The organism is Nostoc sp. DedSLP04 (assembly GCF_034530775.1).
GTDB lineage: Bacteria > Cyanobacteriota > Cyanobacteriia > Cyanobacteriales > Nostocaceae > Nostoc.
In genome coordinates this window covers 1-57671 of sequence record NZ_JAVRCL010000044.1, presented here as the reverse complement: position 1 = coordinate 57671, position 57671 = coordinate 1, and the positions used below count along the sequence as shown (strand labels likewise).

At 40.0% G+C, this 57671-nt stretch carries 48 protein-coding genes and 2 pseudogenes (1 of these 50 running past the window's edge); 25 read left to right on the top strand and 25 right to left on the bottom strand.

The window, feature by feature from the left end:
* From RMX89_RS23160 to RMX89_RS23125, 8 genes are all read right to left on the bottom strand, one after another.
* A protein-coding gene (locus RMX89_RS23160) for a hypothetical protein (RefSeq protein ID WP_322690589.1) crosses the window boundary here: on the bottom strand, positions 1-868 show its 5' portion. It extends 131 nt beyond the left edge of the window; only the first 868 of its 999 coding nucleotides appear in the window; the start codon lies at positions 866-868; its stop codon lies beyond the left edge, outside the window.
* Between the two features lie 296 nt (positions 869-1164).
* On the bottom strand, positions 1165-2463 hold the full coding sequence (locus RMX89_RS23155; RefSeq protein WP_322690588.1) for a glycosyltransferase family 1 protein: 1299 nt from the start codon (positions 2461-2463) through the stop codon (positions 1165-1167).
* A 174-nt stretch (positions 2464-2637) separates the two neighbouring features.
* A complete protein-coding gene (locus tag RMX89_RS23150) occupies positions 2638-3603 on the bottom strand; it encodes a GDP-mannose 4,6-dehydratase (RefSeq protein WP_322669878.1) in 966 nt (321 codons plus the stop codon).
* A gap of 44 nt (positions 3604-3647) precedes the next feature.
* A complete protein-coding gene (locus RMX89_RS23145; RefSeq protein WP_322690587.1) occupies positions 3648-7382 on the bottom strand; it encodes a glycosyltransferase in 3735 nt (1244 codons plus the stop codon).
* Positions 7383-7408: 26 nt separating this feature from the next.
* The gene (locus RMX89_RS23140) at positions 7409-8740 is read right to left on the bottom strand and encodes a class I SAM-dependent methyltransferase (protein WP_322690586.1); all 1332 of its coding nucleotides are present in this window, start codon (positions 8738-8740) and stop codon (positions 7409-7411) included.
* Positions 8741-8928: 188 nt separating this feature from the next.
* On the bottom strand, positions 8929-9669 hold the full coding sequence (locus RMX89_RS23135; RefSeq protein WP_322669882.1) for an ABC transporter ATP-binding protein: 741 nt from the start codon (positions 9667-9669) through the stop codon (positions 8929-8931).
* Positions 9670-9673: 4 nt separating this feature from the next.
* On the bottom strand, positions 9674-10480 hold the full coding sequence (locus RMX89_RS23130) for an ABC transporter permease (protein ID WP_322669883.1): 807 nt from the start codon (positions 10478-10480) through the stop codon (positions 9674-9676).
* Positions 10481-10889: 409 nt separating this feature from the next.
* Positions 10890-11018 (bottom strand): hypothetical protein, encoded by a 129-nt coding sequence (locus RMX89_RS23125; RefSeq protein ID WP_322690585.1) that lies wholly within the window; start codon positions 11016-11018, stop codon positions 10890-10892.
* A 174-nt stretch (positions 11019-11192) separates the two neighbouring features.
* On the opposite strand from RMX89_RS23125, the gene RMX89_RS23120 reads away from it, so the two are divergent.
* From RMX89_RS23120 to RMX89_RS23105, 4 genes are all read left to right on the top strand, one after another.
* Positions 11193-11384 (top strand): DUF2862 domain-containing protein, encoded by a 192-nt coding sequence (locus tag RMX89_RS23120; protein WP_322669885.1) that lies wholly within the window; start codon positions 11193-11195, stop codon positions 11382-11384.
* A gap of 120 nt (positions 11385-11504) precedes the next feature.
* On the top strand, positions 11505-12605 hold the full coding sequence (locus tag RMX89_RS23115; protein WP_322690584.1) for an ArsA family ATPase: 1101 nt from the start codon (positions 11505-11507) through the stop codon (positions 12603-12605).
* A 265-nt stretch (positions 12606-12870) separates the two neighbouring features.
* Positions 12871-13917: a chlorophyll synthase ChlG gene (gene chlG / locus RMX89_RS23110; RefSeq protein WP_322690583.1), complete on the top strand. Its 1047-nt coding sequence runs from the start codon at positions 12871-12873 to the stop codon at positions 13915-13917.
* 84 nt (positions 13918-14001) lie between these two features.
* The gene (locus RMX89_RS23105) at positions 14002-14289 is read left to right on the top strand and encodes a hypothetical protein (RefSeq protein WP_322669888.1); all 288 of its coding nucleotides are present in this window, start codon (positions 14002-14004) and stop codon (positions 14287-14289) included.
* A 137-nt stretch (positions 14290-14426) separates the two neighbouring features.
* Here the strand turns inward: RMX89_RS23105 and RMX89_RS23100 are convergent, their stop codons facing one another.
* From RMX89_RS23100 to RMX89_RS23085, 4 genes are all read right to left on the bottom strand, one after another.
* Positions 14427-15380, bottom strand: coding sequence for an MDR/zinc-dependent alcohol dehydrogenase-like family protein (locus tag RMX89_RS23100; protein WP_322683883.1), 954 nt, complete (start codon positions 15378-15380; stop codon positions 14427-14429).
* A gap of 99 nt (positions 15381-15479) precedes the next feature.
* Positions 15480-16052 (bottom strand): hypothetical protein, encoded by a 573-nt coding sequence (locus RMX89_RS23095; RefSeq protein ID WP_322669890.1) that lies wholly within the window; start codon positions 16050-16052, stop codon positions 15480-15482.
* Between the two features lie 215 nt (positions 16053-16267).
* Positions 16268-17074: an inositol monophosphatase family protein gene (locus RMX89_RS23090; protein WP_322690582.1), complete on the bottom strand. Its 807-nt coding sequence runs from the start codon at positions 17072-17074 to the stop codon at positions 16268-16270.
* Between the two features lie 160 nt (positions 17075-17234).
* Positions 17235-18668: a BCD family MFS transporter gene (locus RMX89_RS23085; RefSeq protein WP_322690581.1), complete on the bottom strand. Its 1434-nt coding sequence runs from the start codon at positions 18666-18668 to the stop codon at positions 17235-17237.
* Between the two features lie 234 nt (positions 18669-18902).
* Here RMX89_RS23085 and RMX89_RS23080 point away from each other — a divergent pair, with 234 nt between their 5' ends.
* The 3 genes and pseudogenes from RMX89_RS23080 (at position 18903) to RMX89_RS23070 (ending at position 20186) form a co-directional block, all read left to right on the top strand.
* Positions 18903-19712: an Rpn family recombination-promoting nuclease/putative transposase gene (locus tag RMX89_RS23080; RefSeq protein WP_322690580.1), complete on the top strand. Its 810-nt coding sequence runs from the start codon at positions 18903-18905 to the stop codon at positions 19710-19712.
* Positions 19713-19718: 6 nt separating this feature from the next.
* Positions 19719-19961: pseudogene (locus RMX89_RS23075) on the top strand (hypothetical protein); the annotation flags it as partial.
* A gap of 12 nt (positions 19962-19973) precedes the next feature.
* Positions 19974-20186, top strand: coding sequence for a hypothetical protein (locus RMX89_RS23070; RefSeq protein WP_322690579.1), 213 nt, complete (start codon positions 19974-19976; stop codon positions 20184-20186).
* Positions 20187-20359: 173 nt separating this feature from the next.
* Here RMX89_RS23070 and RMX89_RS23065 read toward each other — a convergent pair whose 3' ends face one another.
* Positions 20360-20650, bottom strand: a complete 291-nt coding sequence (locus tag RMX89_RS23065; protein WP_322690578.1) for a TRADD-N-associated membrane domain-containing protein — start codon at positions 20648-20650, stop codon at positions 20360-20362.
* 427 nt (positions 20651-21077) lie between these two features.
* On the opposite strand from RMX89_RS23065, the gene RMX89_RS23060 reads away from it, so the two are divergent.
* From RMX89_RS23060 to RMX89_RS23040, 5 genes are all read left to right on the top strand, one after another.
* A complete protein-coding gene (locus RMX89_RS23060; protein WP_322690577.1) occupies positions 21078-21419 on the top strand; it encodes a helix-turn-helix transcriptional regulator in 342 nt (113 codons plus the stop codon).
* Positions 21416-22360 carry a DUF1822 family protein gene (locus RMX89_RS23055; RefSeq protein WP_322690576.1) on the top strand — a complete coding sequence of 315 codons (945 nt, stop codon included), beginning with the start codon at positions 21416-21418 and terminating at the stop codon, positions 22358-22360. The genes RMX89_RS23060 and RMX89_RS23055 overlap by 4 nt, the downstream gene beginning before the upstream one ends.
* A 199-nt stretch (positions 22361-22559) precedes the next feature.
* Positions 22560-24659: a substrate-binding domain-containing protein gene (locus RMX89_RS23050; protein WP_322690575.1), complete on the top strand. Its 2100-nt coding sequence runs from the start codon at positions 22560-22562 to the stop codon at positions 24657-24659.
* Positions 24660-24923: 264 nt separating this feature from the next.
* Entirely contained in the window at positions 24924-25148 is a 225-nt protein-coding gene (locus RMX89_RS23045) for a hypothetical protein (protein WP_322690574.1), read from the top strand.
* A 235-nt stretch (positions 25149-25383) separates the two neighbouring features.
* Positions 25384-26331: an aldo/keto reductase gene (locus RMX89_RS23040; RefSeq protein WP_322685145.1), complete on the top strand. Its 948-nt coding sequence runs from the start codon at positions 25384-25386 to the stop codon at positions 26329-26331.
* Positions 26332-26493: 162 nt separating this feature from the next.
* Here the strand turns inward: RMX89_RS23040 and RMX89_RS23035 are convergent, their stop codons facing one another.
* Both RMX89_RS23035 and rimO read right to left on the bottom strand, forming a co-directional pair.
* Positions 26494-28023, bottom strand: a complete 1530-nt coding sequence (locus RMX89_RS23035; RefSeq protein WP_322669898.1) for a DEAD/DEAH box helicase — start codon at positions 28021-28023, stop codon at positions 26494-26496.
* A 304-nt stretch (positions 28024-28327) separates the two neighbouring features.
* On the bottom strand, positions 28328-29647 hold the full coding sequence (rimO, locus tag RMX89_RS23030) for a 30S ribosomal protein S12 methylthiotransferase RimO (protein ID WP_322669899.1): 1320 nt from the start codon (positions 29645-29647) through the stop codon (positions 28328-28330).
* A gap of 756 nt (positions 29648-30403) precedes the next feature.
* Between rimO and btpA the strand changes: the two genes are divergently transcribed.
* The 4 genes from btpA (at position 30404) to RMX89_RS23010 (ending at position 36194) form a co-directional block, all read left to right on the top strand.
* Positions 30404-31252 (top strand): photosystem I biogenesis protein BtpA, encoded by an 849-nt coding sequence (gene btpA, locus RMX89_RS23025; protein ID WP_322670041.1) that lies wholly within the window; start codon positions 30404-30406, stop codon positions 31250-31252.
* Between the two features lie 152 nt (positions 31253-31404).
* The gene (locus tag RMX89_RS23020; protein WP_322690573.1) at positions 31405-32388 is read left to right on the top strand and encodes a vitamin K epoxide reductase family protein; all 984 of its coding nucleotides are present in this window, start codon (positions 31405-31407) and stop codon (positions 32386-32388) included.
* A 622-nt stretch (positions 32389-33010) separates the two neighbouring features.
* Positions 33011-35218, top strand: a complete 2208-nt coding sequence (locus tag RMX89_RS23015) for a CHASE2 domain-containing protein (protein ID WP_322690572.1) — start codon at positions 33011-33013, stop codon at positions 35216-35218.
* 739 nt (positions 35219-35957) lie between these two features.
* A complete protein-coding gene (locus RMX89_RS23010; RefSeq protein WP_322690571.1) occupies positions 35958-36194 on the top strand; it encodes a hypothetical protein in 237 nt (78 codons plus the stop codon).
* A gap of 143 nt (positions 36195-36337) precedes the next feature.
* On the opposite strand, the gene nadB is transcribed toward RMX89_RS23010, so the two are convergent.
* Together nadB and psbU are read right to left on the bottom strand one after the other, a co-directional pair.
* Positions 36338-38008, bottom strand: a complete 1671-nt coding sequence (gene nadB, locus RMX89_RS23005; RefSeq protein WP_322690570.1) for an L-aspartate oxidase — start codon at positions 38006-38008, stop codon at positions 36338-36340.
* 149 nt (positions 38009-38157) lie between these two features.
* The gene (psbU, locus tag RMX89_RS23000; RefSeq protein WP_322669903.1) at positions 38158-38586 is read right to left on the bottom strand and encodes a photosystem II complex extrinsic protein PsbU; all 429 of its coding nucleotides are present in this window, start codon (positions 38584-38586) and stop codon (positions 38158-38160) included.
* A gap of 313 nt (positions 38587-38899) precedes the next feature.
* Between psbU and RMX89_RS22995 the strand changes: the two genes are divergently transcribed.
* A complete protein-coding gene (locus RMX89_RS22995; protein WP_322690569.1) occupies positions 38900-39076 on the top strand; it encodes a hypothetical protein in 177 nt (58 codons plus the stop codon).
* Between the two features lie 229 nt (positions 39077-39305).
* Here the strand turns inward: RMX89_RS22995 and RMX89_RS22990 are convergent, their stop codons facing one another.
* Positions 39306-40085, bottom strand: a complete 780-nt coding sequence (locus RMX89_RS22990) for a DUF3120 domain-containing protein (protein ID WP_322690568.1) — start codon at positions 40083-40085, stop codon at positions 39306-39308.
* Between the two features lie 446 nt (positions 40086-40531).
* Here RMX89_RS22990 and RMX89_RS22985 point away from each other — a divergent pair, with 446 nt between their 5' ends.
* The 7 genes from RMX89_RS22985 (at position 40532) to RMX89_RS22955 (ending at position 51495) form a co-directional block, all read left to right on the top strand.
* A complete protein-coding gene (locus RMX89_RS22985; RefSeq protein ID WP_322690567.1) occupies positions 40532-41356 on the top strand; it encodes an undecaprenyl-diphosphate phosphatase in 825 nt (274 codons plus the stop codon).
* Between the two features lie 246 nt (positions 41357-41602).
* A complete protein-coding gene (locus RMX89_RS22980; protein WP_322690598.1) occupies positions 41603-42928 on the top strand; it encodes a TIGR03279 family radical SAM protein in 1326 nt (441 codons plus the stop codon).
* A gap of 942 nt (positions 42929-43870) precedes the next feature.
* Complete coding sequence (locus RMX89_RS22975; protein ID WP_322690597.1) at positions 43871-46702, top strand: family 10 glycosylhydrolase; 2832 nt, start codon at positions 43871-43873, stop codon at positions 46700-46702.
* Positions 46703-47202: 500 nt separating this feature from the next.
* The gene (locus RMX89_RS22970) at positions 47203-48186 is read left to right on the top strand and encodes a hypothetical protein (protein WP_322690566.1); all 984 of its coding nucleotides are present in this window, start codon (positions 47203-47205) and stop codon (positions 48184-48186) included.
* 14 nt (positions 48187-48200) lie between these two features.
* Complete coding sequence (locus RMX89_RS22965) at positions 48201-49412, top strand: EAL domain-containing response regulator (RefSeq protein ID WP_322690565.1); 1212 nt, start codon at positions 48201-48203, stop codon at positions 49410-49412.
* A gap of 157 nt (positions 49413-49569) precedes the next feature.
* Complete coding sequence (locus RMX89_RS22960) at positions 49570-50913, top strand: sorbosone dehydrogenase family protein (protein WP_322690564.1); 1344 nt, start codon at positions 49570-49572, stop codon at positions 50911-50913.
* A 174-nt stretch (positions 50914-51087) separates the two neighbouring features.
* A complete protein-coding gene (locus RMX89_RS22955; protein ID WP_322669909.1) occupies positions 51088-51495 on the top strand; it encodes a phosphomannose isomerase type II C-terminal cupin domain in 408 nt (135 codons plus the stop codon).
* Positions 51496-51627: 132 nt separating this feature from the next.
* On the opposite strand, the gene RMX89_RS22950 is transcribed toward RMX89_RS22955, so the two are convergent.
* The 7 genes from RMX89_RS22950 to dndE form a co-directional block, all read right to left on the bottom strand.
* On the bottom strand, positions 51628-52386 hold the full coding sequence (locus RMX89_RS22950) for a HEAT repeat domain-containing protein (protein WP_322680417.1): 759 nt from the start codon (positions 52384-52386) through the stop codon (positions 51628-51630).
* A 186-nt stretch (positions 52387-52572) separates the two neighbouring features.
* Positions 52573-53139: a GNAT family N-acetyltransferase gene (locus RMX89_RS22945; RefSeq protein ID WP_322690563.1), complete on the bottom strand. Its 567-nt coding sequence runs from the start codon at positions 53137-53139 to the stop codon at positions 52573-52575.
* A 21-nt stretch (positions 53140-53160) separates the two neighbouring features.
* Positions 53161-53349 carry a hypothetical protein gene (locus tag RMX89_RS22940; protein ID WP_322690562.1) on the bottom strand — a complete coding sequence of 63 codons (189 nt, stop codon included), beginning with the start codon at positions 53347-53349 and terminating at the stop codon, positions 53161-53163.
* A gap of 187 nt (positions 53350-53536) precedes the next feature.
* Positions 53537-53959, bottom strand: coding sequence for an ABC transporter permease (locus tag RMX89_RS22935; protein ID WP_322665288.1), 423 nt, complete (start codon positions 53957-53959; stop codon positions 53537-53539).
* Positions 53944-55236, bottom strand: coding sequence for an AmpG family muropeptide MFS transporter (locus RMX89_RS22930; protein ID WP_322690561.1), 1293 nt, complete (start codon positions 55234-55236; stop codon positions 53944-53946). Before RMX89_RS22930 ends, RMX89_RS22935 begins: the two co-directional genes overlap by 16 nt.
* 255 nt (positions 55237-55491) lie before the next feature.
* Positions 55492-56940, bottom strand: coding sequence for a DNA phosphorothioation-associated putative methyltransferase (locus RMX89_RS22925; RefSeq protein WP_322690560.1), 1449 nt, complete (start codon positions 56938-56940; stop codon positions 55492-55494).
* A 63-nt stretch (positions 56941-57003) separates the two neighbouring features.
* The gene (gene dndE / locus RMX89_RS22920; RefSeq protein WP_322669915.1) at positions 57004-57390 is read right to left on the bottom strand and encodes a DNA sulfur modification protein DndE; all 387 of its coding nucleotides are present in this window, start codon (positions 57388-57390) and stop codon (positions 57004-57006) included.
* A gap of 105 nt (positions 57391-57495) precedes the next feature.
* Between dndE and RMX89_RS22915 the strand changes: the two are divergent.
* Positions 57496-57630: pseudogene (locus tag RMX89_RS22915) on the top strand (four helix bundle protein); the annotation flags it as partial.
* Positions 57631-57671: the final 41 nt, after the last annotated feature.

The window sequence follows — 57671 nt, the reverse complement described above, 5'->3', positions numbered from 1 at the left end:
ACACACGAGAACCAATATTGAAATCAAGGGGTGCTACTTGATGGCCTGCCACAGTTAGTTTTTTAGCAATTTGTTCAAAATCTTTTTTTCTAAAAAGTACTGTTCCATAGTTGTCAATAGTTGTTTCTTCTTCTAAATAATTAAACTCTGTCGTCTGTATACTTATTCCTCCAGGAACTAGAGTCTTTAGAGAATTTTCGATAAACAGAAGTCCATTTTTAATGCTACCTAGATGTTCTAATGCACAAGCAGACCAACAGAAATCATATTTACCTTCTAAATAAGCAGGAATAGCATTCATGTCGACATACTTTAGACTCACATTTTTAGTAAATAGTTCTTTTGTACATAATTCAGGACGGAATATCTTTTCTAAAGAAGACATATTTTGTTTAGTTTCTATCCAACCTTGTGCAGCTGATGCTGTTGGATGTAAATCTGTAGCCGTAATCGCAATATCATAAGCAGCTAGAATACTTGGCAGAGGTTCTTCACCACAACCAAAACCTAAACCTTTACGTCCAGGAGTAAGTAAATCATATTCATATAATGCCTGTAAAATATAGCAAAACTCCCACAATTTTCGATGGTATGCTACCGGAATTTTCATCTCTTGACACCAGTAAAAAAACCAATCTGATTCAATATCATTTTGTTGACAAGCTTTGGATTGTAAGTTGATTTTTTGTGGAGATAAATTACTAGGTATTATCAACTGTTCGCGCAAACTACGAGCATATTCATATCCCAAAGTTTTAATGTTCAAGCTTATAGCATCTGTTGTCGAAGAAGGAAGTCTATACTTTTTTTTCAATGCTCTTAAGAGATTCAATATAGGTTTTACGATTTGCAGTATTGTATCTAGCATAATTTTCAACTCGCTTTTTAGTTTATTATGTCAAGCTTAATTGCTTAATGTTGGTCTATTAGCATAATTGTTACTAGTAATAAATAAGTTGATAGTAATTTATTTAACAAATATAATATTAGGAGAATATCTCTCTTTTGCAAACCTTGTTATGGTGTTAATTTTGATAAAATTTTATAGCATTCATACTTAAAAATTGACTGTGAAGTTAATAGCGTAAGTTGTTCTACTTGTGGGTTTTTTAGACAAAAAAGATAGATTAACGAATAAATTTTAAGCTTTTATTCAAACTGAATTTAATTATACAAACAAGAGAGAAACTCTTCAGCAGATTGTTGCCATGAGAATGGTATATACTCATTTTTTATGCGCTCTACCAAATTACTGTAGTAAATATCTGAATCAAGTAGTTCTTTTAAAGCTTCATACAGTTCTGTTGGTTGAGTAGGAGAGAAATATCTACAAAAATCGCCTCCTACTTCAGGCAAAGATCCACCATTGCTAGCAATCACAGGTTTACAGTGTTGTAGTGCTTCTACCACAGGTAATCCAAACCCTTCATAAAAGGAGGCTTGAACTAAACAGTAACAGTTTTGATAGAGAAAATCTAGTTGAGCATCGCTCACTGAACCTAGTATTTGTATGAGCTTGCCATACATTTTATTAGATTCTATCAAGTTATCAGTTTCTGAGTCCCAACCTTTATTACCGGCAAAAATTAAAAATACATCATCATAACTAGAATTTATTAATAAATCAAAGGCTGCAATAATTGTTTTAATATTTTTATGAGGCACTAAACTTCCAACTACTAAAATATATTTTTTATTAAGTAACTTCTGCAATTTTACATTAGGCTTATTATTTTCTTCACTTAGTAATAAATCCTGTTTATAATAATTACTACCCAAGCGAAAGCTTTGAATAATTTGTGAATTATTATTAGCTAATATCCCTTTATTTATCGCATTACTATAATCTTCAGCACTCTTTTTAGAGATACATAATACCTTATCGAATAAAATCGAATAATCACTGTAGAATTTTGTAAAAGCTTTAGTAAATCTCTGAGAAGAAAATTCTGGAAATTTTATGGGAATGAGGTCATAGCATATAACTACAATAGTAACTTTATAAGTTTTTAAAAGTTGTAAAAATCGGTAGTAAGTTTTAGGTAAATCCCAATTGGCATCAGCTATTACATATATATCTCCTGACTGGATTATAGAATCTTCAAATTCAAGGAAAACTTTTTTGTTTGCTGAATTTGAATCAAACCAATCAATTAAATTTAATCTATAAAATAAATTTATAAATTTATTTTTCAGCTTCAAAAGTAGAGCTTGAAGTTTTATATTTATTTTAGTTATTGCGAGATATTTTTTAACCTCGATCGAATGGTCATTTTGCTGTTGATTAAGATTAGTCACTCTCCGCATAAAACTACCATCAAACATAACCGCTACTATTTCTATATCTGTGCGGTTTGAGCTTATTTGCAATAATTCAGAAGTTAGTTCTCGAACTACTCGATGGATTCCAGTATTTTTATATGTATGTTTTGCAGTGTGAGTACAATCTATAAATATCTTCATTCTAAAACCTATTTGAAACTATTTTCATGCAAATTTTTAATAAATTTTTTACTTAAAAAACTTACCTAAGAAAAGCCATAACTAAAAAACTTAGTAGTTACATCCTTAGGTAAGCTATTTTACTTTTTTCCTAGTTTCAAGTGAATGGTTATTTATGATTAAGAAACTAAAAAGCTAACTGCTTAATTTCTTAAGGTCATAATCAACCATTAACTCGACCAATTGACTAAAAGAGTATTGAGGCTGCCAACCTATTCCATTTTTAATTTTATCAATGCAACCAACTAACTGCACTGATTCATCAGCGCGATAAAAAGCGGGGTCAATCGAGACATAATCTTGCCAATTAAGCCCAACACAGTCAAAAGCACACTCAACAAGTTCTTTAACAGAATAGGTTTCACCACTGGCAATGAGGTAGTCATCGGGTTGTTCCTGCTGTAACATCAGCCACATAGCGTAGACAGCATCTTTGGCGTAGCACCAATCACGACGGGCGTCTAGGTTGCCTAATTTTAATTCATTTGCCAAACCTAATTTAATTTGGGCAACTGCGTGCGTGATTTTGCGAAATACAAATTCTGTCCCACGTCGAGGTGATTCGTGAGTATAAGTAATACCACAACAGGTGTAAAGGTTGTATTTCTGCCGATAGTTGACAGTCATCCAATGAGCATAAGCTTTAGCAACTCCATAAGGATTCCGAGGACGAAAGGCAGTGCGTTCGGTTTGAGGCGATTCGTCGGGTTGACCAAAAACTTCACTACTGGATGCTTGATAGAATCTGGCATCAGGTTTGCAGCGACGAATGGATTCTAAGAGGCGGGAAACACCGAGGGCTGTATATTCAGCAGTGAGAGCAGGTTGTGTCCAAGAAAGAGGAACGTAACTTTGAGAGGCGAGATTATAAATTTCGTCAGGTTGACATTCGCTCACTACATCCATGAGGGATGATTGATCGAGGAGGTCGCCGGATACAATTTGAATGTCGCCATAAAGGTGGGTGATGCGCTCTAGGTTACTAGTGCTAGAACGGCGGACTAGACCAAAGACTTGGTAGCCTTTTGCTACGAGTAGTTCGGCAAGATATGAACCATCCTGTCCGGTTAACCCGGTGATTAGGGCTTTTTTTGTTGTCATGCTCACTTTTTTTTACAATATATTTCTTCTCTGGAAATACTGAATTATAGCATTGTTACTTTTGGTTTAATACCAACTAAAACTGGATATAGTCCTAACGATAAAACTCGAAACTCTAGTACAGATGTTGTATTTATAGTAAACTTTAGTTTTGTTTTCTCTTTCTTGAAAATATCTCTTAAAGTAAGTTCTTTTTTGGCTAGAACTAGCGCACCAGAATTAGTAGAAATATCTGCGATCGCTACAACTAAATCTAGATTCCTTCTAGATATTTCATTATCATCAGAGGCAAAGATTTCAAATTCAACTAAATATTTACCTTTGCAATAAGAATCGTAAGGGCCAAAGATTGCAAATCCTTGTCCATCATCAGGATTTACATTCACAAAATACTCTTGCTTGATTTCGATTATTGAACCAATGCCATGAAAAATTACCTCATTTTTAATTTTTTGGTTTTCCAGATAAAACTCCTGCATTCGCTTCATTAGAGTTTTATCGGCAAGATCAATTTCTTGAATTTTTTGAGATGTTAGCCACCAAACAAAGCAATTTTGCGGATCTTCATTAATTGCCTTTTCAATCTCTTCTTGATGGAAATTTATGTCTAAACAAGGTTCAATATATCTGCCAAATAAATTAGGCGGCATTCCTAACAAGTCTTTTGGAATTAAACCGAATGAATCTTGAATTTTAAAACCTGAGATTGGCAACAGCTCACATACTTGTTTAAAAGTCAGTTCATGTATATGTTCTGGCTGTTTCCATCCATATCTATTAGTAACAGTATAATTGGGACTATCAAGTACAAAAATGCCATTTGGTTTAAGTACTCTATTGACTTCTAACAGGAAACTTACCTGTGATTCCCAAGATATATGTTCAATAAATTGACCAGCAAATACTAAGTCAAAACTTTGTGACTCTATTAACTTTAGATCGTCTCCATCATGTTGAATCCAAGTTACATTATTTGGTAAATCTAATGGCTTTGAATTTAAATCTATACCAGTGTGATTTTCAATATAGTAAGGATAAAATTTATCGAACCACTCAAAGTACCAATTTCCAGCACATCCAATACTTAATATTTCCTTAGATTGTGGTATTTTTGCAAGGCAAATAGAACGACATTCGTGTAAAAAATCATTAAAGTTGAGTTTTTTTCCTAAAGGAGGCTGTATGAGTATTGCAGTATTGTTTAAATCAAAATTGTTTAAATCAAAATTTTCAACGACTTGCTGTTCTTCCTGATAGGAATTATCAATAGCTCTAGCAAAAGTAGTAAGTACTTTTTTAGATGCATTAGGTATAACTTTAGCTAATTCACGTCCTACATAGTCAGCAAGTTCTTTACTTTTTGCTTGAGGTGAAGAAAGTATTTGCTGGATAAGCTCTGCATATAAATTGGCACACTTATCTGGACAATGTTCCTTAGCAATATAATTATATGCATTTTCGCTCAGGGATTTTCTGTAGTCTGAGTTTTGAGTTAGTAAAATGAGAGATTTCAATATTTCTTCTACTTCATCACTTTGTCCAGGATGGGGTATTTTGAACACCACATCATTGGGAAAATCAGAGAAGGAACCGATATCTGTAACAATAGTGGGCTTACCAACAGACAAAATTCGCAAAAGTGATGCAGAGCTTTCTCCGTTAAAAGGAAATCTTAAGTTGAGGCATATATCTGATACTTCTATGTAACGGTAAAAATCCGGCATATTGACATAGCCAGTAACTTTTACTCGATCTTGTAAACTTAGTTTTTTAATTTCATTTTCTATATTAATTGTACCAAGGTAATCAGTACCACCCACAAATACTAAGTAAGCATTAGGTTGAGTTACAAGATACTTCTTAAATGCATAAATAATTTCTAGGGGACGTTTAGTTTTATTGATAAATCCAAAGGTTGATATTATAAGTTGATCGTTTGGAAGACCCAACTCTTTACATTGATCTATTAGTGATTTTTCCTTAACAACATACTTTGGCACTATCTGAGGTATATGAACAATATGGCTATTATCATTACTAAATTCTTTAATAGCAGAATTATAAGCCCATTTACTGTGTAATATAACTCCTAGAGAACGCGTAAAAATTCTTCTATTTACATAAAGACCTACTTCTGATAATTTCTCATTAATATCTAAATCTTTTGTTTTTAAAAGGTTTAAAATTTGTAATGCTTTATCTTTTCCATAACAGTGTTCTAGTTCTTGAGAAAATTTAATCCCAAGTTCTGGACAACGAGCTTCCATATAATTAATTAGCCCTCCCAAGTAATAGTCATGTAACACGGATATTCCAGGATATCTCATTAATTGGGAGTACATATAAGAATGGTAACTACTATTCCCTATCTGGTAAATAATACTTTCATAAAATTGAGACTTTAATTTCTCTTCAAATTTACTATGAGAAAATAAGTTATTACTAATATTAACCTCGGGCAAATAACTATCATCATGGTATAAATCAAGGTTAATATGTTTTCCCAATGATGGTAACAAGTCCCAACTATAGTCTGCTATACCAGATTTAGCTGGTGGTAATGGGCTAAAAAAAGCAATTTGTGGTTTTTGATTAACTGAAATAGATACTTTATTTATTAGCTGATGCTCTTGAAACACATCAAGTATATTTTGAGCAACTGATTGCCAAGAAAATTTTGCTGATTGCTGAAGTGCATCTTCTGAGATTTTTGTTCTAAGGTTCTCATCAGATAGAACTTTTTGCATGATGGCAGCCATATCAGAAGGTGAGTATGGATCGAATAGTAATTCATCAGAACCTAAAATTTCTGGTAAGGATGAGGTATTACTTGCAATCGATGGTGCGCCACATGAAATAGCTTCCAATAGCGGTAAACCAAAGCCTTCATAAAAAGAAGGAAAAACGAATAGAGAGCAGGTTGAGTATAAAGCTCTTAATTCTTCATCTGTAACATAATTTGTTAATATTATAGATTTATTAATTCCTAATTTTGACGCGAAGCTAGTTATTTCTTTACTAAAATGCTCAGAAACTTTGCAGGCAATTACTAATTGGTAACATTCTTGCAAATTTTTGGGTAAGGCAGAAAAAGCAGTGACTAACCCTTCAATGTTCTTTCGCCAATCTTCGCCTCCCGTATAAAGAATAAATTTTTTGTAAATACCAAATTTCCTTGCAAAAGTTTCGAGCCAAGCTTGGTGTTCATGAGCAGCAATGGGAGTGAAAAAAGCAGAAACACCACCCGAAACGTTTAAAACTCTTTCAGGAGGTATATCGAGAAATTTAATTACATCTTGGCGGGTAGCTTCCGAGATTGCAAATATAAAATCAGCATTTTGTATATTTTTTAAGCGCTTCATGTAGAGTGAGCGCATATTGGACTCGCTTAAGTATCTATCAGAAAAGATGAGAGGTATTAAATCATAGCAAATGACAAAAACTTTTTTAGAAAAATCGCTATAATCAGGTATTGTAGAGTCTAAACCTTCCATCGGGCTAGGTAGAAATATTATATCAACATCTGCTGCCATTAAAACAGTTTTTAATAGTAGTTCATTGATGTCGCAACTACCAATGTAAGGGTAATTTACAGAATTATACTTAAAGTAATTATCATCCAGTTCTGGGACTGGTAGATTATTATTCGTATATAACTGGTAACTGAAAGTATTTTGCTGTTTAAATAGAGCTTCTATTACAGATTGTGTATAACGGCCAATACCTCTATTTCTAGAGTTATTTGTTTGCAGAGCTTGAAGATCAATGGCTATTTTCATGCTGCGTAAATTTGAGATTTAATTTTTTATACAAAGTTTTTTTTACATACCAACATAGCTACTGCGCCAGGAAGGTAATTATCTGGATTATGTTCTTTTTCAGATGCTTCTAATTCATTTTCAGTGATAAGCCAAGTAAAATCATCCTTACGTACTCCATAGGATATTTGAACTACCCTGAAATCCTGAATTAGTTTTTGTAGTGATTCTTGGTTATATATTCGATGTACTGGTGTTAAAGCTTTTTTCCCATAGGGAACTGTAAGGATAAAACTACCTTCTGGTTTTAAAAGTAAACTAATCTGTTGGACAGCTTTAAAATCGTAATTTTCCTCTTTTTTATCTCCATACCATCCTAAACCAATGTGTTCCAAAGTTGATAAAGCAACCACACAATCAAAGCTAGCTGACGGTAATACAGGGTTACAGATATCAGTTTTAACAAACTTTAAGTTGGGATGAAATAATGCTATGGGGCGAATGTCTATCGCTGTAACTGAATAATTAAAACTAGCTAACTCATAGGAAAGGAGACTTTCAGCAGCCCCTACATCCAAGACTGTTATACTGCTTGATTCATACAAACGGGCAAGAGATTGTAAAACAAAAGTCTTCTCGAATATTCTCTCATTAGTTCCTGCCCAGTAAGCTTTGCCATTTTCGCGATAGCCCACAATTATTGGTTCATTGAACCATAAACCACTAGCAATTTTAGATTCTTCATTAGAAGAGGCTTGGTTCGTTACACTGTTGTCAGCTTGTAATTCAGTAGAAATTTGCTCTATTTTCTGCTCAAGTTGAGAAAGCTGTTCTATTTTCTGCTGAAGTTGAGGTAATTGGTCTATTTTTTCTTCAAGTTGAGGTAATTGGTCTATTTTTTCTTCAAGTTGAGAAAGCTGTTCTATTTTTTGTTCAAGTTGAGGTAGTTGGTCTATCTTCTGTTTAAGCTGAGAAAGTTGGTCTATTTTCTGCTTAAGCTGAGAAAGTTGTTCTATTTTCTGCTCAAGCTGAAAAAGCTTCTTATTTACCTCTTTATCCCTTGTAGAATATTCATCGGTTTTTTGGATTAAATTGTATAAAAGTCGTCTAACAGCAGAATTATAATAAACTTGTCTTTTAAAGATAGGCCATGATATTTTTTTTAAAATATTTTTTAGCCATTTACGAATAGTATTTGTATATATATCATTAAAAAATAATAAATAGTTACCATCAATTTCTGTAACATAACTATTATTTAGTGGTTGATGAGGTAGAGTTTCGCTTGATTCTTCTTCCTCATTTCCAGCTGGACGATAAAATCTAACGGATTGTTGATAAACATCACTTATACGCTCTAGTATTTTTTCGTAATCCATCTGATTCTCCTGAAATTTATCATCAATCATTCTTCACAAAAGAATACATTTTTGTTTAAAGCTTAACTACAATTTTTGCCTAAGTATATCTAATCATATAGTCTTTCAAGTCAGGTGATTCATAAAATCATTTTACTTAAGGCAGAATTACTACTGATAAGTAAATAATTCATATTAGATAATTTAGATTAAATTTTACTTACTGAGTTTAAATAGTAGTCGGCAGTTTCATCCGCGTTTCCCATAAAACGCACTTTTCCTTGATCTAACCAAATTCCTCTAACACAAGATTGTTTGATAAATTTTAAATCATGAGAAACTACTAATACAGTAGCGTTCTGATTCCAAAATTGCTCAATTCTTCGCTTACACTTGTTTTTGAAACTTTCATCTCCTACCGACAATACTTCATCTAATATCAAAATATCCGGCTGTATATCGGTGGCGATCGCAAACCCTAATCGCGCTACCATTCCAGAAGATAATCCCTTCACTGGTACTAATGCATAATCTTCTAACTCTGCAAACTCTAATATTGAAAGCGTTCTTCTTCGCATTTCTGCTCGGGAATATCCCAGTAATACGCCATACAACAAAATATTATCCATCACAGAAATTTCTGCATCAAACCCCGCTCCAAGTTCAATCAATGGCGCAATTTGACCTCGTACTCGCACTAATCCGCTAGTAGGTTGTAAAATCCCAGAAATTATCTTTAATAATGTTGATTTACCAGAGCCATTTGCCCCTATAATACCTATTTTTTCACCTTTTTCAACAACTAAATCAATTTCATTTAGCACCTGTTTCTTCGCAGGCTGGTGATATTTACCTTCCAAAAAAGATAGGAGTGTTTTCTTTAGATCATAAGAAAACTCTTCTTGCGTTCGTCGCCACAGCGAAACTCGATCTAGGCGAATTACTTCCATTTATTTACAGCAAATCCATAAATTGATGCCGCCACAGTTGAAAACAAACCCATCCCAGTGACAAAATAATTATGCCACTCAGCAAGGCTCCCCAAATTAAACTTAAATCTGGTAGCATTCCCGATAGTGTAATCTGCCGGATACTTTCAATAACTGGTGATAAAGGATTTAATCCTAAAAATGCTTTTACTGTTTTTGGAACAATGTCTGGCGGATAAAATACAGGACTACCGATCCAAATTACAAATACAATTAACTCATAAAAATAAGGTAAATCTCTAAAAAATACATATAAAGCGCTGACCAAAAAACCAACTCCCATACAGACTAAAACCAGCGCTAAAAATGGAACCAGCAATGCTACCACGTTTAATAAACTTTTGGATTTAACAAAAGTTATTATTCCTAATAAAGGCAACACTCCAACGGCAAACTGAAACACATTTGCTGCAATCATTGATACTGGGAAAATACTGACTGGCAGACGAATTTTATTTAAAAGTGAGCCGTTACCTACTACACTACTCAGTGCCTGAGAAGTGGAAGCTGAAAAAAAGTTGATTACCACCAGTCCTGTAAATGCTGCTAATACATAGTTTGGGATTGAGTTATTGTAATACGACGAAAACGTTGTTCCAAAAATTGCAGTGTATAGCCCGGTCATAATCAACGGGTTCAATAGCGACCAATAAACCCCTAGAAATGAACCTCGGTAACGCACTTTCAGATTTCGCGCTACCAAGACGTGCAGCAATTCCCAGTAGCGCCACACTTGCAACCAAGTTGAATTACTTTTAACCGAAAGCTTCATCCTTACACACCGCTACAGTTCATAGCTAAATTATTTGCAGATTTTATACTATTGGTGGCTACTTTACCGCATTACTTTAACAATAAAAACTTTATTTTAAAAAGCGTTGTTAAACATAAGTTACTATGGGACTCATATCTGATTTTTGAACAATATTTTAGATAAAACCCTTATAAAATAAGCTTTTCAGTCTCAGTATGTTTTTAGAAATCAAATCGAAGTCCTAATAGTTACCATTTTTATACTCTTAATCACATCCTATCCGGGCAAGACCAATGAATTTATCAATTGGTTCCTAGAACTGAGCGATCGCAAATAATTAGGACTTTTACCATATAATTGCTTTATAGTCAATAAAAATGCTTTTATTCAGATATTTGTTCATGGAACGATCGAAGCGCTGCTCTATCTAGCGAAGTTGTGCGATCGCAGCCGTTCCTGTGACAACTGCAATTGTGCTTTCGGTGTCTATTGTTGCCCGACAATAGCAATTTTCTCTGTTAGAAGTACGCGATCGCTTTTGGGTGTCTTTGAACAAAAAAGACAAACATTAAGTATTTACCTGTTTGGTTGCCGATTTAATTTTAAGCTGTTAAGTCAGGAGTTAGGAGTTATTCTTTCTCATCTCTCCCTCATCTGCCCTGAATTGATGAGAGCAGAGTCACGGATTCCGCTACACTGAGACTTGGTTTATCTGAAATTGTAATCAGGCATGGAAATCGGACAAAAGGTTAAAGTTTTTCGTTTACGCGATCGCGTTTCTGCCCCAGTTGTAAAAAAACTCGGACAAGTGGGTATCATCCAAGGCTACAAAGTCACTGATGGTGGTGGAATCGGTGTAGTGGTTCTGTTTGAAGACAATTATTCTACTTGGTTTTTTGAAGATGAAATCAAACCTGTGTAGTAGTAAAAAACTCAGATCCGGATTTTTCTTTGGCTCTGAAGTTGAAAGCACAGGTTGAGAGTCTATATTGAGTGCTAAGTTGGAGTTGAAAAGATCGGCGGTGAAAATAGGAATCAACTAATGGCTCAAATATTGACATTTTTGGGCAAAGGCGGAACCGCTCGTACCAAAATTGCGATCGCCGCCGCCAAATTATTGGCAAGTCAAGGCAAGCGCGTACTTCTAGCAGGACAAGCAGAACCAACATTGTCAATCCTGTTAGGGACTCCCATTGCTGCCGATCCTCAAGAAATCTCTCCCAAGTTACAGGCGGTACAGTTTCAAGCATCTGTACTGCTTGAGCGCAACTGGGACGAAGTGAAAAAACTTGAGGCGCAATATCTCCGCACGCCCATCTTCAAAGACGTTTTTGGTCAAGAACTGGTAGTCTTGCCGGGGATGGACAACGCCCTAGCGCTGAACGCTATTCGCGAATATGATGCCAGTGGCAAATATGATGCGATCGTCTACGATGGCACGGGCGACTCTTTAACGCTGCGAATGTTGGGTTTGCCAGAATCTCTGAGTTGGTATGTCCGGCGATTTCGGCAATTGTTTGTCAACTCCGACTTGGGGAAGACAATTACTGAATCACCCTTGATTCAACCGCTGATTAGCAGTTTTTTCAATATCAACTGGACAGCGGATAACTTTGCCACTCCCACTAACCAAGTCAATAATTTCTTAGAAAAGGGGAGAGCCGCTCTGTCCGATCCCAAGCGTCTCGCTGCTTTCTTAGTGACTACAGGAGATCCGATTGAAGTAGCAAATGCTCGTTATTTATGGGGTAGCGCTCAACAAATCGGTTTAACTGTCGGTGGTGTTTTGCTTGTGTCTACTGAGACAAATATCAATCTGTCAGAGGAATTTATACCCTTACCTGTAAGCGTCGTTCCCAACTCGCCCACGGGTGATTGGCAACCACTGATAGACGCTCTACCCAACTTTGAAGCACAAGCTTTACAGGCTCCCAAACCTATTGAAATAGACATCCACAATCGTCAGGTACGCTTATTCTTACCAGGATTTGACAAAAAGCAAGTCAAACTTACCCAATATGGGCCAGAAGTCACGGTAGAAGCAGGAGATCAGCGACGCAATATTCCCTTACCCCCGGCTCTGAGTGGCAGACCCGTTGCTGGAGCAAAGTTTCAGAATCATTATTTGATAATTTCGTTTTAAGTTAGTTATGAGTAGGAACAAAGTTAGGAGTTAAGAGTGAGGAGTTAGGAATAAAAATAATAATTCACGCCTGATGTGAATTAGAAAAGCCTCTTATCGCATAAGGGTTTCTAGACTCGCCCAAAATTGTATGATTGGGAATACCCACGAAATTACAAGGGTTTCTAGACTTAATTCACATTAGACGTAATTCATAACTCCTAACTCCTAACTAATAATTCATAACTTCTAACTCCTAACTCCTCACTCTAAAAAAATACGCCTTATGTCAGAATCAACTCCCATTCCCCCAGACCCTAACCCATCTGAAGCACTAGACTCAGTGGCAAATAATCTCAATGAGCAAGCGATCGCATCTGCCGATCGCAATGCGAAAACTAGGCAGATGTTGGGGATGAAAGGTGCAGCGTCTGGAGAAACTTCGATTTGGAAAATTCGTTTACAGCTCATGAAGCCCATCACCTGGATTCCCTTAATTTGGGGTGTAGTCTGTGGTGCGGCTTCTTCTGGTAACTATACTTGGACGCTGGAAAATGTGTTGAAGGTAGCAGCCTGTATGTTATTGGCTGGGCCATTGATGACAGGTTACACCCAAATCCTTAATGATTACTACGATCGCGAAATCGATGCCATCAATGAACCTTATCGCCCGATTCCCTCTGGAGCAATTCCCTTACCCCAGGTAATTATTCAGATTTGGGTATTACTGATTGCTGGCTATGGTTTGGCATTTGCGCTAGATGTGTGGTCTGGTCATGAATTCCCGACAATTACAGCGATCGCGATTATTGGTTCTTTCATCGCTTATATTTATTCTGCGCCTCCCCTGAAACTCAAGCAAAACGGCTGGCTAGGTAGCTACGCCTTGGGTGCAAGCTACATTACTCTACCTTGGTCTACAGGACACGCTTTATTTGGAGAACTGAATTCCACAATTGTGATCTTGACAATGTTCTACAGCTTGGCTGGATTGGGTATTGCCATTGTCAATGACTTCAAGAGTGTAGAAGGCGATCGCCAGCTAGGATTAAATTCACTACCCGTAATGTTTGGCATCACCACTGCGGCATGGATTTGTGTAGCGACAATTGATATATTTCAAGGATTGATTGCAGCTTATCTCGTCAGCATCCACGAAAATTTGTATGCAGCAATACTAGTACTGTTAATCATCCCGCAAATCACCTTGCAGGATATGTATTTCCTACGCGACCCTGTGAAGAATGATGTTAAGTACCAAGCTAGTGCCCAACCTTTCCTTGTTCTGGGAATGCTGGTAACAGGTTTAGCCCTGGGTCATGCTGGCGTTTAATTTGTACCTCCATAGTTGGGAAGTTAAGAATTAGGAGTTAAGAGTTAATATACTTTTAACTCCTAATTTGTATCAGGACATACTATGCTTCAATTGATATTTTTCTTAATTAATGGGATTCAACCTTTATTAGTCCCGATTTGTTTTGTAGTTGCTTGGACTGTAACTATTCTGGTTGTGTTGAGTCTCTGGACGGCCGCACGAGATAGTGTTAGTACAGCCAAGCAAATGCATCAAATTCCCTGTACTGGTTGCCAATTTTTTACCGATAATTACCGTCTTAAATGTACTGTACGCCCATCTATTGCCAATACAGAAGAAGCAATCTATTGTCGTGACTATCAACCAAAGACTAATCCTTATCTATATTAGGGAGTGGGGAAGCAGGGGAGCAGGGAGATGAGAGGACAAGGGGACAAGGAGATAAACAAAACTCCTAACTCTTAACTCTTAACTCCTAACTCAGCACTCAGCATTCCTAATGCCCAATGCCCGATACCCAATGACAATTAACTAATCTCTAACAATATCTTTAAAACACCCCGACTCTGGGCGTGTTCAAAAGCTGCAAGCCCTTCAATGAGAGGGTAGGTGGCATGAATCAGGGGTTGCACATCAACTTGTCCTGTGGCTAGTAGCTGGAGGGCTGGGGTAAAGGGGCCACAACGGGAGCCGATGAGGGTGATTTCATCTACTACTAAGGAAGAAGCATCTAGGCTGAGGTTGCCAGCATAAGTACTTTTCAGTACAAGCGTACCACGGGGACGGAGAGCGCGGCGGGCGATCGCAAATCCTTCTGGATTGCCAGTGCATTCTACTGAGATATCGAAATATCCATCTGTAATATCATCAGCTAGACTCGTTTTTATTCCCCGTGCTTCTAAGTTAGCCAGTTTTTCTCGATGACGCCCCACAGCTACGAGTTCACAGCCAGTTAGAGCTAGTGTCTGAGCTACTAATTGCCCTAGTTTGCCATCTCCAACTACTAGCACCCGATGGTTTGGATGCAATGGCACTTGCTGCTGAATTTCCAAAGCTGCTGCTACAGGTTCAGTAAATGTTGCTACTTCTGTTGGCACATTATCGGGTACTAAATGCAGGTTCTCTACCGGCAAACAAAGATATTCACTAAAGGCACCGTTGCGATTGACAATACCCAAAACTGTACGATTTTCGCAATGAGTTGGTTGTCCGCTACGACAAAACCGACAATGCCCACATACAGCATTGATTTCTCCAACTACGCGTTGGTTAACTAAGTGTTCTGGCCCTTGTTCGACAATGCCGACAAATTCATGCCCTAAAATACCAGTGTAGGGATAGTAGCCTCTAAGTAGTTCCAGATCGGTATTACAGATACCTGCACGCAAGACGCGTACTAAGGCTTCTCCCTGTGGCGGCTCAGGAACCGGAATATCTGTGCGTAATTGCAACTGCTTATTTTCGAGCCAAAGTCCTTTCATTTCTCTTCACGTCCTTTGCCTAATTATGTTGTCAATATCACTTTGAAAAATGTTTGCAAATAAATATAGGGGTATACATCCGTAACCCCATACCCACACCTATGTCTCTGTAGAAGGTATTTCTTTAATTTTGGTTACATCAACTTTGCTTAACCAAGTAACTAAATCGTCTGAGCCAAGTGCAATCTCACTTCCCAAGGTTTTGATATAAAGAAGTCCGTCACTGATAATTAAATCTCTAATTGGGTACCATGAATCTCGTGTTCTAATCAGAAGTTCCAACGGAATCCCTGGTCTTGAACTATGTTTGCAATATTTCCACCAGGCCCGCCATAGAATGACACATTTAGTACAATTCATCTGATAGCCTTTGGGAACTTCGCAGTATTGATACTGATAGAAACCCCGACTATCTACTTCTCCTTTGAGAATATAACTATATTCTGCTAATGCCTGATTTATCAATTCCCACTGGGTTGATTTTGGAGAAATCGAGAATTCAGATAGGGTATTTGATAGTTGAGCAGTGGCAATTACGCCTTCAGATTTTGCTGTTAGTTGGTTTATTTTATACACTGTTTGCGCTGTCAAAACAGGATTTGACAACAAAACGTCTTTTTTTTGAATAGAGTTTTGTACAAACTCTCGAATTAAATCTAGATTAGACAACATAAAATTTTTTATACTAAATTAACCAGTGTGATGAAAGTCACAATTATACTTAAATTAATAACTACACTGGTTTTGCACTTAAATCAGGATTATTACTAGCTTTATTTATACTCAATTCTTTGTTTGACTTGGGTTTTGTTAAGTTTAATATCGCTTATGCAATACTCCGAAAGGCTGATTGACAAAAGCGCTTTCTTAAGGTAGAAACTTGCAAATTAAATTTTTACGCCTTCGAGAAAAGGTTGAAATACCGGAATTAATTCGGCACGACTAACCACAAGGGTGGGAAAAGAGCGATCGCTATAATCTTCTCCCGGTGACAATGGAAACGGTTCTGACTTCAGCGAAGCCCAGACTCCACCAGCAGCTTGGACAATTACCCAAGCCCCGGCTAAGTCCCAAACTTTTGGTGTCGCCTCAATCCCACCGAGAGTAGCCCCAGTAGCAACTGTCAAAAAGTTATAGCTAGCTACACCCAACATCCTAATTTTGCAAGGAAAGCCATTTTTGATAGCTGCGGTGCTACGGGAACAGAGGTTAAAAAAGTGATTATTGCTAGGACTATCTACACTGGTGTGGATGGGGTGGTTGTTGAGAAATGCTCCTATTGGGGGTGTTAACCCAGATGAACCTGCCCAAAACCCATGAAAAGCTTGATTCAGAGTTGGGGCGTAAATATACCCAAAAATGGGCGTACCTCGATACAGCAAACCCAGAGATATTGTCCAGATGGGAATGCCGCGTGTGAAGTTCGTTGTACCATCAAGAGGATCGATTACCCAGCACCACTCAGTACCGGGAAATGACTGATCGCTCTCTTCGCTCAAAATGCCGTAGCCAAGGAAAGTAGAAGCGATCGCATCCCGAATTTCCCGATCTGCCCATTTATCTGCTTGCGTCACCAAACTACCATCAGCTTTTTGGTCAGCCTGTACTTGCCCAAAATCTTGCATTAGTTGCTTGCCCACTCTGGTAGTGGTAGTTTGGGCAAAATCAAGAATTGTTGTCCAAAAATCATTCATTGGTTATTAGTCATTAGTCATTAGTCATTGGTCATTTGTCACTTGTACTGAGCGTATCGCTAAAGCGAAAGCTCCGCTAACGCATAGCGTCTCGTAGAGAAGCCGAAGTATTGGTCATTTGTCCCATGCCCCATGCCCCATGCCCCATGCCCTATACAGTTTAATCTAAATCGCTTTCTAAAACTGAAGCGATCGCTTGCTTGGTACTGGTTTGAAATTCTGTGATGTTCACCCGATTCAGAAACCAAATCGACAGCACCATTCCTACCGCTTCTAGAACGAATACCAGTCCATAAGCTAACTCTGCGCTAGGTAACAGCTTGCGTCCAATATCCAAAACTGTACCTCCAATTACCACGGCGATTCCTCTAGAGATGGACTGCGCTAATCCCCATGCTCCAATAAACGTACCTGCGGCTTCTGCTGCTGTGAGATCCAACATCAAGCTAATTGCGGCTGTAGTTAAGAAACCTGTGGCTAAACCGAACAAGACCAAACTTAGTTTAAGAACTGCTGCATTAGCTGTGAATCCTGAGATACCTAGCAATATTGCACAGAATGCTACCAACATACAGCCAAAACGTGCAGTTCTGCGCTTACCCAAACGCGGGATAATATAAAAGCCCGTAACGCCATAAGCAATCAATAGACCTGTTCCATAAAAAATATTTAATTTGGTACTTTCCGCTAGGGGCATTTTAAATACTTGACCCGCATAAGGTTCCAAAATTGGGTCTTGCATAAACAAACTGATAGTCATCACCAATAAAAAGGTGAAAAATATACCTGTTTGTGGACTAGCTGTCAAAATTTTCCAAGCATTGCCTAGAGTGATGCTATCTTCCCGATTCACCAATGTAGAACGGGTTGAGTATTGAGAGTATTTTTTTTCTACGCCAAATGTCGCTGCGATCGCTAAACCAAATACAATTGCTGGGACAATAGTAAACAATCGGTTGATTGCTGGCTGCAAGGTTTCTATAGTTGCTTCTGGAGTTAACTGCTTGAGCAAACTAGCACTGATAATCGCGCCAACAATAATCCCCACCATTAGCATCGACCAAACCACACCGACTACTTTGGAACGGTTATCTTCTTCAGATATATCCACCAACAAAGCAGCAAAAGCAGTACCGCTAGCACAAATTCCTAGACCGTATACAGCGAAAACTAAAGCCAAAAGTGCTGTCCAACCGATTGTTTGGGTTGTCCATACCCAACCACCTGCACTATTTCCAGCAAGATTCATCTGCCACATTACTTGTACAGCTAAAAATGCTGCGATCGCAAATATTGCCGCGCCCACCCAAACATAAGCTGTGCGGTGGTTTCCCCATAACGGCTTGGCATCGGAAATCTGGCCGAACCAGACACGGGAAGGAGCAACAAATAAAGGCAGTGCTAGAACTACCGATACCAGCGTCGCCGGAATTGCTATTTCTTGAATCATGACTCTGTTGAGTACGCCTAGAGTCAAGATGGACATCATGCTCAACCCCATTTGAAATAAACCCAGGCGGAACATGGTCAGCAGGTTTACCCTTGGCACAGATAGGGATTTTGTTTTGGTATCAAATACTTCACCGCTTGCCATAGCTACTTTTTCGTATGCTTTATAGGATTTAATTTCTCTCTTTAAATAAAGATAAACCCTACTCACTCCAAATCAGCGAACGAAAAGTTGAAGTTGCGATTTGGCAAGCGATTATACACCTTGATTAGCGTAGGCTTCAGCCAAGTTCCGATTAATTTTTAGGACTTGGTTGTAATGTGCGATGTCTACGACGGGCTACGCCTACGCATAACCAGAGAATTTTAGGATGAAATAGTGAAACGAGACTCCATTTACTATCAAATTTTTAAGCGCTTTCCTGGGTTACTCTTTGAACTGATTGATGTCCCTCCTCCTCAAGCACAAAACTATCGATTTGAATCACTTGAAGTCAAAGAAACGGCTTTCCGCATCGATGGTGTTTTTTTACCTCCAGACGATGCAACATCCAGAGTTATCTTTTTTGCTGAAGTTCAATTCCAAAGAGATGAAGCTCTTTACCATCGGTTCTTTACCGAGTCGCTGATGTACCTGAACCGGAATCGTTTTCAGTATGATGACTGGTTCTGTGTGGTAATTTTTTCATCACGCTCTTTGGAACCAAGCGATCAAAAAACTCATCGAATATTTCTCAATAGCGACCAAGTGCAGCGAATCTATTTAGATGAGTTAGGCGCGACTAATCAGCAGCTAATAGGCATCAACTTGATGCAGTTGACTCTAGCATCGGATGAAGTGATGGCAGAGCAGGCAAAGCAATTGATTGAGCGGGTAAAATTAGAGGAAACGGACACACTGCCGCAAAACGAAATACTCAATATCATAACCACAATTGCCGTTTATAAGTTTTCGACCTTGAGTAGAGAGGAAGTTGAAGCTATGCTGGGATTGACTTTAGAGCAAACAAGGGTTTATCAAGAAGCGAAAGCCGAAGGTCGAGAAGAAGGTCGAGAAGAACGCGAAGCTGAAATGTTGAAACTTACCGTCCCTCTGTTACTAAAAACAGGGATGAGTGTGGAGCAGATTGCTCAACACCTCAATGTTGATATAGAAGCTGTCCAGATTGCCGCACAACAAAATACATAGAATTAGGAAGTTAAAGCTATGCTGGGATTAACTTTGGAGCAAACAAGAGTTTATCAAGAAGCGAAAGCCAAAGGTCGAGAAGAAGGTCGAAAAGAAGGACGAGAAGAAGGACGAGAAGAACGGGAAGCTGAAATGTTGAAACTTACCGTCCCTCTGTTACTAAAAACAGGGATGAGTGTGGAGCAGATTGCTCAACACCTCAATGTTGATATAGAAGCTGTCCAGATTGCCGCACAACAAAATACATAGAATGGGCATTTTATGTCTGTTGTCATATTTTTGCAAAATGACAAGAGCTTGATTAAAATCCTCAATTGCCCTTTTATGGTTTCCAGAGCGATCGCACCAAAATCTGACATATTTAAGATGCTCATGACTTCATCGGAGTTGGGACTGGGTAGCAGGCGACTTCAGTCTCTAACGTTTGATATCCCCTCTAAACTTCCTCTAAAAACGCCTAAACGCTACACATAAGCCACATAAAACTTTTGATATGGGGCTTATCATGTAACCCTAACTCGATTAAACACATTTAGACATGATTAGACATTAACAGTGGCTAACTCAGATATTTGCTTGCCTTGGCTTTTACTCCTAATACTGTTGTCCTAGTTATTACGGATCTAAAAAAGAAAAAATCCATCATACTAGCCCAATTTGTCTATTATCTCACGCAGTTCTTCTTTCGCCTGCTTCGCCTGCTGAACACTTGCAATGGTCGCCAGTAATCCACTTCCAGATGTAAGGCTAGCTTCTGATACTTTGTCAAAATAAAGAAGCCCAACACCAAATAAAGTGATTAAGGCAGATGCAGCAGTGATGCCAAGTGCGAGGTTATAGCTATACCGAACTTGACGCAATAATTCTCGAATAATTTCTTCTTTTATATCACTGTAGTTATCGCCAATTTGCGGTTTTATGAAAAATTTAAACTGCATTGCTAACCTCCAAAATACTGTATTATCTAAACTGGACACTAGGGTATTCATTACTCCAACAATCATAAAGAGTAAAGAGACTGACTCTTAAGAGTATCTTATCTCTTCATATCGATAATAAATCTTAAAGTGTCCCTTTCGATAGCTATTGGTATTCTTCAATATTTATTTGAGTACCAGCTTAAAACCAAATTGAAGTGATTTAAGACCCATATAAATAATTATTGGGGTTATTTTTTATCTGGCAACTTGAAAGATTTCAGGCTTACAATTTTTAGATGGCTTAATAGTTAATTTTTTTAGTTTGCTCATAAAATTTATAAGCCTGAAATTATTTAGGTTTGTTAATGTCACTTTTTAACCTTTTGACAATGATTTATAAGGTAGAGTTTTGGTAATCTTAATTCCAAATTATATTGGAGGCAGTATGAGGGCTTATAAGCCCCGCTTGAACATTGCGGCTCTCCGCAAGAAAACAGGTTTAACACAAAGACAGTTAGCAGAAAAATTAGGAGTTACGTCAGACACGATTGCTAATTGGGAACGTGGTAGGGTAAATTTGTGGCATATAGAGATTTTTGTGAAACTTTGTGAAATATTCAACTGTTCACATAAAGAATTAGTTGAATTTGACAAAGATGAATTATCTTTTCTGTCAATAGAAAGAAATTTAGGTTTAGATATTGATTTAGAGGAGATGAGAGAAAGTTTAGGTACTAATAGTCATGCAGAGAATTCTGCTTACGATATGGAGACGACAGAATCATGAAAATGAAAATTTTAGTTGATGCTGATGTGCTTTTGGAGGTTCTTTTAAACCGAAATGGTTTAGTAGATGATGCTGAAAAAATATGGAAACTCACACAAAATCGTCAGATTGAAGCTTACATTACCGAGATAGGATTAGATAAAATTTATTCTTTTTGTACTGAGCTAGCTGATTCAGATGTTGCGTATAAAATAGTGACATCTATACAAGCAATAGTTTCAAGATGTTCTCTTAATAGAACTTTGATAGAGCAGGCTCGCTTATCTAAGCTTGAAGATTTTGAATCAGCAGTGGAATTAACATGTGCTAAAGAGATGGAATTGGATGGAGTGGTTACACTTAATGTTCCAAGTTTTGCTGGGGCTGATTTTCGTGTGTGGTTGGTTAATGAATTGTTGGAAGTCTTAAAAGAAAAACAGGGCATTAAAGAGATTATAGGGTCAGATCCTATAGAGGCTTCATATTCATTATTTGAGAAGGCTAATAGTCTTAGTAAAGCTCAAAACTTACCTGTAAAACTCAGGCAATGGTTTGAGAATGTTATTGAGGAAGGCTGGCAAACTGCTGAAGAATTTTTTGGGAAACCAGAAGTAAGCTTAGGTTTTCGGAATGCCAATGTTAGAAGGGCTAAACTGCTTCAACTAGGAACACAACTAGTAAGCTGTTCTGTAGTTCTGATTATTGATCTAACTCGAGAAGCTGACCAGAAAGTTCGTATTCGAGTGCAAGTACGCTCTTTTGGCAATGATATATTTTTGCCAAAAGGTCTTAAGCTTATGGTGGTCGATGATGCAGGAGAAACATTTTTGAACGCTTCATCTGGAAGTGCGGAGCGTCTAATTCAGACAGAACAATTTCAGTTTGTCGATCAACCAGAAGAAGAATTTACAGTTAAAGTTGTGTTGGGTGAGAACAGTGTAACGGAAGATTTTGTAATCTAACCCTAACCCTGTTTTATCACCTTTGGAGGGGTTAAATTCAAACACCTACTTTTTAAGGGTTTCAGGCTTTATCCTCCTCCTTTGGAAAGAATTGGGAATAATGAATTCCGCTAAAGCACTGCTAAAATTTGATTTCAGCAATCTATCTTTTCCTGTTTGATGCAAGAGGATTAAAACGAATGCTTGTAGGAGTACTGCTATGAGTAAAATAGTTGAACTAATTTTTGAGGATGGTGACATTGAAACAGGTTTTCAAGCAACCCTTGACATTAGTGAAGATAGCCAGAGTCACCAGACAGGTCGGATTCGGGTTCGTGCCAGTTTGCCTCCAGGTTCGATTGTTTTTTCAAACTATACCCAGTGGCAGGAAATTTACCAGAGGTTAGAAACAAAGTATCGGCGTCCAGTAATTATCTATGATAATCCCGCCTCTGCTGATGAATGTCGTGAATCATTTGAAAGTCTGAAGAAGAGTATTAATCACTGGCTGAAATCTAGCGAATTCCGCCCTATCGAGCAGGAGCTATTTAAAAGTTTGAATGCCTCTGATGAAATCCGAGTGATTGTGCGAACAGCAAACCCTAAGTTGCGTAAATTGCCTTGGGAAAGTTGGGATTTTTTTGAACACTTCAATGGCGCTGCTGTTGCTATAAGCCCTCTAGAACAGCGTCTACCAGACACTACTCCCAACAGGGATTTAAAAGTAAAAATTCTAGCAATTTTTGGTAGTAGTACAGGTATTAATATCGATAAAGACCAAGAGTTACTGGAAAGTTTACGCCAAGCAGGTGCAGATGTTCGCATCCTTAAATCGCCTCAACGTCAGGCGTTTGAAACACTTTGGGATGAGAACTGGGATATTTTGTTCTTTGCAGGCCATAGTTATAGCCAAGAGGATGACAAGGGTTATATTTACATCAATGAGAATGAGAAGCTGGCGCTTAGTGAGTTAAAACGTACCCTGAAAAAAGCGATTCAAGGCGGTTTACAATTAGCATTTTTTAATTCTTGTGATGATTTAGGCATAGCGAGTGAGCTAGAGAAGTTGCACATCCCGCAAATTATCGTTATGCGGGAACCCGTACCAGATCAGTTCGCACAAGAATTTTTGAGATATTTTCTAAAGCAATTTTCTCGTGGCGAATCCTTATATGCTTCTGTAAGAAAAGCACGGGAAGAGTTACATGACTTATCAGACATCGAAAGCAAATTTCCAGGTGTAAGTTTTTTACCTGTAATTTTCCAGAATCCAGCAGCAAAGCCTGTAACATGGAAAGATTTTTTACAACCATCTGAGAAATTGTCAAAATGGAAAATGGCTATGGCTGGATTTGTGGTTGGCACAGTTTCTCTGTCAGTAATCTCTTGGTGGCTGTTTGTAAGACCAATATGTTCATTCAGTGATTTTCGTACAAGACTTTTTATCAATATTCCCCAAGGGCAACGATTTTACTATGGTGGTGGTACCACTTTCGCTACTATGGCTGAATATGTTGAGATAAAACAAGCTATAGCAGAGTTTGACCTAGAAAAACGTGCCTGGAATGGCTCTGATGAAGGCATTGAAAAGGTAATTAGAGGATCTTTTAGCTTTAGTTTATCTTCTAGAAATCTCAAGGGAGAGGATTTTGAAAAAGCTAAAGGTTTTAGTGTCGTTGAAATACCTGTCGGTATAGATGCTGTAGCGGTAGCAGTAAATCCTGAGATCAATATTCCTGGTTTAATCCTAGCTCAACTCAACGATATATATACGGGTAAAATTTATAATTGGAATCAGGTCGGTGGTCCAAACATAAAAATTATCCCCTATTCACGCAAACAGGGGGGAACTGTGCAATATTTTGTTGATACGGTTTTAGCAAGTACGCCTCTCAATCCTAAAGTTGTCGAATTTGTTAATTCAACAACCGATGGGTTACGCAAAGTGAAAAGTAATATTGGTGGTATTTACTACGCTTCAGCACCCGAACTCGTACCTGAATGTGGAATTCGCCCTTTACCATTGGGGTTTCAAAAAGGAAATTTTATTCCTCCTTATAAGGGTGACTTAGTTCCATCTGAGTCGTGTGGAGATCAACCAAAGAAACGAAATGAAATCAATCGAAAAGCTTTTGAAAAATCAGGAGATTACCCGCTAACCCGCAATTTATTTGTTATTATCAAAGACTTTCAAGTTGAGAATAATTTGGATGAAAAAGCAGGGAGAGCCTACGCAAACTTGATGTTAACAGGTAAGGGGCAAGCAATCATTCAAAAAGCTGGGTTTATTCCGATTGGCTATGCGTGTCCATTGCGCTAGTATACTCACGCTAAACCCATGTGTGACTCGTTTTAACGTCTTATGTATGCCCAAGCGGTAATCTGACTAAAATATACTGACTTTATGCTCTGATTTCGCAGTAAAATATGCTGTAACTTCATCGAGCACAATCAAGCCACATAAAAATATCAATGTGAAAATGTGGTTTTAACTACGCTATTCCATTGAATTAGTAAGATAAACTTGCCGTATGTATGTCATCCAACTACTTAGCTTCATCTCGTAACCAAAAAGGCATAAGCGATGAGTAAAGAACCAGCCAAAGTAATATTATGGGAAGAAAATCAAAAAGATTTTCTCAAAAAATTCTACGATCTTCAATTTACTCCCAGAGTAGGAGAGGAAGTTTACCTAAAAAAGGAGAAATGGAAAGTAACTAGAGTTGAGCATGATGTAGAAATTAGTGAGATTAATGTCTACATGGAATTAATCAAAAAAGCCAAGCAGGATAAATCATCTAATTCTTAAATACAAGTAAATACACTCAACTATTATAAAAGGGAGGTTATTAGCCTCCCTTAATTCTGAGAATAGATATATTGTCAAGTGTAATTTGTAAATCTTGATGCAAACTGTGATGTCTACGAGGGGCTACGCCTACGCACAAGAAGAATTGCGGCAAATGATGACGATCGCACCCAATCTTGCCTGTAACGATAGACTATAAAAGTAAAGAAATGTAAATAAACTAAATTTTGCAACCGTGGAAAACATCACATTGGGGCAAAATGGCCCAGTTGTTACACCCTTGTGCATAGGCACTTGGGCTTGGGGTGATAAACTATTTTGGAATTATGGCAGTGCCTACGGCCCAGAACAGTTACAAGAAGCATTTACAGCAGCCTTAGAAGCTGGTATTACCTTCTTTGACACTGCCGAAATCTACGGAATGGGACTATCAGAGAAATTTTTGGGGCAATTTCTGCAACAGACACAACAACCTGTACAAATCGCTACAAAATTTGGCCCACTACCGTGGCGATTTACAGCCCAATCCGTCTCTGATGCTTTAACAGCCAGTCTCAAACGCCTACAACTTGAACGAATCGCCCTGTATCAAGTGCATTGGCCTTTTGCCTTCTTTTTAAGCCAAGAAACTTTGATGAATGCCCTAGCAGATGAAGTGAAGCGAGGCAGAATTGCCGCAGTCGGTGTGAGTAATTACTCAGCAGAGCAAATGCGAGACGCGCATCAAATATTGGCGACCCGTGGAGTACCTTTGGCTGTCAATCAAGTGCGCTATTCTTTACTCACTCGCCAAGTTGAAAGCAAAGGTATTATCGCAACTGCGCGTGAGTTGGGTGTGACTATCTTGGCTTACAGTCCTTTGGCTCAAGGATTACTCACAGGGAAGTATAGTATTGATAGTACCGAAACCCCCACTGGTGCAAGGAAAATAGACCCACGATTTAAGAAAGAAGGTCTGCAAAAAATTGCCCCAGTCATATCTTTGCTACGCAATTTCGGAGAAAAATACAATCGCACTCCTGCCCAAGTTGCTCTCAACTGGTTAATTGCTCAGGGAAACGTTATTCCCATTGCTGGGGTGAAGACAGCCGAACAGGTACGTCAGAATGCTGGTGCTTTGGGCTGGAAATTGAACGAGGATGAAATTAGAGAGTTAGAACAAGTTAGTCGTCCTTGGCTGTAGTATTTTTAACCCTCTAAAAAAGCCAAAAAGTCAAGAGTATAAAGTCAAAATCTTAACTCTTGACTCTTAACTCTCAACTCTTAACTTTGCCGAATTTTAGATTTTGATTTTGGATTAAAGGAAAAGTCTAAAATCCAAAATTGATTAACTTCTAACTCTTGACTAAGAAGCTGATTCCCTAGCTGTAGGTGAACCTATTTTTTTACTAGGAGATGCAGAAGAATCCTGTCCACTTGTCCGCAGTTTGGGCTTGGGAGAAGAATGTCTTTCTTCACCATTGTTGCTATCTGATTTCCACGCAGCACGGGGGCGATCGCTAGAAGATTCGCGACGTTTACCGAGTCTTGGTTTGGGAGTTGAGCTTTCCTCTTGAGGAATTTCTACGTCTGAACTCAACCAAGCGGGACGAGTTTGATCGTAAGCGATTTGCAGTGCAGCTGCGGCGATCGCTTGAGCATCGTATTCTTCAATTAGTTCGCTAACAATTGGCAAGAATGAAGCCAAACGCTCACCCATCAAAGCTTCTCGCACCTGTTCTTGCAATTTCAGAATGTGTCTTGCTTCAATCTGGGCGCGTGTAGGAATGGACAGCAATTGCCAACTTTGGCGATTATGACGTTCAAATGTTTGCTGTTTACGCCGCTCAAATGGTTGTACTAAAGAAATTGCTGTTCCTTCTTTACCAGCACGACCAGTACGGCCAATGCGATGGACGTAGGTTTCTACGCTATCGGGTAAGTCGTAGTTGATCACATGGGACAGTTGATCGACATCTAAGCCTCGTGCGGCAATATCAGTTGCTACCACCCAGCGAACTTGACGGTTACGGAATCTGCTTAATAACCGTTCTCGCGCTTGTTGCGACAAGTCACCGTGGTATTCATCGACACTGTGACCAGCTGCTTGTAACTGACTGGTGAGTTCTGCGGCTGTGCGTCTGGTGCGGACAAAGATTAAAGCTGTTTCTGGATCTTCCATTTCCAGAATCGGCTGTAAAGCTTTGGCTTTTGTCCAATGACGAGGGATCAAGTAAGCTACTTGATTGATTTTGTTGGGAGCGGCTTTTGGTTGCTCAACGGTGACAGTCGCCGGCGATCGCAAGAACTTGTTCACCAACATCCGAATCGATGGTGGCATTGTTGCCGAGAATAAAGCTGTTTGGCGTTCTACGGGTGCTTGAGAGAGGATTTTGATTACATCGTCGATAAAGCCCATGCTCAACATTTCATCAGCTTCATCCAATACAAACCACTTGACTTGATCGAGCTTTAAACAGCCGCGATCGAGCAAATCGATTACCCGTCCGGGAGTACCCACGACCATGTGAACGCCACGTTTGAGTTGCAGCATTTGACGGTCAATTGATTGACCACCGTAGATTGCTAACACCCGCAATCCTTCATTGCCGATAAATTGAGCGATCGCATCGTGAACTTGCATCGCTAATTCACGAGTTGGTGTTAAAACTATGGCTTGCACGGCTCTTTGATTAATATCTAGCCGTTCTAAAATTGGCAGTGAAAATGCTGCCGTTTTACCTGTTCCAGTTTGAGATTGACCTACCACATCACGACCGGCTAGCAATTGGGGAATTGCTTGCACTTGAATGTTGGTTGGTTCGGTAAAACCAATTTTTTCTAGTTGTTCGACACGTTCTTGGGAAATGCCTAATTCTTGAAATGAAAGAGTCATTAATTCGTCCTAAATTTTATGTAAGGATTTTTGGATTAGTCATTTAGTCAGTAGAGACGCGATTAATCGCGTCTGTACAATGGTCATTAGTCATTAGTCATTAGTCATTAAGTTATTGGCTAGTTAGTTAGCCAAGGGCGATAGCAAAGCCTCAACTTTTAGAGAAGCTATGCCCACGAGTGAGTCCCCGAATTTCAGGTAAACCCTCATTAAAACTGCCATTAATGCAGCGTCGATATTGGGATAAGGGTAAATCTGTAAGGGTCATTTAACAAAAGACAAAGGACAAAAGACAAAGGACAATTTAGTTATTGACTACTTGACCATAGAGGTCGTATGTATCAGCGTGGTGAATCGCTATTGGCACGATGGTTCCTAACTTTGCCTGGCCTTTGACATACACCAGACCATCAACCTCTGGGGAAAATCTACCTGAACGACCTATTAGTTCACCACTTTCAGGATTTTCTTGCTCAATCAGGACATCGACTATTTTGCCTACTTCCTGTTGATTTTTCTTTTGAGAAATCGGTTGCTGGAGTTCCATCAGTTGGTATCGGCGATCGTCCATCACCTCTTGGGACAACTGATTTGGCAACTTATAAGCTGGAGTTCCTTCCTCAGAGGAAAAGGTGAAGACACCAACATGATCGAATTCATGCCGCTGGACGAACTCTAGTAGATGCTCAAAATGCTCTTGTGTTTCTCCTGGGAAACCAACAATAAATGTTGTCCGCAGTACGGCTGTTGGTAGCGCCGTTTTGATGCGATCTATAATCCCATCATTTACGCGCCCTTGCCAAGGGCGGTTCATGGCGCGGAGAATCTCTGGATGAGAATGCTGCAAGGGCAAATCCAGATAAGGCAGGACGTTGGGTGTTTCTTGGATGGCCGCTATCACATCTGGGGTCAGTCCCGTGGGATAAGCGTAGTGCATTCTGATCCACGGTATATCTACTTTCCCCAAAGCGCGAAGTAATTCGGCTAATTTTGGCTGACCGTAAATATCTAGACCATAATTAGTAGTGATTTGGGAAATTAAAATAATTTCCTTTACCCCTTGACTAACTAATTGCTCCGCTTCGGCGACGATAGATTCAATAGTACGCGATCGCTGGTTTCCTCGAAGATGAGGAATTATACAAAATGCACAACGATAATCACATCCTTCCGCAACTCGGAGGTAAGCTACGCCCTCCGTTGTCGTGCGATAGCGAGGTGTAGTTTCGTCGGCGATGTAGGTTGGCTCAATACTAACCTGTTTGACCCGCTCGCCAAGTTCAACACGCTCAATTACATTTACAATTTTGTGATAATCGCCTGTACCCACAACGGCTACTGCTTCAGGCAACTCCTCCAAAAGTTGTTCTTGGAAGTGTTGCGCCATACAGCCAGTAATTACGATCTTTTTGTTTGCCTCTGCCAGTTCTACCAAAGTTCTGACAGATTCTTGCCGGGCCGCTTCAATAAAACTACAAGTATTAACAATAACGTAATCTGCTAATTCTTCATTTGTATCTACACCGTAGCCTGCTTCTACGAGCATTCCCAACATGTGTTCTGTATCAATTCGATTTTTCTCGCAGCCCAGGTGAGAAATGGCAATTGTTGGCTTGTCACCCATATTTTGAAAATATCTTCATTTTTTTCTTGTAGTCAACATTCTGGCGCTAATTTTGCTTGTTTGGGATCGCTATCCTTCTAATAACAGTACGACAACAGATTCTCACTGTCAGCAACTGTCCATAGACTTATGACCCTATCAAATAATAAAAATAGAGGTCATGTTATGATACTTTTATCAATCTGTTCCCCAGGGTAAATTGAAGTGTCTTTGGGTACATTTGACACTTGTAATCTTTTTTAACAATTTGCCTATTGATATTTTACATTACCACAGCGTGTGCGTTGTTAACCTACCCATCGGGAAGCCGCCCAAAGGGCTTGTTGTGAGAAGTCGCTACCCTCAGAGAAATCGACGAAAGCGACTACGCCTATAAAGCAGTAATGCTACCCTGGCGATTGGCAAGTCCTACGACTGTGCGCGGACAAGACGCCTAAACCACGGAAAGCTGCCTTGCGTCTAGTGAGTGGCAAACTCCTCTTGTAGCCAGGTTTTATCTTAACATATCTTATGGGAGGTTTCACGCCAATTTCCATCTGAGGAAAGAGGCAATAAACCGACTATCATAAAACACATTTGACTAGTTAATGAAAAGTCATGAGTCAAGGGTCAAGAAAAGCCAGTCACGTGTGGGGTTTTCCCCGTTGAAGAGCCACCCTTATATAGAGGTTCCCAACCTTCAGGGGAGTGGTGTTGAACTGGCATTCAATAGTCAAAAAAATCTGGACTCTGGACTGTGCGAGGCGGATTAAAGACGTGGACTTATATCAGATATTTAAAACTCGCTCACCAATTATTGGCGTGGTTCACTTGCTACCACTGCCTACCTCACCCCGTTGGGGAGGTAGCCTAAAAGCGGTCATTGACCGTGCCGAACAAGAAGCCGCAGCCTTAGCAAGTGGAGGGGTTGACGGTCTGATTGTCGAGAATTTTTTCGACGCGCCGTTTACCAAAAACCAAGTCGACCCAGTAGTTGTGAGTGCCATGACCATTGTGGTGCAGCGGATACAGAATTTGGTAACTTTGCCTATAGGCTTAAATGTTTTGCGAAATGACGCCAAAAGTGCAATAGCGATCGCTAGCTGCGTACAGGCGCAATTTATCCGCGTCAACGTCCTCACAGGGGTGATGGCAACCGACCAGGGATTAATTGAGGGAGAAGCCCATCAACTACTCCGCTATCGACGGGAGTTGGGCTGTGATGTTAAAATCCTGGCCGATGTGTTGGTGAAACACGCCCGTCCTTTGAGTTCTCCAAATCTCACAGTCGCCGTGAAAGACACCATTGAAAGGGGTTTAGCAGACGGAGTGATTTTATCTGGTTGGGCTACAGGTAGTCCTCCTAATTTAGAAGATTTGGAACTAGCTTGTGGTGCAGCAAATGGCACGCCAGTGTTCATCGGCAGTGGGGCTAATTGGGAAAATATTGATACATTGATGCAAGCAGCAGATGGTGTAATAGTTTCCAGTTCCCTAAAACGTCATGGACGCATAGAGCAACCAATTGACCCAATTCGCGTCAGTCAATTTGTGGAAGTTGCCCGTCGCAATTGGAACTCCAAAGGTGAAAGCAAATCAGCAGAACAAGTGAAGTTACATTCTTAATTGGGGCATGGGGCATGGGGAATGGGGCATGGGAAGAAATAATTAATACTCAATTGCCCAATGCCCAATGCCCAATGACAGCAGTTGCTCCACTTGAGGAGACCCCAAGTGGAGCAACTGCCTCCCCAATGCCCATTAACCAATAACAATTTATGATTCGCCGCCGTTCTACTCCTTGGATTCATAAATGGTCACGTCCATTGATTGCCGCGATCGCTGGATGTGGTGCGCTGATAACAGGTTATCTCACTATAGAAAAGTTAACCGGAGGCAGTGCCGCTTGTGTGGCACAGGCTGGCGCTAAGGGCTGTAATGATGTGCTTTCCAGTCCTTGGGCAACGGTTTTTGGACAGCCATTAGCTTTGTTTGGGTTTTTGGCATACACCAGTATGGTGATATTGGCTTTGGCTCCCTTGGTATTCAACTCAGGGGAAAACAATAACCGCAAACAATTGGAAAATTGGACGTGGTGGCTGCTGCTGGTAGGTGCGATCGCTATGTCTGTCTTTAGCGGCTACTTAATGTATGTGCTGACATCTCAAATCAAAGCGATTTGTCTTTACTGTATCGGTTCAGCTTTGTTCTCTGTAAGTCTTTTGGTACTAACGATTATCGGTCGGACTTGGGAGGATATTGGACAAATCTTGTTTACTGCCCTGATTGTCGGGATGGTAACGCTGATTGGTACTTTAGGCGTCTATGCTGGCGTGAATCAATCAGGTGTGACACCTGCCACTCCTGGACAACCCACTAAAATTACCTTTACTCCCAAAGAAAACCCCAACCCAGCGTTCGGTTGGGAAGTTACCACTACTTCTGGTGAGGCAGAAATAGCCTTAGCAAGCCATCTGGCAAAGGTAGGTGCAAAGGAATACAGTGCTTATTGGTGTCCTCACTGTCACGAACAAAAGCTACTTTTTGGTAAAGAAGCTGAGGAAATAATCAATAATGGCATTAAGGTAGAGTGCGCCCCCGATGGATTCAAAGCTCAACCAGAAGTATGTAAAGCTGCAAAAATTGAAGGTTTCCCCACTTGGATCGTTAATGGTAAAAGCTATAGCGGAGTCCAAAACTTAGAGGAACTAGCGAAAGTTTCTGGTTACACAGGGCCTCAGAACTTCAAGTATTTTAAGTAAAGTACCTACACTGAATATTCAGTAGTTCACACCCCATAGTCAACTGGATGAATACAGTAAAATCTGTTTCCAGTTGGCTTTTTTGTTTTTGGTAACAGATAATAGGTCTCATCCAATGCCCAATTACTAATTTTATTTCGGCTTTGATCTGCAAATACTTAAGCTCAAGGAAATTAGCTAAGTACATTTATTTTAAAAATTGTATATTTTAATTTTTTTTATAACACTTGAGAGCTACCTTGGGATGTAATCATGTCAAGCTCGAACCGAGAGCTGTTTCTGTTGTAAGTTAACGTAATTCTCAGTAAAATACCTAATCGATCGCAAATGTGAGTTTAATTAAGTAGGCTCTACTAGAGAAGGCTTTGAGAGTTAAATTTACTGAATTCACTTCCAACAATATTGATTAATCTGTGCTGAGAGCCACAATCACAGTTGCCTTTTAGTCAGACAATTAGCCTCAATATATGGTAATACATCACAAATATCACGATGTCTTAAAGAACCTTGCTGAGTTAAAAAAATTTTTAGAAACTCTATTTAGCTCTTACTTGAGCTATGTTAGTCCGATAGTTAATAGCTATAGGAAATAGAGAATATTTCTGCCTACTAGGTAATGGCAATGAATCAGCAGCTAGGCAAGCGTTTTGTGAAGTTAACCTTTGGACTGAAACAATCGCTTAGTCGAGGACACAGAGAATTGATTACTGCGGCCAGCGTTGCAGTCTGCGTCCTGCTTTTGCACTCCTTTGGATTATTGCAATCTTTGGAGTTAGCGGCTTTGGATCAATTTTTTCGCTTACGTCCAAATGAACGACCAGAAGACCGGATTACGATCGTAGTAATTGATGAAACCTATATAAACGAAGTAGGTTCGTGGCCGATTTCAGATGCGAAGATTGTCCAGTTGTTGCAAAAATTAAATGTCCACAAACCCCGTGCGATTGGCTTAGATATCTACAGAAATTTGCCAGTAGAGCCTGGTAATCAAGAATTGCGTAATGTTTATCAGTCAATGCCCAACTTAATTGGTATTGAACTACTGTCAAAAAACAAAAACTTTAGTGTTCCGCCTCCAGTGGGACTGAATCAAAATCAAGTGGGCTTTAATAACGTGCTGTACGATCTTGATGGTAAAGTGCGTCGCAGTTTGTTGTATTGGCACGTTAAAAATGAAGTACACGAAAGTTTTGCCCTGAAGTTGGCTTTATTGTATTTAAAGTCAAAGGGAATTACTCCCACCAAAGCAAAAAGCAACCCTGAGTATTTGCAATTGGGTAAGGCAGCATTTACTCGTTTTGAGGCTAATGATGGTGCTTATGTGGGAGCTGATGATAAAGGCTATCAAATTTTGAGCAATTTTCCCAAACCTAAATGTCAAACTTCGTCTGGAGAATTTTGTAGTTTTCGCCAGGTATCGATGAGAGATGTACTGGCAGATAAAGTCAAAGCAAACTTAATCAAAGATCGGATTATACTTGTTGGTTCAACTGCGCCCAGTCTCCAAGATTCTGTATTTATTCCCTATTCCAGCAGTGTAATGGGTATAGCAAAGCCTGAGCCTCTACCTGGTATTCAATTGCAGGCTTATTTTATTAGTCAGTTAATCTCTGCTGCTGTTGATGGAAGACCATTACTGAAAGTTTGGCCTGACTTGGTGGAATACTTGTGGATTTTTGTTTGGTCTTATCTGGGAGCCGTGACGATATGGCAGATACGACACGCAACTAGGAGTCTCTTCTGTATCCTAATTTGTTGCTTTGTATTGACCCTGAGTGCATACCTTGCTTTCTTTTTATACGGTTGGTGGATACCACTCATTCCCTCATTGGTTTGCTTTGGCACTTCAGCTATTTGGATGACTAGTCATATTGCTCACATGCAGGGAGAGTGGAAACGTTCCAAGGAATTTTTGCATCACGTTATCAACACGATCCCCGATCCAATTTTTGTGAAAAATGAACAACATCAGTGGGTTGTTTTAAATGAGGCGTATTGTCGATTTATCGGTTATCCAAATAAGTTTTTGATTGAAAAGTCAGACTATGACTTTTTCCCAAAACATGAAGCTGATGTATTTCGACAACAAGACGATCTTGTTTTTCGGACTCAGCAACCCCACGAACATGAAGAAGAATTTACAAATGCTGATGGCCAGACTCATCTAATTGCCACTAAGCGATCGCTCCACAAAGACTCAGCCGGCAATTTCTTTTTAGTTGGTGTCATCCGAGATATTACTCAGCGCAAGCTGATGGAAGAACAGCTGAAGCGTACTGCTGCTGAACTATCCCGCTCTAACAATGAATTAAAACTCAAAGAAGACCACTTACGTTATTTAGCATATCACGACCCCCTCACTGGTTTATCTAATCGCGAATTTTTTGCCGAACAACTTTACGAGTCCTTACATTGGGCACAACACAATAACTTGTTGTTGGGACTGCTGTTTATCGATCTAGATGGCTTTAAGCAAGTCAATGATACTTTAGGACACGAGACGGGCGATCGCTTGCTAATGACTATTGCTGGAAGACTCAGCAACTCTTTACGCGCTAGTGATACAGTTTCTCGTTTGGGTGGCGATGAATTTACTGTGATTTTACGGGCAATACCTAATGTCCAAATAGCTGCTAAAGTCGCTGAAAAAATTTTAAGCAGTATTACCAAGCCAATTGTTTTGGATGGCTATACAATCCGAGTCTCTGCCAGTATTGGCATTAGTGTTTATCCATACAACAGTCAAGACAGTGAAACTTTGATGAAACAAGCTGATACAGCAATGTACCGTGCCAAGCGCCTTGGTAAAAATCGCTACGAGTTTGCTTAATTATTTAAGAGTCAAGCCTCCAACTTTTTTCACTGTAGTTACAATTTTTACATTCAAATTATGACTTTAGACCAGAGACACGTCTAAGGCACTGTCTCGAAAAAATATAGCGTATATCTTGCGAGGTAAATTTTTCGTAAAATCTAGACCTGGTAAGGCTTTTTGGCTTGAACGATAAACCTCTGAATTTATGTCAGAAAATAATTAGCGATCAAAAATAATTTTCAAAATAAATTTAATGTAATTTAACTTACAAATTTTTTTATACTTGTACTTATTCGCTTATTATGCAAGACAAAATTTTAAAATCCTTTTATTACTATAGATATGTTGTTTTATCTTTACATATCTTTACTCATCAAATCTATAAACTATACAATTAGATAAGTATTATTTCATGTTTTTTTGAATTCATGATTTATGGAACATAGTGTTTATACTTAAAAGTATTAAGATATTATTAATAAATAATGAAGTACTCAAAAAGCTGGCAGTAAATCATTGACATATCTAACTTGAGACTGATGTAAAAATCGCCTATTTGAAATACCACTTAAGTATGGAAACTATTTAATATCGGCAAATTAAGGTTAATCGACAAGAGAATACCACAATGATTTGTACAGTACTAGCAATAATTTCATAAAGTTAAAATACTTTTTTTGAAAAATGCAGTAAATATACGGTAGTAGTTAAAAGTGCATTTTAAAATAAAAAACTAGTAAATTTACCGAAATAAATGAAGAGTAACTTCCGAATCACAAAGTTTATCATATTCTGCATAGGTGCTTATTTACTGATCCCAAAAATTGCCGATTGCACAGGTATATTCAGTACTGCAAGTGCTAATTCTTTTGGCCCTACTAGCAGTAATACCTTAATCGCCCGCAAGGTCAATTCTCAAAATTTACAAGACATATACATTCCACCAAATTATGGTGGTCCCGACAGTCATAATGGTAGCGGCACTCGCTGATGGCAATTTTGAATTTTAGATTCTGGTGAGCAACGCGATGAATTAACTACCGTCTTGGACACCACATCTTTGTACTTAACAGCTGATTCCAAGATGTTGTACTTAGGGTTGCGAAAACCATCAGGCTATTTAAGGTAGTTTATTCAAGACAATAGTGGAGATTTCCACCAATGATTTGTTTGTATAAGTGTGTGAACTTGCCAATTTGAGTCTGGTTGAGGATAATCTAAACGGAAGTGTCCGCCTCGGCTTTCGGTTCTAAAAGCAGCACTTTTGAGAATTAAATCAGCTACATCTATTAAATTGCGGGTTTCTGCCCAAAGTCCCAATTGCCGTTCAACATCTGGTAGGTCAAAACTAGCGGGTTCTGCTGGACGTAAAGCAAGCAAGAATTGAGTTAAAGGCAAGGCGGCAAAATCTTGCTGCCAAGATTCAATAGTCGCGATCGCACTTTCCAGCCTTGATTGCTCCCGACAAATACCAGCACTTTCCCACACTAGACGCGGTAACTTCTCCCTGAGTGCTTCTAGCTGTGCTTGTTGGATGTGCCACTCACTAGGATCGGCATTAAATTTCCGTAACGGCAGCACTGGTATTTCTGAGGATAGCCCATCTAACTTAATATCAGCCATCTGGGCCCCAAACACAATACATTCTAACAGGGAATTACTGGCAAGGCGATTTGCTCCATGTACACCAGTACTAGCGGTTTCACCCACTGCATACAAACCAGAGATATTTGTGCGATTCATCAGATCCGCAACAATTCCACCCATCCAGTAATGGGCAGCTGGCGCTACAGGAATTGGTTCGTGGAAGACATCAACTCCCCAATGCTGACAAACTTTGATGATATTGGGAAAGCGCTGACGAATTTTGTCAGCGGGGATGGGGCGCATATCTAACCACACATGAGCAGTAGCCAAATCAACGGCAGTACGTTGTAAATGGCTGAAAATTGCTCTACTGACAACATCTCTAGGCGCAAGTTCACCCGCAGGGTGATAGTCAAAAGCAAAACGCCGCCCTTCATTATCGATGAGATGTGCCCCTTCACCGCGTACAGCTTCGCTGATCAAGAAGCGATCGGCACCAGGTTTAGTGAGAGCAGTCGGGTGAAATTGGACAAATTCTAAATCGCGGAGGATAGCCCCAGCACGAGCTGCGATCGCTACCCCATCACCGGTACTCACTGCCGGGTTAGTGGTTTGGGCAAATACCTGACCGCCGCCACCGGTTGCTAGTACCACAGCACCAGCTCTTATCCAGGTGATTTTACCTTGATAAAACAGGCTAATTCCCTGACAGCAACCTGTTTCGGGTTCAATCCACAAACTCAAAGCCAAAGCTTGCTGAATGACTTGAATATTTTGGCGACGTAATACTTGAGCGGTGAGGGTAGTAGTAACTTCTCTGCCTGTAGTGTCAGCAGCGTGGAGAACACGGCGGCGAGAATGGGCGGCTTCCAAAGTTAAAGCTAAGGCTTGACCATGACGGTCAAAAGCTACCCCCAAGTTAACTAGGGATTGAATGCAGCTAGGGGCATGTTCGGCGAGAAATTCAACAGCGGTGTGATCGCATAAACCTGCACCCGCCTGGATCGTATCTTCAATGTGCAGCGTGGGAGAATCTTCTGGCGCGATCGCTGCGGCAATGCCACCTTGTGCCCAATCACTAGCGGATAAAGCAACGGTTTCTTTGGTAATCAAACCGACTCGCAAGGATTCTGGCAGACATAGCGCTGTGTATAGTCCAGCGGCACCAGCGCCGACTACTAAGACATCAAATTGGCTGGGAATATCTATCTGAGACAAGGTAATGTGTAGGGGGAAGTGAGGAGTTAGAAGTTAGGAGTTAGGAGTTTTGAATTTTTAACTCATAACTCCTAACTCCTAACTCATATCATCTCCCACTCCCTAGAATCAGGAGTGGGCTGCTATTTGCTACATTAACTGCAATTCAGTTATCTGTAGATACCGTTGTTAAAGCGATCGTCTCCTTCATTGAAGGCAGGCTCTAGGTCTGTCACGGTGAATTTATCGAGGTTGGCTTGCAGGGTTTGTTTTTGGCGATCGCTCAATCCTGGAAGATCCAATACATCCTCTACCTTTTGGTAGGGAGCATTGGTGATGATTTTCTTAGCCAAGGTAGGATAAAGCCCTGGAAACTGTTGAAAAGCTCGGACGTTGGTATTATTCAAATCAATTTTTTTACCAAATTCCGTTCTTAGTTTAGCGTCTGCCCGATTCTGCCGCTCAATTGCCAGAACTGGGACTTGGGGAAAAGCAAAACTGTTGAAACTAGCAGCTTGGGCTATCTGAGTTGTTCCCAACCATCCCCAGCAACTAAGTAACAAGCTAAACACTGTTAATAAACGCGCCAATCCTTTCACGATTTTTCTACCTCTTTCCATCAAACAGCAATAAAAGTTTTAAGCTAACAACAGTTATTAGTCATTAGTCATTAGTCATTGGTCATTGGTCATTGGTCATTGGTCATTGGTCATTTGTAAAGGACAACTGACAAGGGACAAAGGACAACTGACAAAGGACGAAGGACAAAGGACAAAGGACAAAAGCTGATAGCTTAGTCAACACAGCAGTCATCAGAAACTAATATACAGCGTATTAATATCCACAATATTTACCGTTACTGGGTTTGACTATACTTTTGCCAAAAATTTTCATCGTGGAAAGAGTGCCTGTATGGCTGCAATAGCGTTACATCGACGATTCCAGCAGCATTCTCTGCTTGGCGAAATCTTTTCGGGGTGGCTGATTCTACCTTTCAAGCAGACACAAAACTGCACGATTTCTAAGATCGAAAACCTTGCCAAAAAAGACTTGATGCCGATCGATTTTTATGTAATATTTCTTAACTAATTAATCATCTACAGCATCATTTTTGATATGCCGTAGATTGGGCTGGGAAAAGTTTCAGTAAGAGAAGCCCACACGCTCATTGCAACATCAACATATAATAGGACTCGTATTTGATTTTTGAAAAAAACTCAGTACACTTTTATTCCTTCTTCCCTGTTCCCTGTTCCCTCCCTACGCAAATAATTTCTCCGAATCAAAATGGATTCCTATATAGTGTCTCCTACCTTCTTCACGCTGCGATCGCAGCTAACAAAAATAGGCTGTCTACCAAAATTGTGCTTAAAACTGCGCCGCCAAAAGCATACCAGTGTCTTTGATTTCGACCTAAAGCTGAAATTCCTACTGTTAATAGCACTACGGCGAGAATTATCGCCCAAGTTTGTCCCCAAGGTGCTTGTACTTGTATGAGAGCATTTTGTAAGATTTGCGGTACTACATCTGCATCTACTCTCATAATTTGCCGCCAATAGGGCATCAAATCTACTATATAAAAATATACATCTGTTAAAACTGTACCGAGTAAAGAACCTAAATAAAACCAGTTACCTACCTTGCCCCAATTCTTTGCCAGACACCAGCAAGCAAACGGTAAACCGATAAATTCCACAGGCAGATGCCATAAAGGTTCCCAACGTAACCAACCCCAGTAAATCGCTCCTGCTAACCAACTCCAGCTAAACCCCAAGAGCAAATCGCCCCAGACGTAAGTTGCAGGACGTGACATTAATGCAAAACTGAGCCACACCCAAAATCCTGTCATCGCTAAACTCAGACTTGGTAGCGATCGCACTATTGGCGCTTCTATAAATATTGGCACTGTTACCAAAAACACCGCTGCTGCAAACACTAACCAAGTTTGTCGGGTAGAAGGAGATAAGGGTAAAGAGGAAGAAAGGGAAAGTGTAGATTCCAATTGTCTGATACCGTTTTGCGCAGTATCAGCTAAATCCAACTCAGTATCAATAGAAGGGGTAGAAACGCTGTAGGAAGACAGTGTATTATTAATCAAAGTTTTTAATATTTGTTACTAAACTTTATTTTACTTAAGATATCACATTTTCAAATCCCCCCCTGGGGCATTGTAATTATACTAAAATTTTCACAAGCGCTGGTGCAAACCAAACAAAACATTCTGCGCCAGACGAATCCATTAAAGTTCCACTGATACAGAACTCCTTTGTAGTTCCTTATAAATAAGGGATTACACAGAGGTGAAAAGTCAGCTGCTATGAGTCTGCTAAATATTAAAATTTGATGAATTTTTCAAATTGCGTTGACTTATTGAGGCGGGTGTAAGAACATAGTCAGCGTCTTCGATGATGTTTTCGATCGGTCAAATTGAGTTTTCTATAAGATTGGGTGCAATAGAGAGTATATAAAGCAACATCATCAGCTAAACTCAGCCAAACAATGTTCATCACGATCTCTATCACACGAAAAAGGTATTAATTGTATATGGAGTTTATTCAAGCTTTTATTTTAGGTATTGTTCAAGGTATTACAGAGTTTTTGCCAATCAGTAGTACTGCACATCTTATAATTTTTACCAAGGTATTTGGTTGGAAAGAACTAGGTTCTAAAGATTTTGTTGATGCGATTCAATTCGGCAGCGTTATCGCAATTGTGGGGTATTTTTGGTCGCTGATTTATAGTATTGTCAAAGGTGGAGTCGAAGCACTAAAAGCCAAAGACTGGCAACGCGAAGAATGGAAGATTCTTGTCGGTATTGTCGTCGGAACACTGCCGGCTTTAATTTTCGGCTTCCTTTTGAAAGATATTTTACCTGAGAGTGCATTAATTATTGGCATAATGTCAATTATTATGGCACTTTTACTAGCTCTAGCAGAAAAAATTGGCACTCGTAAGCGCGGTTTTGAGTCATTGCAGATTCAGGATGGTATTTTGGTTGGATTGGGACAAACACTTGCCTTGATTCCGGGCGTTTCTCGTTCTGGTTCGACGTTGACAACTGCCTTATTTTTAGGATTAGAACGTGCTACAGCAGCAAAATTCTCATTTTTGTTAGGGTTTCCAACTCTTACCATTGCGACGCTGTACAAAAGCTTGAAAATATTCAAGTTGTTTCAAGCTCACCAGTTGCCAGATAACATTGTTGCACTGTTAATTTTAGGAATTATTTCAACCTTTATTTTTTCCTACCTATCAATTGCATTTTTGATCAAATACTTAGCAACCAAAAACACTTTGGTCTTCGTATGGTATAGATTAGCGTTCGGTAGTGCAATCTTACTAGCGATCGCAGCAGGTTGGAAAGGATAATATTCATTAGTCATTAGTCATTAGTCATTAGTCATTTGTCCTTTGTCCAAAGCAAATGACTAGAGCGATCGCTCGGTTGTATGTAATACAATCTAACCTCACTTCCATTCCTCTCTCCTAAAAGGAGAGAGGCTTTAAATTTTACTCACCAACGCGACTAGGGAAGAGGCTGAGGTTAAGTCTGTATTAAACTCAACTAAGAAACGCTATAATGCCCAATGCCCAATGCCCAATGCCCCATTCCCCATGACTACCATTCATCCTGCTCGAATTACCAAAGTTCTTCCAGACTCAATAGCCGCAGAGATTGGTTTTGAAGTTGGGGATGCGATCGTTGCAATCAATGGTACACGTCCCCGCGATTTAATTGATTATCAGTTTTTGTGTGCTGATGAAATTTTAGAATTAGAAGTTTTAGACGCTACTGGTAAAACTCATAGCTTGGAAATCGAAAAAGATTACGACCAAGACTTAGGACTAGAATTTGAAACTGCCCTATTTGATGGCTTAATTCAGTGTAATAACCGTTGTCCTTTTTGCTTTATCGACCAACAACCACCAGGTAAGCGCACCAGCTTGTACTTTAAAGACGACGATTACCGCTTAAGCTTTTTGTACGGCTCTTATCTTACCCTGACCAATTTACCAGAAAGAGAATGGCAGCGGATTGAACAAATGCGCTTATCTCCGTTGTATGTTTCTGTTCATGCCACGGAGCCGGAAGTTAGAATTAGACTCTTGAAAAATCCTCGTGCAGGACAAATCTTGCAACAACTCAAGTGGTTTCAAAAAAGACGGCTACAAGTTCATGCTCAAGTAGTTGTTTGTCCTGGTATAAATGATGGCGAACATCTAGAGCAAACCTTAAAAGACTTAGCATCCTTTCATACTGGTGAAGTGCCTACGGTGGCATCGGTGGCAGTTGTGCCAGTCGGATTGACAAGGTTTCGGCCTCCAGAAGACGAACTTACACCCGTAACCAAAGAAAAAGCGAAAGAAGTGATTTCTCAAGTGCGAATACTCTCGCAACAATTTCGTCAAAAGTTTTCCTCTAACGTCGCTTGGTTAGCTGATGAGTGGTTTTTGATTGCAGGTGAAGAATTACCGAGCGAATCTGAATATGAAGAGTATCCCCAAATTGATAATGGTGTTGGTTCAATTCAGTTGTTTATCAAGCAATTTGCAGCCGCGGCAACAGAATTACTACCGCCAAAAGTTTATCCTCAGAGAAAATTAACTTGGGTAGTAGGCAACGCAGTAGAAAATGCCTTTGAACCTATCTTGAAACGGTTAAATTCTGTTGAAGGATTAAAAGTAAATATGCGTGCTTTATGTAGTGATTATTGGGGACAGAGTATCACTGTCACGGGATTACTAACGGGTCATGATTTGCTGTTGAACTTACAAGGACAAGATTTGGGAGACGGAATTTTACTACCAAATGTAATGCTCAAACATGGTGAATTGGTATTTTTAGATGATATGAGTATTGAAGAATTAGCCTGCAAACTTGAGACAAAAATTTTACCAGTAGGAGGAGTTGAAGATTTAATCAATACTTGTATTCTTTAAGCTGTTTTTGTTAGTCTTTTAGTTTTATAGTAGTTTCCAGGTGGATGAAGTACATAGCAAAATTTCACCCCCGATCCCTATTCTTGTCAAGAAAATGCTTTGGGGGTGTGGTTATCTGTTATAAACGTTTTTTGAATCAGTATAATTTTAAGCTTTTCAACTCAAAGCAATTTTTTTGTATCCAAAGATTTTAATGTTAAATACAAAATTGATAAGCTTTACATTTAATAAATTTTGGTGATTGCAATTGCGACTGTTGAAATTATTATCTTATTTTATCTAAAAATTTCTGGAAAAATTCGTGAAAAATTATTGTTAGTTTAACTCTGGCGATCGTCAAGAGTAATAATTAGACTTATTACACAAATACAAAATCTGTCTTCATCCGCCAACCCGTTCTCACAATTTTGGCAAAAAGGGAGCCGAGCCAATTTCAAAGTACCTCTCCCAAGCTTGGGAGAGAGATTTAGGGTGAGGGCTTTAAAATGCACTAGTATTACTTTTTTAACTCACAAAAATCCTGAAAAATAGATAATCAGAATAAGAGTGGCATTTTTTATTTTAGGTTTAAATAAAAAATCTCTGCAATTGCTCAAAAGCCTATTGGAATTGGTAAACACAAAATTTTCTAAAAAGCTAATCATCAATAGAATGAAATTCCCAATGTAATAGCTAACAATTTCTATAGAATCGCCTGGGCAATTTGAGTATCCATCTTGGCATTTTTTACTGCTTTTGATAGGCTAGATTGATGAAAGTCATTCACTAAGTACTTCTACGAAAAGCTTATAGGAATTCTATTTTTTTTTTAAGTTCAAGATTAGCTTACTTAAGCCGAGTGAGAATCTCAGTAAACTTACTAGGATAAAGCTCAAGTCCTATATTCTGTACTAATGAATTCTGACTAATAACTAAATTAATTAATAATGAAGTGAGGAGTCACTGGTGAATTATCAGGAAAACCAAAAAGATATAAGTTTAAAAATTAAAGAAGCTAAAAGATTATTTATTTTAAGTTGTGAAATTGTAGTTTTAAGTTTTTTGAGTATTTTGCCAGCAACGGCAGCGACTGAAGAACCCGTATTAAGCGTAGTGTATGGGCAAGAAAATGTAAATCAATGGAGAGGGATAAGCGATCGCTTACAGACAACAGGAGTGAAATATTGTGTAATTTCCCTAAATGATGTCAAGAGTGGGGCAGATTGGGGCGATCGCCGCGTATTATTTTTGCCAAACGTCGAGACATTAACACCAACTCAAGCGATCGCTCTAGAAGACTGGATGAGTAAGGGAGGGCGTTTGATTGCTAGTGGGCCTGTAGGTAGTTTATCATCGCCAGGAGTACGGCAATTATTGCGATCGCTCTTGGGAGGTTATTGGGGATTCAGCCTTAGTGACACAGAACAGATTCAAGCTGCAAAAACCAGGATTCCAGAATGGGCAAATCAAACTGGACTATTTGGTAAAGTGCGCGGCGGCGTTGTGATTCCTAATGATATGGGCACTGAATCTCCTGTTGTTTGGAATTCCAAAGATAGTCCGGCCGCAGTCGTGACAACTGAGCGTTCCACCTTTTTGGGCTGGCGCTGGGGAACAGATACAGCCTCCGCAGCCGAGTTGGATAATGCCTGGTTAAAAACTACTATCAATCACTATTTAACAGCACTAGCGCCATCAAATCGCACCAAAAAAATACCAGGAGGTTCCCAAAGCTGCTCTACAACTGTTGCAGCTGCGCCCTCAGCGCCGGGGAGCACAGAGGCAGGGGGGCAGAGGGGCAGGGGGGCAGAGGGGCAGAGGGGTAGTTCATCTCCCTTATCTCCCTCATTGACTCCTCCTAAAACTGCCACTGCTCCTATACCTAGACCTTTGCCTATGGTCAAACCTCCAAGTTCTCAGGAGGCTATTGACCAATTAGAACAAGCGGTGCGTTTGGATGTTGCACCCAACTCCAACGAGCCGATTGATAACAACCAAGCGATCGCTCTCCAGCAAGAACTAGAAAATCTGATTGGTCGGGTGGAAAGCGCTCATTTAGCGGTGTTAGCTGATGCGGCTAATGTTGGCGAAACAATATCTGAGGGTGAGGGAAAACAGTTTTCTAGGAATTTGAACACCCCCCAGTCTGTCAAAGAACAGCCAACACAATTAGCCTCAACCAAACTGGGGGCGTTAGCCATAAGTAAAGACCAAGTGTTAGCACAAGCAAGGCTAATTGCTAAAAATTTACCCCAATTGATTGCTCAAAAAAACTACGCTTTGGCTCGTCAACAGTGGCTGACTGCTAAAACAACTTTGTGGCAGCAGTTTCCTGTCGATCGGAAACTAGCTCAACCAGAAATTCGCGCAGTTTGGTTAGATCGGGGAACGATTGTTCGCGCTGGTAGTAAGGCGGGACTGGCACAGATTTTTGATCGCCTCGCCCAAGCCGGGATTAATACCGTCTTTTTTGAAACTGTTAACGCTGGCTATCCAATTTATCCAAGCCAAGTCGCAAAAGAGCAAAACCCATTAATTCGTGGGTGGAACCCACTGGAAGAAGCGGTGAAACTAGCTCATGAGCGAGACATGGAATTACACGCTTGGGTGTGGACTTTTGCTGCTGGCAACCAACGTCATAATGAAATTCTCAATCTTAATCCTAATTATCCAGGGCCAGTACTGGCGGCTCATCCCGACTGGGCAAATTACGATAATCTAGGCAACATGATTCCCGTTGGTCAGACCAAGCCATTCTTCGATCCAGCTAACCCCGAAGTGCGGCAATACTTGCTCAAGCTGTATGAGGAAATTGTCACTAAATATAAGGTGGATGGTTTACAGCTAGACTACATTCGCTACCCTTTCCAAGATCCATCAGCAGGTCGAACTTATGGCTATGGGAAAGCTGCAAGAGCGCAATTTCAGAAACTTACTGGTGTAGATCCAGTGAATATTTCTCCTAGCCAAGCAGATTTGTGGCAAAAATGGACAAAATTTCGCACCGAGCAAGTTGATAGCTTTGTCGCCCAAGTATCACAGCAGTTGCGACAAAAGCAACCGAATTTGATTTTGTCGGTTGCAGTATTTCCTTTGCCAGAACTAGAACGGATTCAGAAAATTCAACAAAATTGGGAAACTTGGGCAAAACGGGGGGATGTAGATTTAATTGTTCCCATGACTTATGCTCTTGATACTTCTCGATTTCAACGACTGGCCCAACCCTGGATTGCCTCTAAACAATTGGGAGCTACCTTGTTGGTGCCGGGAATTCGCTTACTTTCTTTGCCAACCATCGGGGCATTCGATCAACTCCAGTTGGTAAGGGACTTGCCAGTTAGTGGTTATGCACTATTTGCCGCAGAGAATTTTAACAACGATCTCCAAAAACTCTTTAGTAACACCCAAGGTAGAATTCAATCTACAACAAGTGAACCGATTCCTCTGAGTCAGCCTTTTCAAACTGCCGCCATCCGTTACACCGCGCTACAACGGGAATGGAAATTTGTTTTCCAAAATGACCAACGACCAAGACCATCTCAAAAAATTTCAGATTTTAACAACCAGGCAGAAGTTTTACGCAGTGCTTTAAATCAGCTTGCCGCTTCTCCTTCTGCTAGTAAGTTACTCGTGGCGAGAGCCTCTCTAACTCGGTTCCAGTCACAATTTCGGGTATTGATGAGCCAAGAAATTAAGTCGAATTCCTATCAAGTCAAAGTTTGGGAAAATCGGCTCGTAACTATAGAAAGGCTATTACGTTATGGCGAACGGCGGTTGCAGTTACGTCCTTTGTGAAGAGGCAGAGAAGCGGGGAGACAAGGGGACAAGGGGACAAGGGGACAAGGGGACAAAAGAAAACTCCTAACTCAGCACGGGCTAAACCTTAGCTTTCCGCTAACAGCACTCAAAACTGTTTTGCCCAATACTCAATACCCAACTAGCTGGATATAAGCTAGTTTGTAATTCTTAACACACTTTTTGTAGTGTTTGTATCCCAAAAATTACTAGTTGTTTAAGGTCAAAATATTGGAAAATACTTAGATAAGCAGCTTTAGATAACTATTATTTGATGATAGCTATCGTGAAAATCTATGCAAACTTTACCTCAGCTCATCAGCCTACAAAGCTTAGAGTTAAGAATTGACTGTTTGCTCCTGATGGTTGTGTTAAAAACATCACTATTAAAGTAGATGCTATTTATACAATTGACTACGCTTACGCACTGGTATAGCACAGGGTAAAAGTATCTTGTTTTTTCATCTTCGTAGGTAGTAGGGTACTTCAGCAAGCATGATATGGTACTGTTTATAGCTTCTGAAACTAGCTTGAAAACAGCCAATACTTTTGAAGTTATGCATACCTTAGTTATGACATTTAACATGTCAGAATTTTCAAAGATAGTCTCAGTGCTATCACGGTTGTGCCAGCATCAGTTGGAACTACTTCAAGTTGTAGATAAGCAACGTAACATTGTCGGTAATATTACTCCTGAAAGCATCTATATCTGTCAAGCACTGGCACAAAAAACAGAGAAAACTAGAGGTAATGCTAGTATTGGTTCCTTGGAGGTAGAACATCAGATTTTCGTTGAGAGACAATTACTCAAGCCCCAATGGTTACTAGTACGCGCTATAGTACGTAAAGCTACGACAAGCAAATACACTCACTTCATTGAACTTTATGAGGGAGATTTGGACTTTTACCGTAAGTCTAATAAGGTCATGCAGACAAAGAAGCCCAAATATCACATAATCATGACTGAAATGTTGAATGATGTGTTGATTATTGGCCAGTTAGAAGTAGGAAAATTAGAGTATAGACCAACATACTTCAATTTGGTTGAATACAGCCGACAATTGCCAGAACAAATACAGATGAATCTGGGCTATCGGCGCTTGATTGTTTTCATCAGTAAATATAAATTTGTAACCTGCTGCATCGATGAAAAACTTTTGGCACACATCTTGATTAACTTGTTTTCAATTTATATTAAATCTTTCTCTGGTGATAGCAATTTCAAGTTGAATTTACTTAGCCAATATAGACAAACCTTATTTGAAATTAAAGATTGGCAAATTTGTATTTTCCAAGAAAACATAGGAAATATTCTTAAATCATTTTATCGCGCTAGCAATGGTGTTAATATACTAGATGCTAGATTAAAAATGACAATTTTAAAAAATTGTGGAGATATCTACAAAGTTAAAATACTTAAATTACAAAAAACATTTTTTTGTAATAAGTATTACTGGATACTGTCGGAAAACAATAAGATATAAATATGAGGTAATTTATGCCAAAAATATTAATAATAGAAGATGAAGAAGCAGTCCGGGAAAACATTTTAGATTTGCTAGAAGCTGAGGATTTTGAAACTATTGCTGCGGCTAATGGGAGAATCGGGGTAAATTTGGCTATCTCCGAAGTTCCTGATTTAATTCTTTGTGATATGATGATGCCAGAAATTGACGGTTATGGTGTGCTCACAGCATTACGTCAAGAACCATCTACGGCAACCATTCCCTTCATCTTTCTCACTGCCAAATCTGCTAAATCTGACTTCCGTCAAGGTATGGATATGGGTGCAGATGACTATATAACTAAGCCATTCACTCGAGCTGAGTTATTAAGTGCCATTATGAACAGGTTGGAAAAATACGCTACTTTAAAAAGGTATTTATCTTCTCAGACTGTCATTAATAACTTGTCTCCAAAAATGCAGTTGTTAGAAATTAGCTTACACCGAGCTATAAAACAACATAATTTTCAAGAATTTGAAATTTATTATCAACCAATAGTCGATATTACATCTGGAAAAATAGTAGGTGCTGAAAGTTTATTACGCTGGCAAAGTCCAGAGTTAGGAATGATTTATCCAACAGAATTTATTCCGTTAGCAGAGTCTACAGGTTTAATTGTTCCAATTGGGAAATGGGTATTAAAAAGGGTATGCGAACAAATTAAAAGCTGGCGTGATGCTGGAATTGATTCATTGATTGTTGCTGTAAATCTGTCAGCAATTGAATTTAATCAACCAGATTTCATTCATAATATAGTTAATTTTATATCCGTGAATAATATAGAACCACATGACCTAGAACTAGAACTCACTGAAAGTATGATTATGCAAGATGTCAATAGTGCGATCGCTACTATGAGCAAATTGCAATCCTTGGGTATAAAAATTGCGATCGATGATTTTGGTACGGGTTACTCTTCTTTGATTTATCTGAAAAACTTACCAATAAATACATTAAAAATAGATCGTTATTTTATCCATAATGTTGCTAATGATTCGCAAAAGTCAGCCATCGCTAAGGCATTAATTCAGATGGCTCACAATCTCAATTTAGATGTAGTGGCTGAAGGTGTAGAGACAGAACCAGAACTAGGTTTTTTACGCCAATACAAATGTAACTCTATGCAAGGTTTTCTATTTAGTCGTCCCTTACCAGCAGCAGAATTTGAAAATTTTTTGTTCACTAATAAATGTTTGTATGTGTAAACATTGAGCATTGGTCATCGGGAATAGAATCTAGTTACTAGTGCTTTATTTTTGAATTATTAATAGGTTGACAACTAAGAAAAATCAAACTTTTGACTGGCGACAATTATTAAGCCTCAGGTCTAGAGTAGGAACATTGTGTATAGTGTCTACCACCATGAAAGTTCCTGCGCGTTTTTTGCTGCCAGTTTTTTTAATGATTTTGGCAGCAGCCTGTAACCAGACTCGCGCTAACTCAGATAATCCCACACCTCAAAAATCCGTACCTTCTGCCCAACTGACACAGAATCCTACACAGCCGAAAAATATTGTCCGTACTGAAGTACTTTCACCTACACCCATCCGAATCAATCTAAAGAATTTACCAGCACCCTTCGCAACAGAAAGCGCCTCCAAGCGGCCTGAAGTTGTGCCCATTCCTGAAAATCCGGTGCTGCGTGTACCACGAGGCTTCACAGTAAATGTCTTTGCTGAAGGTTTAGATGCCCCACGCTGGCTAGCTTTAACCCCCAGGGGTGATGTTTTAGTGACTGAAACCGGGCAAAATCGGATTCGTCTATTGCGTGACAGCAACGGCGATGGTGTCGCTGACGTTCGAGAAACCTTTGCTAGTAGTGATAACGGACTCAATAGACCCTTTGGAATGGCTTTTGCAGGTAATTCCTTTTTTCTGGGAAACACAGATGCTGTAGTGCGTTTTCCCTATACGAAAGAGCAAAACAAAATTACAGGTAAAGGGGAAAAAATTGCCGATTTGCCCGCTCAAGGTTATAACAACCATTGGACGCGCAATGTCGTTGTCTCGCCCGATCGCAATAAATTATATATTTCAGTTGGATCGGGAACCAATGTAGATGAAGAACCCCTACCACGGGCTTCGATACAGGTGATGAATTTAGATGGTTCCCAGCAGCAAACTTTCGCTTCCGGCTTGCGTAACCCTGTTGGTTTAGACTTTCATCCTGTAACTAAGGAACTTTATACCACTGTTAACGAACGGGATGGAATTGGTGATGATTTGGTGCCAGACTATCTAACACGCGTTAAACAAGGGGCATTTTACGGCTGGCCCTATGCTTATCTAACACCAAACAACCTCGATCCGCGGCAAAAGACGGATAACAAAAGTAAACGTCCTGATTTAGTAGCCCGAACTCAAACGCCAGATGTGCTGTTTCAGGCGCACTCCGCAGCATTGGGTTTGCAGTTTTATGATGGTAAAACGTATCCCAAAAAATACCAGAACGGTGCTTTTGCTGCTTTTCGTGGTTCTTGGAATCGCGATCGCGGCACTGGTTATAAAATTGTATTTGTTCCCTTTGATGCTAAAGGGCGATCGCTTGGCTACTACGAAGACTTTCTCACAGGATTTTTGCTAAATCCTTCTGTACCAACCACTTGGGGACGGCCTGTAGGTTTACTGGTGTTGCCAGATGGCAGTTTACTACTAACAGAAGAAGCCAATAATCGGATTTATCGGATTCAGTATACGGGGGAGTGAACAATTCACGCCTTCAAACATTTAAAAATTCACGGATAGAATCTGTTGCCTCAAGTAAAGTTAGAGCAGTTGTCATCAATAGAGACGTTGTTACTGCATCTCCCTACCCAGGTTTATCTCGTTTACGGTAAATTACTGATAAATACTAATACTTATCTGGTTGAGAAATTAATTATGACTCCCAATGAAAATAATACCCAGTCAAATATCAACGAATTGTCTCCACATTCAGGTACACGATATTGGGGTGAGGTAGAGGTAATCGAGGAGGGAGAAACTTATAGAATTAGTCGTGTGGAAATTAAGCCCAGGCACGGAATTAAACCACAAATTCATTATCACCGCAATGAACATTGGGTTGTAGTTTCCGGCGTGGCGAAGGTGACTTGTGGCGATACGGAAATATTACTGAATCGAAACGAATCAACTTATGTCCCGGCTGCAACACTACATAAAGTAGATAATCCTGGGCATATTCCGCTAGTTATTCTGGAAATTCAAAATGGTGAATATTTGGGTGAGGATGATACTGAGCGCCCTTATGACTTAAATTTGGTCAAACCTGTAGCTGAAGGACAGTAAGGGCTGAGTTAGGAGTTAGAAGTTGGGAGTTAGGAGTTAGGAGTTAGGATTGGAATTCAAGTGATTAATACCCCATGCCCAATGCCCAATGCCCCATGCCCAATGCCCAATGCCCAATGCCCAATGCCCAAATCAAAACCACCCTTCTTGTTCCAGCGTTTCAATTAGCTGTAAGCCACGGGGATCGCCCACTCCTAATAGTGAGGCTTTGGCGTCTTCTCGGACTCCCAAATCTTCGTCTTCGGCAAAGGCTTGAATTAGGGCATCGATCGCTGTGGCATAAACTACATTAGAAGGCAATTCACGGCACAGTTGACCAATTGCCCAAGCACTGTTACTTCGCACTGCTGCCACGGGATCTTGGACTAAGGCTTCGATTAATGGTGGTATTGCGCCTATCACTGCTTCATAACCGACTTCTGCCATTTGTGCTAAGGCGCTAGCAGCCCACAAACGCACTGCGGAAATGTCGGTTCTGAGAGCGTTTGCTAAAGGTGCTAAAGAACGGCGATCGCGACAGTTTCCTAAAGCCCAAACTACACCTTTACGCACATAGCCATTCCAATCACTGTTTAGTTGAGCAATTAACGGACTCACTGCTTCTAAACTGGGATTGCGTCCGATGCCATAAGCTGCACTTACCCGCACCAAGGGACAGGTATCAGTTAACAGGCGAATCAGATGGGGGGTAGCACGGGCATCTTCTATATCACAAAAAGCACGTGCTGCTAACATTCTTTGCTGGGGCTGGGGATTTTCCAGCAAGGCTAGCATCACTTCTGGATCGGGCTTGGCCACAACTGATTCGGCAGTTAGCGGCTCTATTTTATCTAAGGGGCTTTCTAGCTCCTCCTCAATATCCAGTAGGCTTAGATCGTCTTCGTCATACATAATTTGATTTCAATCCCGAAAAGGGATTAACACATAATCCCCCGCGCTAATAAGTTAAAGCTTTATCTTTATATTTATATATATTAGTTGGGTTCTTATACATTTTCCTTTCTTCCTCGTTGAGTTTTATGCAAACGAGAACCTCCATAACTCAGATGCAACAGTATATTATCGCTATCCTTGAGTTTATTTTTCTGCACTCAGGAATTTTACCATCCATAGGGATTGGGTTTGATAGCCTAACTGATTATAAAGATTCAATGCGGGTTTGTTTGATTGAAATACTTGCAGTCCAATCTGGCGATCGCCTCTTTGAATAGCCCAATTTTCCACATATTCCATTAAAGCTGTACCAATACCCCGCCGCCGATGTTCTGGTACAACGTAGAGAATAAAGATGTGAGCATGACGGTTCCCATGTACTTGATCTATGGCATTGCCCACCCAGAGGCAGGCTATGGGGGGATGGGCATGGGGCATTGGGAATGGGGCATTGGGCATTGGGATTGAATCTTCAATTTTGAATTTTGAATTTTGAATTTTGAATTGATTTCTCCCCTGCTCCCCCTCCTCTTCTACCCACCACAAGGGCGTATCGCTAGAAAAGTATTGCTTAACTGTTTGCTCTAAGTGGGAAAAATCCTCGTTGGGAAAGAGATCCTGGTAAGTTCGCTGCATGAATTTGAGCAGCAGCGAACGCTCTAAAAGGGAGCCACGGCGAATAATATATCCAGGTAATAGTTGCTCAGACACTACTGATATTTATTGACTTAGCTAGATCGCGTTATGTGTTGCTGAAGGTAAATCAGTTGGAGTAGGTTGAGAAGTTACCTGTACCTCTTCAATTGGTGCAGGTGCTGCCATATCGGACGGTAAAAAGATCCGGGCGCTGACTGCCACTAGAGCAAAAACAAATACCAGTACTACAAGCAGTGGGGCGATGTATTGACGAAAAATAGCCATATTTTAATTGTAAGAAGCTAGGAACTTTTATGAGAACCTAGCTAAAGATTTGTGAAGTATTCTTGATTTATTTTAGCAATTTTCTGTGCATAGGAATTGGGAATTGGGAATGGGGCATTGGGCATTGGGCATTGGTTATTAATTCTCCTTTACTCCCTCCTCTGCTCCCAAAGCCTCCCCTGCTTCCCTATTCCCTCTGGCGATCGCTTTCCAAGTCATCAAGTACTCTTTCGCAATACCAGTTCTCCGGCATCCCAGGATAAGTTTCCTTTGCCTGTTCAATTAACCGTTCGGCTGCGGCAGTGTCACCAGATAATTTAGCTATCAGCCTGTTTTTGAGATAGCTATCAGATAAACCCTCCTCTACCTGGGTTGGTATCCCTTGATTGATGGTTGATGGAGTTGATGGGCGGGATTGTTCTCTTCGCAATTGCCAAAATAAAACGTAATAAAGCGTACCAAAAATTAAAATTAGGCTGAGTGTTCCAAAAAAAGTTAAGAGGTTAAATGCTAAAAATCCTAGAACTAACTGCGAGAGAACATAGCCAAGTAATAAACCAGTCAGTAAGAGGATGAATGTGCCGACAGCAATAACTACTTGATTCCCCATATATCCTCTTCTTCGTCCTCAAGTCCTGGTCTGGATACTGCCACTGGCTGAGGGTTCCAGGGGGCAAATACTGGCAATAGGAATAGTCCTGGTATAGCGGCGGCGATGGTAATTAAGAAAAATATAGGCCAACCCGTGCTTTGGGCGATCGCGCCTCCAGGGGCCGCCAGAATATCACGACTGACAGCCATTAAGCTGGATAACAAAGCATATTGGGTAGCGGAAAATCGCTGGTTACAAAGACTCATCAAAAAGGCAACAAAGGCTGCTGTCCCCAATCCACCACAAAATTGTTCTACGTTGATGGCAAGTACCATAGCTTGGTAGTTTTGACCGATATATGCTAGAAAAAAGTAAGCTAAATTACTTACTGCTTGTAGAATACCAAAAACCCAAAGCGATCTATTGATGCCAATAGCACTCAAAATTGAACCACCTGCTAAAGCGCCAACAATCGTCGCAATTAACCCCATCCCCACTTGAATTGCCCCAATGTCGGTTTTGGTAAAACCAGTTTGCAGCAAAAAAGGCGTGGTCATATTGCTCAACAAAGCATCGCCTAGCTTGTATAGAGTGATGAATGCAAGCATTAAAATAGCTTTGATAATCCCTTGACGCTGAAAAAATTCCTGAAACGGCAAGATGACAGCATCAGCAAGAGAACTTGGAGGGCTAATTTCCTGGGGTTCTGGTGCGAACAAGGTGGCAAGAATACCAATTACCATCGTTCCTGCCATAAACAAGTAAACCGATGACCAAGGCAGTTTGTCAGCAAGTATCAAAGCTAAAGCACCTGCGATTAACAGGGCAATTCGATAACCTAAGATAAAAACTGCTGCACCAGCCCCCATTTCTAGTTTTTCTAAAACGTCGGTACGGTAGGCATCAGCAGCGATATCTTGAGTTGCACTGATAAAAGCGATGACTATGGCGTTGATGGCTAGTAGCTGTAATGCTTGTTTGGGTTGTTGGAAAGCCATGAATGCGATCGCTATAATCAAAGCAATCTGCGTCAAAATTAACCAACCCCGTCTTCGTCCCAAAATTGGTAAGCTGAATCTGTCCAGGAACGGCGACCACAGAAACTTCAAGGAATAAGGCAAACTAGCAAGGCTAAACCAACCAATAGCGGCTAAGTCTACCTTTTCTACGGTCATCCAAGCTTTTAAGGTATTACCAATTAACAATAATGGTAAACCCGATGAAAAACCTAAAAATAATAAAGCCGCCATCTTGCGACTACCGAAAACTCCCAGCAGCGATTTAATTTTCCTCATATTCTCAACTTTTTGCCTCTTTTGAGGAAATATCAATAAAATCCAACGAGGAAATGTAAAAGCATATCATGTAACTATTACCTATAAAGGTTTGAATTATCCGAGCGGCAGCAGTTCCTTATATAATCCCGATCGGGGATTGAAATTTGCTACAGCTGCTGTGTAATTTATCGCAAATATGACAAACTACCAAGATTTACTTAGGTTAAATACAAATTCAGGATAACCTTATAGGTCAGCGTTTTCTTAACTTTCTTAAATTGAATAAACCTGATGCCCTCTGATTTCGACTCTGTGTGCAGTGAGGCATTTTTCCCAACCTTCACGAGTGCCGATATCGCTTTTACCCTTGAGCAATCCTAATTTCTCTTCTTGTTGGGTGAGTTTAGCAAATTCTTCGTAGCGTGGGTAGTCGCTAGTAACAAATGTTTCCTTTCGGTGCAAAATCGGCGGATTTGCCCTAGTTTCGTAGTCTCGGTGAGTGATGAATAGGGTTTTTAAGTCAATACCGATGCTGGCTTTTAACGCCGGGTGGGGATTAGTATCGAAGTCGGGGTAAAACAGGTAGGATATTTGCGGCTTATCAGTGTGATATTTTATTAATGTAGCCCCATCTACACGCCCAATGGTGCGGCTAGCGCAGCCTTCACAAATTCGTAGCAAGGGATCGAGTGCTGCTAATGCTGAAACATGGACGTAAAGCGCACCGCGCGTATGTTTACCAATTTTGCTTTTTTCGCAAGCAGTTTGAATTACTCCAGATTTACCCAAGCTGAAAAGCTTTTGGTCGGCTACAAGGCACGCTTCCTCGTAGCTACTAAAAAAGGCTTTGATATCGTGACGCATTTCTGGAGCTAGCTTTTGCCATGCGGGACGTTTATCAAAGTGAGTCAGGGCGAGATAAACTTGGATATCCAGAGAACGACGATAAGCGATCGCATCCCATTCAGCCTCATCAGTAGCTTGCAAAACTACACCAAAGGCGCGGCGAAAGTTACCAAATTCCCTCAGTAATTCTTGCTCATTTTCCAATTCGCCTTTCACAGGTAGTCTACCGCGCTTGGTAAAAAAAGCCATGAGTGGTTGCAGCTGTTCTTGATAATCTTCAAACCGCTTAGTGGGGATGCGGACTCGCGGTGTAGAAGTGGTAGAAAAAAAGCGGATAGCTTTGTAACTTTCTTTTTCCGCTTCATCTCGAAAAACAAAATAGACTCCTAGTGCGATCGGTACTGCATCAACATTTAAAACTTCATCAATATAAGTTTTGAGTTCTTGTTGTTCGTAATATTTCTGAAAAGTATTGCGGCGCGTCACAATGCCATCATTGTAAGCAAGTTGGGTTTTACTGGGAGCATTAATCAGGATTTGAGCCGCGACAATTAAAACTTTCCCGGTGAGTTCCCAAGCTTGGATCAAGCTTTGACGGCGTTCCTCTGAGTCTTCAATGACGTTGAGGACATAGCCCAAGTTGACCACATCGGCGGGAGTGCGTGGGACATCGGGATAGTAGTAAGGATCCCAGCCTGTGCTGGTGTAGCCTAAGTTTTTAACTCGTTGGACATCACCACCATAGCCGCAACCGTAATCAAAAAAAGTGGTGTCTGGATTGAGGATTGCCCATTCTATTGCCAATCGCACGGGGCGAGATATGTCAGTGCGAGCGATCGCAGCTCTATGACGCTCAATTTCTAGCGCTTCAGGCATAATACTAATTCGTAATTCGTAATTCGTAATTCGTAATTAAGACAGTTAGCAGCTAATATTCTTTCAAGGTTTAACAGCCAGTTCAATTAAATCTTCAATTTTCTTGATATTTGGATCGCCTGCTAAGTAGCCAATTCCGCGATGCAAATGTAACCGAAATTGGGTAGCAAGGGTTTCTTTGTCAATAGAATAACCGTCATTATGACAGCGTTGCTTGAGGGCGAGGAGGAGTATATCAGACATTTCCCCGCCAAAGACGCGCCAACTCATTTCGACATTACTATCCTGGGGAATTGGGACGGGGGAGGGTGTGGTTGCTTCTGCGAGGGAACGACAAAACGCCCAACGGCATAGGATATTCCATTGATCGATTTTGGTGCTGCGCTTAAGTTTGGTAAGTTGGTCTTTGGCTGTTTGAGACAGTTTTATTCTTTCGATTGGGGATTCCATAATAATTCGTAATTCGTAATTCGTAATTCGTAATTTATTTAGACTAATACTGTAATTTTTATTTTAGATGGGGGAAACATAGATATTAAGATTTAAAAGAGAAATATGGTAACTAATAGTAGCATTACTGACAGGACAAGAAGTTTTGCGGTAAGAATTGTTAAAGCTTGTTGCTTTTTAGATGAGAAACCTGGAGTTTATCGAATTCTCTCTAAACAATTACTTCGTTCTGACTTTTCCCGTTAAGTCTCTTTTGCAAGCAGCCAACCTTCACAAAGGTC

Coding starts and splice junctions, on each gene's coding strand:
- RMX89_RS23130 (WP_322669883.1), bottom strand. CDS start 10,480: ATGAAGCTTTCGGTTAAAAGTAATTCAACTTGGTTGCAAGTGTGGCGC.
- RMX89_RS23060 (WP_322690577.1), top strand. CDS start 21,078: ATGAGGGCTTATAAGCCCCGCTTGAACATTGCGGCTCTCCGCAAGAAA.
- RMX89_RS23055 (WP_322690576.1), top strand. CDS start 21,416: ATGAAAATGAAAATTTTAGTTGATGCTGATGTGCTTTTGGAGGTTCTT.
- RMX89_RS23010 (WP_322690571.1), top strand. CDS start 35,958: ATGAAGAGTAACTTCCGAATCACAAAGTTTATCATATTCTGCATAGGT.
- RMX89_RS23035 (WP_322669898.1), bottom strand. CDS start 28,023: ATGACTCTTTCATTTCAAGAATTAGGCATTTCCCAAGAACGTGTCGAA.
- RMX89_RS23090 (WP_322690582.1), bottom strand. CDS start 17,074: ATGAATGATTTTTGGACAACAATTCTTGATTTTGCCCAAACTACCACT.
- RMX89_RS22950 (WP_322680417.1), bottom strand. CDS start 52,386: ATGTATGACGAAGACGATCTAAGCCTACTGGATATTGAGGAGGAGCTA.
- RMX89_RS23015 (WP_322690572.1), top strand. CDS start 33,011: ATGAATCAGCAGCTAGGCAAGCGTTTTGTGAAGTTAACCTTTGGACTG.
- RMX89_RS23095 (WP_322669890.1), bottom strand. CDS start 16,052: ATGTTGTCTAATCTAGATTTAATTCGAGAGTTTGTACAAAACTCTATT.
- RMX89_RS23020 (WP_322690573.1), top strand. CDS start 31,405: ATGATTCGCCGCCGTTCTACTCCTTGGATTCATAAATGGTCACGTCCA.
- RMX89_RS22940 (WP_322690562.1), bottom strand. CDS start 53,349: ATGGCTATTTTTCGTCAATACATCGCCCCACTGCTTGTAGTACTGGTA.
- RMX89_RS23070 (WP_322690579.1), top strand. CDS start 19,974: ATGTCTGTTGTCATATTTTTGCAAAATGACAAGAGCTTGATTAAAATC.
- rimO (WP_322669899.1), bottom strand. CDS start 29,647: ATGGGTGACAAGCCAACAATTGCCATTTCTCACCTGGGCTGCGAGAAA.
- RMX89_RS22985 (WP_322690567.1), top strand. CDS start 40,532: ATGGAGTTTATTCAAGCTTTTATTTTAGGTATTGTTCAAGGTATTACA.
- RMX89_RS23140 (WP_322690586.1), bottom strand. CDS start 8,740: ATGGATTACGAAAAAATACTAGAGCGTATAAGTGATGTTTATCAACAA.
- RMX89_RS23120 (WP_322669885.1), top strand. CDS start 11,193: ATGGAAATCGGACAAAAGGTTAAAGTTTTTCGTTTACGCGATCGCGTT.
- RMX89_RS22980 (WP_322690598.1), top strand. CDS start 41,603: ATGACTACCATTCATCCTGCTCGAATTACCAAAGTTCTTCCAGACTCA.
- RMX89_RS23065 (WP_322690578.1), bottom strand. CDS start 20,650: ATGCAGTTTAAATTTTTCATAAAACCGCAAATTGGCGATAACTACAGT.
- RMX89_RS23115 (WP_322690584.1), top strand. CDS start 11,505: ATGGCTCAAATATTGACATTTTTGGGCAAAGGCGGAACCGCTCGTACC.
- dndE (WP_322669915.1), bottom strand. CDS start 57,390: ATGGAATCCCCAATCGAAAGAATAAAACTGTCTCAAACAGCCAAAGAC.
- RMX89_RS23085 (WP_322690581.1), bottom strand. CDS start 18,668: ATGGCAAGCGGTGAAGTATTTGATACCAAAACAAAATCCCTATCTGTG.
- RMX89_RS22970 (WP_322690566.1), top strand. CDS start 47,203: ATGGTACTGTTTATAGCTTCTGAAACTAGCTTGAAAACAGCCAATACT.
- RMX89_RS23150 (WP_322669878.1), bottom strand. CDS start 3,603: ATGACAACAAAAAAAGCCCTAATCACCGGGTTAACCGGACAGGATGGT.
- RMX89_RS22930 (WP_322690561.1), bottom strand. CDS start 55,236: ATGAGGAAAATTAAATCGCTGCTGGGAGTTTTCGGTAGTCGCAAGATG.
- RMX89_RS22965 (WP_322690565.1), top strand. CDS start 48,201: ATGCCAAAAATATTAATAATAGAAGATGAAGAAGCAGTCCGGGAAAAC.
- RMX89_RS23045 (WP_322690574.1), top strand. CDS start 24,924: ATGAGTAAAGAACCAGCCAAAGTAATATTATGGGAAGAAAATCAAAAA.
- RMX89_RS22995 (WP_322690569.1), top strand. CDS start 38,900: ATGGCTGCAATAGCGTTACATCGACGATTCCAGCAGCATTCTCTGCTT.
- RMX89_RS23135 (WP_322669882.1), bottom strand. CDS start 9,669: ATGGAAGTAATTCGCCTAGATCGAGTTTCGCTGTGGCGACGAACGCAA.
- RMX89_RS22955 (WP_322669909.1), top strand. CDS start 51,088: ATGACTCCCAATGAAAATAATACCCAGTCAAATATCAACGAATTGTCT.
- RMX89_RS22935 (WP_322665288.1), bottom strand. CDS start 53,959: ATGGGGAATCAAGTAGTTATTGCTGTCGGCACATTCATCCTCTTACTG.
- RMX89_RS23145 (WP_322690587.1), bottom strand. CDS start 7,382: ATGAAAATAGCCATTGATCTTCAAGCTCTGCAAACAAATAACTCTAGA.
- RMX89_RS23050 (WP_322690575.1), top strand. CDS start 22,560: ATGAGTAAAATAGTTGAACTAATTTTTGAGGATGGTGACATTGAAACA.
- RMX89_RS23105 (WP_322669888.1), top strand. CDS start 14,002: ATGCTTCAATTGATATTTTTCTTAATTAATGGGATTCAACCTTTATTA.
- RMX89_RS23100 (WP_322683883.1), bottom strand. CDS start 15,380: ATGAAAGGACTTTGGCTCGAAAATAAGCAGTTGCAATTACGCACAGAT.
- RMX89_RS23155 (WP_322690588.1), bottom strand. CDS start 2,463: ATGAAGATATTTATAGATTGTACTCACACTGCAAAACATACATATAAA.
- chlG (WP_322690583.1), top strand. CDS start 12,871: ATGTCAGAATCAACTCCCATTCCCCCAGACCCTAACCCATCTGAAGCA.
- RMX89_RS22925 (WP_322690560.1), bottom strand. CDS start 56,940: ATGCCTGAAGCGCTAGAAATTGAGCGTCATAGAGCTGCGATCGCTCGC.
- RMX89_RS22960 (WP_322690564.1), top strand. CDS start 49,570: ATGAAAGTTCCTGCGCGTTTTTTGCTGCCAGTTTTTTTAATGATTTTG.